The organism is Streptomyces sp. NPDC127595, assembly GCF_042671685.1.
Taxonomy (GTDB): Bacteria; Actinomycetota; Actinomycetes; order Streptomycetales; family Streptomycetaceae; genus Streptomyces.
The window spans coordinates 173,015-229,729 of record NZ_JBHXWK010000004.1; the positions used below are offsets into that span (position 1 = coordinate 173,015).

Below are 56,715 nucleotides of genomic sequence, written 5' to 3' on the forward strand. Positions count from 1 at the left end.
GCACCGCCACTCAGATCCTAGATCTTGATCCCGGCATGCCGGGATCCACCGTAAGTGCATCTGAAGTTTTTGGAGTGAGCCCGTGGCTGCCAACTGCGACGTCTGCGGCAAGGGGCCGGGCTTCGGCAACAGCATCTCGCACTCGCACCGCCGTACGCCCCGTCGCTGGAATCCCAACATCCAGCGCGTTCGTACCGTGGTCGGCGGGACGCCGAAGCGCGTGAACGCTTGCACCTCGTGCATCAAGGCCGGCAAGGTCACGCGCTGACAACCGCTAGCGCGCGGCCACTGCTGGTTCGCTTGCACTGAGCCGGTCCACCTCACGGTGGGCCGGTTTTTTGCTGCGCCCGCGCGCAGAACAGACGTCCACCCAAACCCGCGTAAACGCTTACGCGCCCGCCCTGAACCGCCACCCATGATCCACCGGCCCGATCCCGCCTCCCAGCGCGAACCCGGCCGCGATCGCCCCGGTGACGTACTCCTTGGCCGCCGCGACGGCCTCCGGCACGGTCTGCCCCTTCGCCAGGCCGCAGGCGATGGCGGAGGCGAGCGTGCAGCCCGTGCCGTGCGTATGCCGGTTGTCGTAGCGGGGCGCCCGCAGCCAGTGCTCCTCGGATCCGTCCGTCAGCAGATCGACGGCGTCTCCGGGCAGATGGCCGCCCTTGATGAGCACCCACTTCGGCCCGTACGCCAGCACAGCCGCCGCCGCGTCGCGCAGCTGTGCCTCGGACTCGACCAGCACACCCGTCAGCTGAGCGACCTCGTCGAGATTCGGCGTCGCCACCACAGCGACCGGCAGCAGCTTCGTGCGTACCGAATCCAGCGCGGAAGCGGCCAGCAGCGAGTCGCCGTGCTTGGAGACGCCGACCGGGTCGACGACCGCCGGCGCGTCGGTGCCGGCGAGCAACTCGGCGACGGCCTCGACGAGTTCGGCGGAGGCGAGCATGCCGGTCTTGACCGCCTGGACGCCGATGTCGTCGACGACGCTGCGGTACTGGGCGCGCACGGCCTCCACCGGCAGCTCCCAAGCGCCTTGCACGCCGAGGGAGTTCTGCGCAGTGACGGCCGTGATCACGCTCATGCCGTGCACGCCGAGCGCGAGCATCGTCTTCAGGTCGGCCTGGATCCCGGCCCCGCCACCGGAGTCGGAGCCGGCGACCGTCAGAACCCGCGGCGGCGCACTCACGGGACTCACGACTCGATCTCTCCGAAGTGGTCCCAGCCGCCCTTGCTCGTCCAGGGCGCCCCGTCGACCGTGACCTGCGGCAGCGCGGACGGGTTGAGGACCTCGCCGATGATCTTCCAGCGGGCGGGCAGTTTCACGTCCGGCGGGAAGGTGGCGACGATCGCGTGGTCCTCGCCGCCGGTGAGCACCCACTGGATGGGGTCGACGCCGACGGCCTGCCCGATGTCGTTCATCTGGGTCGGGATGTCGATGGCGCCGGAACGGATGTCGATGCGCACCTTGCTCGCCTCGGCGATGTGCCCGAGGTCGGCGATCAGTCCGTCGCTGACGTCCGTCATCGAGGTCGCGCCGAGCCCGGCCGCCGCGGGACCCGCGTGATACGGCGGTTCCGGACGCCGGTGTGCCTCCACGAAGGCGCGTGGCGAGCGGAAGCCCCGGGAGAGCACCGCGAACCCGGCCGCCGACCAGCCCAGCCAGCCCGTCACGGCGACCACGTCACCGGGCTGGGCCCCGCCCCGGGTCACCGGCTCGTGGTTGCGCAGATCGCCGAGCGCGGTGATCGAGACCATGATGGTGTCGCCGCGTACGACATCGCCGCCGACCACGGAGGCGCCCGCGACCTGGCACTCGTCGCGCAGCCCGTCCATCAGCTCGGACGGCCAGGTGGCCGGGAGTTCGGCCGGCACGACCAGGCCGAGCAGCAGCGCGGTCGGCACGGCGCCCATCGCGGCGATGTCCGCGAGGTTCTGCGCGGCGGCTTTGCGGCCGACGTCGTACGCGGTCGACCAGTCACGGCGGAAGTGCCGCCCCTCCAGGAGGATGTCGGTGCTCGCCACGACCCTGCGGTCGGGTGCGGCCACCACCGCGGCGTCGTCGCCGGGGCCGACCCGGACCGCCGGGGTGGTGGTGAGACGCGAGGTGAGCTCCTTGATGAGCCCGAACTCCCCCAACTCGCCCACGGTGCCCTTCATAGTCGTACTGCCCCTTCTCTTCCTGTCTGCGCCACGGTACGTCTCGTGCGAACCGTGGCGCGTACCGCCTGCGCCGCGGCGCGCGAACCGTCCTCGGTGCGGTCGCGTGCCGTCTCCGTACTCGGTACCGAACCGTCCTCGGTGCGGTCGCGTGCCGTCTCCGTACTCGGTACGGTCGAATCGGCCGTCAACTCGTGCAGTCTGCGCACCCCGGCGCGCAAGCCCCAGTCACCGCGGGTCTCCCCGCGGTGAGCGGCGACGCGATACCGTGGCGTTCCTTTTCCCCACATGATCCTCGTGGCCGCCCTGGAGGTTCCGTGGTACAGGCGTACATCCTGATCCAGACGGAGGTCGGCAAAGCGTCGACCGTCGCCGAGACGATCAGCAAGATCCCGGGGGTGATCCAGGCCGAGGACGTGACAGGACCGTACGACGTGATCGTGCGCGCCCAGGCCGACACCGTCGACGACCTCGGCCGCATGGTGGTCGCCAAAGTCCAGCAAGTGGACGGCATCACCCGCACCCTGACCTGCCCGGTCGTGCACCTGTAGCCCCCGTCTAACCTTGGCCGATGAACTTCTTCCTTCACCGGCACACCGCTGCCTTCGGGCTGCCCGTTCTCGCTCTGCTGACGGCCGCCACGGGCTGCACCTCGGCAGACGACGACGCCTCGGTTGTGGTTCCCAGCCCGGACGTGAAGGTCACGAAGCTGTGCGAGAACCTGGACAAGGAGCTGCCGGAGAAAGTGAACGACCTCGACCGGAACGATCCCGAGCCCCGGTCCGCGCTGACCGCGGGCTGGGGAAGCCCGGCGATCATACTGCGCTGCGGTGTCGAACGGCCTGCCAAGATGAACGACCTGAACGCCGACGGTGCCGAAGTGGACGGGGTCGGCTGGCTGGTCGAGAAGCAGGACGACGGGTCGTACGTCTTCACCACGACCCTGCGCACGGCATACGTCGAGGTGAGGCTCCCCAAGGAGCGGGCCGATCTCGGCGCGGGCCCGCTCACGGCCTTCGCCGCATCCATCAAGAAGGCGATCCCCGAAGGGATCGCCGACTGACGCACAGGAGTGCCAGGAGGGCTCTCAGCGAAGCCCGGTGGAACGGTTCAGCGCCGCCTGCACCAGGCGGTCCACCAGCTCCGGATAGCCCACGCCGCTCGCCTCCCACATCTTCGGGTACATCGAGATGGGCGTGAACCCGGGCATGGTGTTGATCTCGTTGATCACGAACTCGCCGTCCTCGGTGAGGAAGAAGTCCGCGCGCACCAGGCCCTCGCAGGAGGCGGCCTCGAACGCCTCGACCGCCAGCCGCTGGACGTCCGCGGTCTGCTCGGGCGTCAGCGGGGCCGGTACGAGGCCGGGCGTCGAGTCGATGTACTTCGCCTCGAAGTCGTAGTAGGCGTGCGCCTGCACGGGCGGGATCTCGGCGGGCACGCTGGCGCGCGGTCCGTCCTCGAACTCCAGGACCCCGCACTCGATCTCGCGGCCGCGCAGCAGCGCCTCCACGATGATCTTCGGGTCGTGGCGCTGCGCCTCCGCGATCGCCTCGTCGAGGCCCTCGAAGGAGTCGACCTTGGTGATGCCGATCGAGGACCCCGCGCGCGCGGGCTTGATGAACAGCGGCCAGCCGTGCTCACCCGCGAAGCCGGCGATGCGCTCGCGGGCCCCCTGCTCGTCACGGGTCCACTCGCGCGGACGGATCACCAGATACGGGCCGACGGGCAGCCCGAAGGAGGTGAACACCCGCTTCATGTACTCCTTGTCCTGGCCGACGGCCGAGGCGAGCACACCCGCGCCGACGTACGGGACTCCGGAGAGCTCCAGGAGGCCCTGAAGGGTGCCGTCCTCGCCGTAGGGGCCGTGCAGCACGGGGAATACGACGTCGACGTCGCCGAGGGCCTTGGGGACGGAACCCGGTTCGCTGTAGACGACTTCGCGGTTGGCCGGGTCGACGGAGAGGATCACGCCGCCCTCGGTGGACTCGGCGAGCCGGTCCACGCTCGGCTGCTGCCGGTCGACGATGGCCATGCGGTCCGGCTCGTCGGCGGTGAGCGCCCAACGGCCGTCCTGGGTGATGCCGATCGGCAGGACGTCGTACTTCGTCCGGTCGATCGCCCGCAGGACCGCGCCGGCCGTGACCACGGAGATCCCGTGTTCGGAGCTGCGGCCGCCGAAGACGACGGCCACGCGCGGCTTGCGAGGCGGCTGCTCAGGGCTCTGGGGGAGGTTCTCAGTGCTCATATCGCGTTGAGAGTACCCGCTGGTACCCGCCTCAGTCAGCGCCTGTTGACCCTGTCGCTCAGCGTCGTTCGGCCTTGGCGCTGCGCGACATCATCTCCTTGAGGGCGACGACGGGCGGCTTGCCCTCATGGACGATGCCGACGACCGTTTCCGTGATCGGCATGTCGACACCGTGCCCGCGGGCCAGATCCAGCACCGACTCACAGGACTTGACGCCCTCGGCGGTCTGCCTGGTGATCGCGATCGTCTCCTGGAGGGTCATGCCCTTGCCGAGGTTGATGCCGAAGGTGTGGTTGCGGGACAGCGGCGAGGAGCAGGTGGCCACCAGGTCGCCCAGGCCCGCGAGTCCGGCGAACGTCATCGGGTCGGCGCCCATGGCGAGGCCCAGGCGCGAGGTCTCCGCGAGCCCGCGGGTGATGAGCGAGCCCTTGGCGTTGTCGCCGAGTCCCATGCCGTCCGCGATGCCGACGGCGAGACCGATCACGTTCTTGACGGCGCCGCCGAGTTCACAGCCCACCACGTCCGTGTTGGTGTACGGGCGGAAGTACGGCGTGTGGCAGGCGGCCTGGAGGCGCTGGGCGACCTCTTCGGAGCGGCAGGCGACCACGGCGGCGGCCGGCATCCGCGCGGCGATCTCCCGCGCGAGGTTGGGCCCGGTGACCACGGCGATGCGGTCCGCGCCGACCTTGGCGACGTCCTCGATCACCTCGCTCATCCGCATGGTGGAGCCGAGTTCGACGCCCTTCATGAGCGAGACGAGGACGGTGTCGGGCGCGAGCAGCGGCGCCCACTGCGCGAGGTTCCCGCGCAATGTCTGCGAGGGAATGGCGAGCACCGTGAAGTCGGCCTCGTGCGCGGCCTCGGCGGCGTCCGCGGTGGCCCGCACGTTCACCGGGAGTTCGACGCCCGGCAGGTAGTCCGGGTTCATGCGCGTGGAGTTGACCGCTTCGGCGAGGTCGGCGCGACGCGCCCACAGGGTGACGTCGCATCCCGCGTCGGCGAGCACCATGCCGAAGGCCGTACCCCACGATCCGGTCCCGAAGACAGCCGCCTTGACCGGCTTGCTCACGTGCCCTGCCCTTCTTCCTGCTGTGCTTTGTGCCGCGCCTGCGCCTGGTGCAGAGCCTGCGCGTTCTCCTGGGCGTCCTGCTCCTGCGCGGCGATCTGCCGGGCGGCCCTCTCCTGGGCCGCGGTCCGCCGCCGCTGCTCGATCCGCTCCTGGCGCGGGTCGTAGGGCGCCCGGGGTGCCTTCTCCCCGCGGATCTGCTCCAGTTGCGCGGTGATGGCCGCCATGATGGCCTCGGTCGCCTCCTTGAGGACGTCCGGGGACATCTCCTTGTCGTAGAAGCGCGAAAGGTCCACCGGGGGGCCGGCGAGGACGTGGTGGGTCTTGCGCGGAAACACGTGGAGCTTCTTGGCATACGGCGGCAGGAGTTCGTTGGCGCCCCACTGGGCGACCGGAATCACCGGGCACTTGGTCTGCAGGGCGACGCGGGCGGCGCCCGTCTTGCCGGTCATCGGCCACTGGCCTGGATCGCGGGTGATGGTGCCCTCGGGATAGAACGCGACGCACTCGCCGCGCTCGACGGCGTCGATCGCGGCCCGGAACGCGCTCAGCGCGTCCGTGGTCTCGCGGTACACCGGGATCTGTCCGGTGCCGCGCATCGCGGCGCCCACGAACCCCTTCCTGAAAAGGCTGCTCTTCGCCAGGAATCGCGGAACGCGCCCGGTGTTGTACTGATAGTGCCCATACATGAACGGGTCCACATGCGAATTGTGGTTCACCGCGGTGATAAATCCGCCCTCGGCCGGAATGTTCTCGATCCCGCGCCAGTCCCGCTTGATCAGAACCACCAGCGGCGGTTTGCAGAGGACCGCTGCAAAGCGGTACCAGAAGCCGATTCTGCGGCGGGGCACGCGAACACCTTCCTCCTGGGCCTGGGGGGCCGCACAAGTGTCGCCCCAGGCCGCCTGTCTGTCGAGAACACCGTACGCCCCGGCATGCGGACCGCCAGGGTGCCCGGGTCACAATGGGCGCGACAAGGAGAGACGGGGCGCTCGTGCAATGGATCCTGGTGATACCGCTCAAACCTCTGGCACGGGCCAAGAGCAGGCTGGCGGACACCGCCGGCGACGGATTGCGCCCGGGGCTCGCCCTCGCCTTCGCACAGGACACGGTGGCAGCGGCGCTGGCCTGCGCCGCGGTCCGCGATGTGGCGGTAGTCACGGATGACGCCCTCGCCGGGCGGGAACTCGCCGCGCTGGGCGCCCGCATCGTCACGGGCGAGCCGCCGGGCGGCCTCAACACCGCCCTGGCGCACGGCAGCTCCGCCGTACGCTCCCGGACTCCCGAAAGCGCCGTGGCGGCCCTGAACGCCGATCTGCCCGCGCTGCGGCCGCGGGAATTGGCCCGCGTACTCGAAGCCGCCGCCGAATTTCCCCGCGCTTTTCTCCCCGATGCGGCCGCAATCGGCACCACTCTGCTGGCCGCGGCGCCGGGCCGGGAATTGCTCCCGACTTTCGGCACCGATTCCCGCGCCCGTCATCAGGCCTCGGGCGCCGAGGAACTCCGCCTCGACGGCGTGGATTCCGTACGTCAGGACGTGGACACCGGCGACGACCTGCGAGCCGCACTGGCACTCGGCGTCGGCCCGCGCACGGCGGCACTCGCGGCCCACCTGCTCATCCCCGGCCAGCCGGGCGGCTGACGCACCTCCGGCCAGCTTGGACCCCCTCCCTGGATAGGCTTCCGCCATGCAGGCGACCGCGTACACGTACGACCCCGAAACCCGTAGCGGCCAGGTGCTGCTCGACGACGGCACCCCGGTGCCCTTCGACGGCCCGGCGTTCGACGCGGGCGGGCTGCGGCTGCTGCGGCCCGGTCAGCGCGTGCGCGTCGAGACCGAGGGGGACGGCGAGGGACGCCGGATCACGCTGATCACCCTGCAGACCTTCTAGGCGCCCCACGCAGACCCCGGACACGCCGCGGGCCGGGCTCCCGATGGGAGCCCGGCCCGGCGCGTGAGTTGCCTCCGTGCCCTCGCTACGAGCGGGCGGTGGCCTTCTTGGCGGTGGTCTTGCGAGCCGTCGACTTCTTGGCGGGGGCCTTCTTGGCCGTCGCCTTCTTCGCCGGGGCCTTCTTGGCCGTCGCCTTCTTGGCGGTGGTCTTCTTGGCCGCGGCCTTCTTGGCGGTCGCCGTGGTCTTCTTGGCGGTCGCCTTCTTGGCCGTGGTCTTCTTCGCGGCGGCCGTGGTCTTCTTCGCGGTCGCCTTCTTCGCGGCGGCCGTGACCCTCTTGGCCGTCGCCCTCTTGGCGGTGGTGGCCTTCTTGGCCGCGGCCTTCTTCACCGTGACCGAAGCGCCGCCGGAGAGGCTGCCCTTCGGGGCCTTCTTGACCGCGACGTCGTTCTTCGGGAGCTTCTTCGAGCCGCTCACCAGGTCCTTGAAGCCCTGGCCCGCGCGGAAGCGCGGCACAGAGGTCTTCTTGACCCGAACGCGCTCCCCGGTCTGCGGGTTGCGGGCGTAGCGGGCCGGACGGTCAACCTTCTCGAAGGAACCGAAGCCGGTGACCGAGACCCGGTCCCCGCCGACAACCGCGCGGACGATGGCGTCCAGGACGGCGTCGACCGCGTCGGCGGCCTGCTGACGCCCGCCGACCTTGTCGGCAATCGCTTCTACGAGCTGCGCCTTGTTCACGTCTTCCCCTTCGGAGACATTGCCCGAACGAATGCGTTCAAGCTTTTTCGCACGTTAGGCAGATATATACCGCAAATCAAACACGAAACGGGCTAATCACCCTTGTGCCGCAACGAACTCGGACTGTCGTGGAGTAACTCAGCGTTCCTCTTCGAGGAATCGGCCCTCGTCGAGGTCGGTGGTGAACCGCTCCAGACGCCTTGTCGCATCGGCGAGATCGTGCTTGGCCGCGGCCGTAATGACCAGCAGCTTCCGGGTCAGCGCCATCCGTACGCCCTCCGGGACTTGCAGTGCACGCACTCTTGTGTGCGCTTCCTTGAGTTGGGCCGCGACTGCCGCATAGAGCTCGAGTTGGCTGTCGTGTCCCATGCACAGATTGTGCCATCTGGGGCGAGTTGTCGCCTGCTCAGGGGGTAACTGCCGTCCCCGGAGGGGTTCCTGGGCACCTCGGCGGCACCCCGCACCATAGGTCGTCTACCCCGGCAACGGCCTTTGTAACTAGGGGAGTTGGGCCCTTCCGGCAAGGCATCCGAAGGCGGTCCGGAAGCAGACACAGCTGTACCCCCAACCGTCCACGATTGGGGGTACAGAGGGGTGTTGCGGTGGCTGAAATCAGACCCGGTCAGCGATGAATCGGACCCGAGTCAGCGGTGAATCGGCCTGTGGGCCGACCGTGAATCCGGCCCGTGGGTCAGACCTGAACCGTCTTCGGCTTGTGCGAGGGCCGCTTGGCCTCGTACGCGGAGATGTCGCCCTCGTTCTGGAGGGTGATGGAGATGTCGTCCAGGCCGTTCAGCAGCCGCCAGCGGGCGTTCTCGTCCAGCTCGAAGGAGGCGGTGATGCCCTCGGCGCGCACCTCGCGGGCCTCCAGGTCGACCGTGACCTCGGCCTCGGGGTCGTTCTCCGTGAGCTCCTGCAGCGCGTTCACGATTTTCTGCTCCAGAACCACTGTGAGCAGGCCGTTCTTGAGCGAGTTGCCGCGGAAGATGTCGGCGAAGCGCGAGGAGATGACGGCCTTGAAGCCGTAGTTCTGCAGCGCCCACACGGCGTGCTCTCGCGAGGAACCCGTACCGAAGTCGGGACCGGCGACCAGCACCGTGGCGCCTGCCCGCTCGGGCTGGTTGAGGATGAAGGACGGATCCTTGCGCCAGGCCTCGAAGAGCCCGTCCTCAAAACCGTCCCTGGTCACCTTCTTGAGCCAGTGAGCAGGGATGATCTGGTCCGTGTCGACGTTGCTGCGGCGCAGCGGGACGGCCCGGCCGGTGTGCGTGGTGAATGCTTCCATGACTACTCAGACTCCAGCGGGCGTACGGGCGTCGGACAGGTCCGCCGGGGAGGCCAGGTGACCCAGCACGGCGGTGGCGGCGGCGACCTGCGGCGAGACCAGGTGCGTACGGCCGCCCTTGCCCTGCCTGCCCTCGAAGTTGCGGTTGGAGGTGGACGCGGAGCGCTCACCGGGGGCCAGCTGGTCGGGGTTCATGCCCAGACACATCGAGCAGCCCGCGTGCCGCCATTCGGCGCCGGCCTCCTTGAAGACGACGTCCAGACCCTCGGACACGGCCTGCAGACCGACCCGTGCGGAGCCGGGGACCACCAGCATCCGTACGCCGTCGGCGACTTTGCGGCCCTCGACGAGCGCGGCGGCCGCACGCAGGTCCTCGATACGGCCGTTGGTGCAGGAACCTACGAAGACGGTGTCGACCTTGATGTCGCGCAGCGGCTGCCCGGCGGTCAACCCCATGTATTCCAGGGCCTTTTCGGCGGCCAGGCGCTCCGAAGCGTCTTCGTACGAAGCAGGATCGGGGACGGACGCCGAAAGGGGCGCTCCCTGGCCGGGGTTGGTGCCCCAGGTGACGAACGGCGCGAGGGAGGCGGCGTCGATGACGACCTCCTCGTCGAATTCCGCGTCCTCGTCTGTCTTCAGGGTCTTCCAGTACGCGACGGCGGCGTCCCACTCCTCGCCCTCGGGCGCGTGCGCGCGGCCCTTGAGATAGGCGAAGGTGGTCTCGTCGGGGGCGATCATGCCCGCGCGGGCGCCGGCCTCGATCGACATGTTGCAGATGGTCATGCGGGCTTCCATCGAGAGCTTCTCGATGGCGGAGCCGCGGTACTCCAGGATGTAGCCCTGGCCGCCGCCCGTACCGATCTTGGTGATGATCGCCAGGATCAGGTCCTTGGCCGTGACGTCGTCGGGCAGTTCGCCGTCGACGGTGATGGCCATGGTCTTGGGGCGGGCCAGCGGCAGCGTCTGGGTGGCCAGCACATGCTCGACCTGCGAGGTGCCGATACCGAAGGCCAGCGCGCCGAAGGCGCCGTGCGTGGAGGTGTGCGAGTCGCCGCAGACCACGGTGGTGCCCGGCTGGGTCAGGCCCAGCTGCGGTCCCACGACGTGGACGACGCCCTGCTCGACGTCACCGAGCGAGTGCAGCCGTACGCCGAACTCGGCGGCGTTCTTCCGCAGCGTCTCCAGCTGGACCCGGGAGACCGGATCCGCGATGGGCTTGTCGATGTCGAGGGTCGGGGTGTTGTGATCCTCGGTGGCGATGGTGAGGTCGAGGCGGCGCACGGGTCGCCCGGCCTGGCGGAGCCCGTCGAAGGCCTGCGGGCTGGTCACCTCGTGCAGCAGGTGCAGATCGATGAAGAGGAGGTCGGGCTCGCCTTCGGCGCGCCGGACGACATGGTCGTCCCAGACCTTCTCCGCGAGTGTCCTACCCATCGCTTTCCCTCCGGCCGGCCTGTGTGGCGCCGGCCCAACTAGAGATTTCCGGTGCGGCGACGCTCGTACCCCTCGTATCGGGCGTCCGCCGCCGGGCCCGTTGGTCCGCGGGCCGCATGCCTACAAGGGTGGCGCGTTCCACGGGAAATTGAACTTGCGTTTCACAGAGTGAGACGCGAGTATCGTTTCATGGACAACAGTAGCGGCGTCGGCGTCCTGGACAAGGCAGCCCTTGTCCTGAGCGCTCTGGAGTCCGGTCCGGCCACCCTCGCGGGACTGGTCGCAGCGACCGGACTGGCACGACCCACGGCACATCGCCTCGCCGTGGCACTTGAACACCACCGCATGGTGGCGCGTGACATGCAGGGCCGTTTCATTCTCGGCCCCCGCCTCGCCGAGCTGGCCGCGGCCGCCGGCGAGGACCGCCTCCTCGCGACGGCGGGCCCGGTGCTCACGCATCTGCGGGACCTCACCGGCGAGAGCGCGCAGCTCTACCGCCGCCAGGGCGACATGCGCATCTGTGTCGCCGCGGCCGAGCGGCTGTCCGGCCTCAGGGACACGGTCCCGGTCGGTTCCACGCTCACCATGAAGGCGGGCTCCTCGGCCCAGATCCTGATGGCCTGGGAGGAGCCGGAGCGCCTGCACCGGGGCCTGCAGGGCGCCCGCTTCACCGCGACGGCTCTTTCCGGCGTACGGCGACGGGGCTGGGCCCAGTCGATCGGTGAGCGCGAGCCGGGCGTCGCGTCCGTCTCCGCTCCCGTCCGCGGACCCTCGAACCGCGTGGTCGCCGCCGTCTCGGTCTCCGGACCGATCGAGCGCCTGACCCGCCACCCGGGCCGCATGCACGCCCAGGCCGTCATCGACGCCGCCGGCCGCCTCTCGGAAGCCCTGCGTCGCACCGGCTGACGTTCCCCCGTACCCGCACCCCGGAAAAGGGCCGGCCTCAACGCCGCGGCAGGCCCTCCCAGGACGACGTACAACCGACAAAGGACGACCGCCGAAGGACGCCGAACTCACGGCGCCCTATGCGGGAGTTGACACACACAACGCCGATGGCCCCCCACCGAAGTGGGGGGCCATCGAATCGTGTACCCCCGACCGGATTCGAACCGGCGCTACTGCCGTGAGAGGGCAGCGTGCTAGGCCGCTACACAACGGGGGCAAGGACCACAAGTGATCCAGCTGGGCTACCAGGACTCGAACCTAGAACAACGGAACCAGAAACCGTCGTGTTGCCAATTACACCATAGCCCAATGGTGGTCTAGACCAGACCATCAAGTACCCCCGACCGGATTCGAACCGGCGCTACTGCCGTGAGAGGGCAGCGTGCTAGGCCGCTACACAACGGGGGCCCTAGCGATCCTGCATGAGAGTCAGCGGGTGCGACCCGGACTGTCCCCCTTGGGAAGGATCTGTACCCCCGACCGGATTCGAACCGGCGCTACCGCCTTGAGAGGGCGGCGTGCTAGGCCGCTACACAACGGGGGCCTTGCAGAGTTGACCTCTGCGGTTGCAGATGAGCTCTGCGAGCTGGCCTACCAGGACTCGAACCTAGACTAACGGAACCAGAAACCGTCGTGCTGCCAATTACACCATAGGCCACTGAAACACAACCCCCGACGGGGATTTTGTTTTAGCTAGCGCCTCCGGGTTTCTGGACCTTTCGGTCCGTTCTCCGGCGGCGCAGGAAGAACATTACCTGAAGGTGGACGGCGCTCCAAAACGGGTATCAGCGCCGAGGATCACGGGGAGTTCGGCCAGCGAGGCGATCCGGTGCGGGCCCGTCGGACCGCTCTTCGGGACGGTGTGAGCACCGCCACGGTCGATCCAGATCGAGAGCATCCCCGCCTCGAAGGCGCCGCGTCCGTCGATCTCCGGATGGTCGCCGACGTACGCGACCTGGTGCGGAGGCAGCCCGAGGGCGTCGCAGGCGGCGTGGAAGGCCGCCACGGCGGGCTTGGAGACACCGAGCTCGGCCGCGCACAGCAGCGTCTCGAAGCGGTCGCGCACGCCGAGGATGCGGAGTTTGCGGTCCTGGTTGGGGAAGCTGGAGTTGGACAGGACCGCGTGCCGGTGACTGGCGGCGAGGGCGTCCAGGGCGGGGAGTGTGTCCGGGAAGAGGGCCCAGGCGGCTTCGTAGTGGGCGGAGTACCGCTCGAACCAGGCGTCGGCCTCGGCGTCGTCGAGGGGCTCACCCAGGAATTCCCTGACGCGGTCACGGCGCTGGCCCTGCCAGTCCGACTCCCCCGCCGAGAACCTCGCCCACTGGAGGTCGGTGATCTCCCGCCAGCGCACGAGGGCCTGCTCCACGGACTCGTACGCGTCGAGCAGGCCCTCGGCCGCCAAGTGATCGCGCATCCCGGCCCGGTCGGCGCCCGTGTAGTCGAAGAGCGTGTCGTCCACGTCCCAGACCAAGGCCTTGATGCTCATGATCCGACGGTAACTCCGGGTCGGGGCGCGTGTCTGCTGCTCGGCACACAAGTTGCTCGGCGCGCAAAGGAGGCTGTGCACAAAGGGGCGGCACGCGGAGGGGCGGCGCCCGAACCGGACGCCGCCCCTCCGCACTTGGGTCGCTGTGGTTACAGCTTCGCCAGCGCCGCGTCGATGCGTGCCAGCGTCTTCTCCCTGCCCAGGATCTCCAGGGACTCGAAGAGCGGCAGGCCGATGGTGCGGCCGGTGACGGCGACTCGGACCGGGGCCTGGGCCTTGCCGAGCTTGAGGCCGTGCTCCTCACCGGCGGCCAGGACGGCGTTCTTCAGCGCCTCCGCGTCCGACCAGTCCGCCTCGGAGAGCTTCTCGCGCGCCGTACGCAGCAGCGCGTCGCTGCCCTCCTTCATGGCCTTCGTCCAGGACGCCTCGTCGAAGGCCGGCTCCGGAAGGAACAGGAAGTCGACGTTGTCCGTGATCTCGGAGAGGACCTTGAGGCGGGTCTGTGCGTGCGGGGCGATCGCCTGCCACTTCGCCTCGTCGAAGTCCTCCGGCGCCCAGGGGGCGAACGGGGCCTTCAGCCAGGGGGCGCAGCGCTCGGTGAAGTCCTTCACGTCGAGCAGGCGGATGTGGTCGCCGTTGATCGCTTCGCACTTCTTGAGGTCGAAGCGGGCCGGGTTGGGGTTCACGTCCGCGATGTCGAAGGCGGCGACCATCTCCTCGATCGAGAAGATGTCGCGGTCCGCCGACAGCGACCAGCCCAGCAGGGAAAGGTAGTTGAGCAGTCCCTCAGGGAGGAAACCGCGCTCCCTGTAGAGGTTCAGCGACGACTCCGGGTCACGCTTGGAGAGCTTCTTGTTGCCCTCGCCCATGACGTACGGCAGGTGACCGAAAGCCGGGGTCCCCTTGGCGATGCCCAGCTCGGTCAGCGCCTTGTAGAGGGCGATCTGGCGCGGGGTCGAGGAGAGCAGGTCCTCGCCGCGCAGGACGTGGGTGATCTCCATCAGGGCGTCGTCGACCGGGTTGACGAGCGTGTACAGGGGCGCGCCGTTGGCTCGTACGATCCCGAAGTCCGGGACGTTCTCCGCGAGGTAGGTGATCTCGCCGCGGACCAGGTCCGTGAAGGTGATCGTCTCGTCGGGCATGCGGAAGCGGACGATGGGCGTGCGGCCCTCCGCCTTGTAGGCCTCGACCTGTTCGGCGGTCAGCGCGCGGCAGTGGCCGTCGTAGCCGGAGGGCTTGCCGGCGGCGCGGGCGGCGTCGCGGCGGGCGTCCAGCTCCTCGGTCGAGCAGTAGCAGTAGTACGCGTGGCCCGCGTCCAGGAGCTTCTGGGCGACGTCCTTGTAGAGGTCCATCCGCTGGGACTGGCGGTACGGCGCGTGCGGGCCGCCGATCTCCGGACCCTCGTCCCAGTCGAAGCCCAGCCAGCGCATCGAGTCGAGCAGCTGGTCGTAGGACTCCTCGGAGTCGCGGGCCGCGTCGGTGTCCTCGATGCGGAAGACCAGCGTGCCTTCGTTGTGCCGGGCGAACGCCCAGTTGAACAGGGCGGTGCGGACCAGGCCCACGTGCGGGTTGCCGGTCGGGGACGGACAGAAACGTACGCGGACGGGTGCGCTAGCCACGCTTGACAACCTTGTTGGTGAGAGTGCCGATGCCTTCGATGGTGACGGCGACCTCGTCGCCGACGTTCAGGGGGCCGACCCCCGAGGGGGTGCCGGTGAGGATCACGTCGCCGGGGAGCAGCGTCATGGCCTCGGTGATGTTCACGATCAGATCCTCGATGGAGTGGATCATCTCGCTGGTGCGGCCGAGCTGGCGTTGCTGCCCGTTGACCGTGCACTGGATGGTGATGCCCTCGGCAATGGCTGCGGGGTCGAGGTCGGTCTCCACCCAGGGGCCGAGCGGGCAGGCGCCGTCGAAGCCCTTCGCCCTGGCCCACTGCTTCTCGCGCTTCTGGGTGTCGCGCGCGGTGATGTCGTTGGCGCAGGTGTAGCCGAGGATGACGTCCTTGACGCGCTCGCGCGGGACCTCGCGGCACATGCGGCCGATGACCACGGCCAGCTCGGCCTCATGGTGCAGGTCGTTCGAGAAGGACGGGTACTGGATCTCGTCGCCGGAGCCGATCACGGAGGTCGACGGCTTGAAGAAGGCGAAGGGGGCGTCGGGCACTTCGTTGCCGAGTTCCCGTGCGTGTTCGGCGTAGTTGCGGCCGAAGGCCACGACCTTGTTGGGGAGCACCGGGGGCAGCAGCCGCACCTTGTTCAGCGGGACCTTCGTGCCGGAGAGCTCGAAGTCCGCGAACGGGATGCCCTTGATGATGTCGAGGACGAGTTCGTCCGGCTTGTCGCCCTCGACCGCGCCGAAGGCGACGTTGCCGTCGATGGAGAACCTGGCGATGCGCACGGGATCGTTGCGCCCCTCACTGAGCTGGCTGGAGTAGGACGCTCCAGGCTAACGCGGGAAGGGCCGGGCGCCTCGCGCATATCGGCGGGCGCCCGGCATTCCGAGGGGCTCACGGCCCGGCGCACTACTCCGCGGCGGAGGCGGCGACCGGCGCTTCCATGAGGATGGTGCGGCGGGGGTTGGCGGTCTGGGCGGGGAGGTCGACCGAGTGCTCCGGCTGCTCCGGCGTGCGCAGCTCGTCGGCGTCCTCGAGGTGGGCCAGCGTGGTGCGTCGCGGGTTGGCTATGTTGCGGAACATCATCGTGGTCTTCACTGTTGTACTTGACCTTGTCGTCGTGGGGGCGCCGGGCGGGCTTCAAGAGGCCCCGCGCAGGCCCGGGTTGTCGGATTCGCCATCCCTGTAAAGCGTCAGGCTAAACATGCAATTCCCGGGCGAAGCCGCGGGGACGCCATGATCGTGGTGTGAGTTTCCTCACTTACTAGTAGGCAAAGCGGTCAATTCAGGCCGCGGGTCCGAACCGGCGAAACCGACATTGCCCCACTGAAGCCGACATTCCGCTCCTGATCATGGCGACTGGGACACCCGGAGCACCCCAGCACCTCGTAGGCATACGTCCGTTATGTACGGGATCACTTTCTACGTCTCGTGACGCGGCACTCACAAGCTGTCACGGAGGTCACAGCCTGGTACTCGGCCCTTGTTGGAGATCCGGCACTGTGCTGGAATTCCACGGACCGCCGCGGGATCGAACCGGCGCGCAGGGGGCGCAACGCAGCGCCGAGTGGCGGCGGGAAAGGGGATCCAGCGCCGGTCACTGACGACCACCAGGGGGCGCATCTGCGCCCCTGAACGACGCCGACACCGTCCCGCCGTTTTCACGGAGGGGCGCCTGGTCCAGAGGTTGCGACGCTAGTGCAGGGACGTTTCAAGAGGGATGGCAGCGCTCCGGCGGAGCCGGAGCCGCACGGCGGGACTGGCCCCACTAAAGGCAGTTCCTCGCCCCAGCACGCCCAGAACCCGGGACCGGCAGAGGTCGGCGGCAGCGGTGAGCGTTCCGCGCGCCCCGGCGCGACGGCTCCCGCCAAACCGGCCGCGCGGAATCCGAAGGGCCCATCGGGCACCGGCTCGCGAATAGCCCTGCGCAACTGGCGCATCTCGACGCGTCTGGTCTCGCTGCTCGCGCTCCCCGTGGTCGCCGCGACCTCGCTCGGCGCGCTGCGCATCAACCAGTCGATGGACGACATCCAGCAGCTCGACAACATGAAGCTGCTCACCGACATCACCAAGCAGGCGACCGAGCTCTCGGCCGCGCTCCAGAAGGAGCGCGACACGACGGCGGGGCCCCTGGTGCACGGCGCCACGGCAACCTCCCCCACGGTCAAGGGCGTCCGCGACGCCACCGACATCGCGAAGAAGAACTTCCTCGAGGGCGTCCAGGAGATCGACGACTCCGGCACGGACGGGCAGCTCACCGGCGTACGGGACAGCCTCGTCGGCCTCACGCGCGAGCTGCAGAAGCTCAGCAGCATCCGCAACGACGCCTACGACGAAGCCGGCAACTCCACGCAGACGGTCGAGGCGTACCACCGCGTCATCACCCAGCTCCTCGATCTCTCGCAGGACATGGCCGAGGCCACCAGCAACCCGGAGATGATCCAGCGCACCCGTGCGCTGGCGGCCTTCTCCTCGGCCAAGGAGTACGCCTCCGTCCAGCGCGCGGTCATCGCCGCCGCGCTGCCCGAGAGCAACACGACCTTCGGCTCGCTGTCCGAGAACGACCGGCAGTACGCGCTCTCGGCGCAGCAGAGCCAGGAGTCCGACCTCAGCAGCTTCGAGAGCATCTACGGGGAAGGCTCCGCGGAGCTCCTCAAGCCCATCGAGAGCGGCAACCCGACCATCGAGGCGGCCGACGACTACGCCAAGCGTGTGCTGGCCAGCAAGAACGGTCTGGCCACGCGGGACAAGCGCTCGTATCTGGACTGGGTCGACGACGACTCGACCAAGCTCGGGCAGATGTCGAACATCGAGACCACGCTGCTCGGCGAGATGGAGCAGAAGGCCCGTGAGCTGCGCAACGAGGCCGAGAGCGAAGCGATCATCTCGGGTGCGCTGATCCTCCTGGTTCTCGGTGTCTCGCTGGTCGGCGCCTTCGTCGTGGCCCGCTCCATGATCCGCTCGCTGCGCCGGCTCCAGGACACCGCGACCAAGGTCGCCCAGGAACGGCTGCCCGAGCTGGTCAAGCAGCTCTCCGAGTCCGACCCGCAGGACGTCGACACCTCCGTCGAGTCGGTCGGTGTGCACTCCCGGGACGAGATCGGCCAGGTGGCCGCGGCCTTCGACGACGTGCACCGTGAGGCCGTACGACTGGCCGCCGAGCAGGCCCTCCTGCGAGGCAACGTCAACGCGATGTTCACCAACCTCTCGCGCCGCTCCCAGGGCCTCATCCAGCGTCAGCTCTCGCTCATCTCCGAACTGGAGTCCCGCGAGGCCGACCCGGACCAGCTCTCCTCGCTCTTCAAGCTCGACCACCTCGCGACCCGCATGCGCCGTAACGGCGAGAACCTCCTCGTTCTCGCCGGTGAAGAGCCCGGCCGACGCTGGACCCGCCCGGTCCCGCTGGTCGACGTGCTCCGCGCCGCCGCCTCCGAGGTGGAGCAGTACGAGCGCATCGAGCTGGCCTCCGTGCCGACCACCGAAGTGGCCGGCCGTGTGGTCAACGACCTCGTGCACCTGCTCGCCGAGCTGCTGGAGAACGCCACGTCGTTCTCCTCGCCGCAGACCAAGGTCAAGGTCACCGGTCACGCGCTGCCCGACGGCCGCGTGCTGATCGAGATCCACGACACCGGTATCGGCCTCTCCCCCGAGGACCTCGCGGCGATCAACGAGCGGCTCGCCTCGCCGCCCACCGTGGACGTCTCGGTGTCGCGCCGCATGGGTCTGTTCGTGGTCGGTCGTCTGTCGCAGCGCCATGGCATCCGCATCCAGCTGCGCCCGTCCGACTCCGGCGGCACGACCGCCCTCGTCATGCTTCCCGTCGATGTCGCCCAGGGCGGCAAGAAGGTTCCGAACAAGCCGGGTCAGGGCGCCGGTCCGGCCGCCTCGCAGGCCTCCGCCGGTGTCGCCGCGGCCCGCCGCGGCAACGGCCAGGGCGGTCCGGCAATCGGTGGCGGCGGCAACCCCGGACGCGTCGGTGCTCCCCCGCAGCGCGGGCAGGTCGGCGCCGGCCAGGGTCCGCGTGCCGCACTCCCCGGCAGCCAGGGCGGTCACCCGGGCGCGCCGGGCGGATCCCGTGGACCTCAGGGTCCGGGCAATCCGCCGCAGGGCAGGCCCACTCCGGCCGGTGCGGGTGTCAACGCCTTCGGGCAGAGCATGCCGGGTGCCCCGCAGGGCCTCCAGGCCGCGGGAACCGGTGCGCAGGGCTTCGGCGACGGATCCGGTGCCCGTCAGGGCGGGTTCGGTGACGCCTCCGGCAACCGGCAGAGCGGTTTCGGCGACGCACCTGGTGCGCGTCAGAGCGGCCCCCCGGCCGCACCCCCGCAGCAGCCGCCGGCCGGCAAGGGCAGCCGTCGCAGGCCGCAGCTTCCGGGCCGTGGCGGCGCGCGCGCCGAACTCCCCGGTGGCAACGCGCAGTCGCGGCCGAGCTGGAGCGACGACAACGCCCAGCCGCCCGTACCGCGCGCGTCCCTCGACACCCCGCGTGGCCACGAGGAGCACGACTCCACCTCGCGGATGCCGCGCTTCGACGACCGTCAGAGCCCGGCCTCCACCGCCGCCACTTCGGAGTTCCCGCGGATCGACGACCGTCAGGGTCCGGCGTCCCCCGCGGCCGCCACCTCGGAGTTCGCCCGCCCCGACTACGACGCTCCGCGCCCCGGTGCCGTCCCGACGCAGAACCCCGGGCAGTACTCCGGTCAGGGCGTGGGGCAGTACTCGCCCCAGAACTCCGGTCAGTTCGTCCGCCCGGACGTCTTCGGTTCCGCGGGCCAGAGCCCGTCAAGCACGGGCCAGTTCGCCACCCCGGGCTACGGCGCCTCCCAGGATCCGTCGTCCACCGGCCAGTTCGCGACTCCCGGGTACGGCAACGGCCAGGGCCCCTCGTCCACCGGCCAGTTCGAGCGCCCGCAGGTACCGCAGCGGCCGGCCGCGCCTCCGCAGCGGCCCATGCCGCCGCAGGAGCCCGAGGCCCTGCCGCCGGCGGGCCCCGGTGACGGACGTACGCCGCTGTACGACACGCTGGAGACCAACTGGTTCCACGGTCAGCAGGCCGCGGCGGCAGCAGCCCAGAACCAGACCAACGGGTCGCAGGTTCCTCCCCCGGCCCCGCAGCCGCAGGCGGCGCCCGCGGTTCCCCCGCGGCCCGCAGCCGCGCCGGCCGCCGCCCAGGCGTCCTGGCGCACCTCGCCGAACGACGACCTCGTCCGGCAGGCAGAACGCGTCCGCCAGCCTTCGGCGGGCGGGGTCACCACCTCAGGCCTGCCGCGCCGCGTCCCGCGAGCCAACCTCGTCGCGGGCACGGCACAGCAGCAAACGCACCAAACCGGTCCGCAGGTCTCGCGTGCGCCCGATGACGTACGCGGCCGGCTGACCAATCTCCGTCGGGGCATTCAGCAGGGTCGCCAGGCCGGCACCGGCCAGACCGGCAGCTTCCCCAGCCCCACTCACCAGCAGGAGCACTAGTTGAGTCAGATGAGCCAGGCCGCACAGAACCTGAACTGGTTGATCACCAACTTCGTGGACAACACCCCTGGGGTGTCCCACACCGTCGTCGTGTCCGCCGACGGTCTCCTTCTGGCGATGTCCGAAGGCTTCCCGCGCGACCGCGCCGACCAGCTCGCGGCGGTCGCGTCCGGGCTCACCTCGCTGACGGCCGGGGCATCCCGGATCTTCGAGGGCGGCACGGTGGCCCAGACAGTCGTGGAGATGGAGCGCGGGTTTCTGTTCCTGATGTCCGTCTCGGACGGATCGTCCCTCGCGGTCCTCTCCCACCCGGACTGTGACATCGGCCTTGTCGGCTACGAGATGGCACTGCTCGTCGACCGCGCGGGCGCAGTGCTCACGCCGGACCTGCGCGCCGAACTACAGGGAAGTCTGCTCCACTAACGGCCCTGGGTTCCACCCACAGCACGAAATCACCGTCCGGCCGACACAATCTCCCCCCACCGGCCTCAACAGACGGCACGACTGACTCACCTGCTGTCCCGCCCGGAGGATTCATGACCCCGCCCAACGCCTCTCATGATCCGTACGCACATACGTACGAGGAAGAGGGCGACCAGCCGCTGGTACGTCCTTACGCGATGACCGGCGGCCGGACCCGGCCGCGCTACCAGCTCGCCATCGAGGCACTGATCAGCACCACGGCCGACCCGGCGCAGCTGATGGGGCTGCTCCCCGAGCATCAGCGGATCTGCCACCTGTGCCGTGAGGTGAAGTCCGTCGCCGAGGTATCGGCACTCCTGTCCATGCCACTGGGTGTGGCACGGATCCTTGTCGCGGACCTCGCCGAGGCCGGACTCGTCGCCATCCATCAGCCGGGCGGCGACGAGAGCAACGGCGGCGCGCCCGACGTGACTTTGCTCGAAAGGGTGCTCAGTGGACTTCGCAAGCTCTGACGGAGGCCGGGCGACCACCTCCGCGAAGATCGTGGTGGCGGGTGGCTTCGGCGTCGGCAAGACCACGTTCGTGGGCGCCGTCTCGGAGATCAACCCGCTGCGCACGGAGGCCGTCATGACGTCCGCGTCCGCGGGCATCGACGACCTCACCCACACCGGGGACAAGACCACCACCACGGTGGCCATGGACTTCGGACGCATCACGCTGGACCAGGACCTGATCCTGTACCTCTTCGGTACGCCGGGCCAGGACCGTTTCTGGTTCATGTGGGACGACCTGGTCCGTGGCGCCATCGGCGCTGTGGTACTGGTCGACACCCGGCGTCTCGCCGACTGCTTCCCCGCGGTCGACTACTTCGAGAACTCCGGTCTCCCGTTCGTCATCGCCCTCAACGGCTTCGACGGACACCAGCCGTACAACCCCGAAGAGGTCCGTGAGGCCCTCCAGATCGGTCCGGACGCCCCGATCATCACGACGGACGCCCGGCACCGCGCGGACGCGAAGAGCGCGCTCATCACGCTCGTCGAACACGCGCTCATGGCACGTCTGCGGTAGCGGACGGCAGGCCCGGGGCAACGGATGGCGCGCTTGTCCCGGTCCACAAGTCGACAGTTCCATAAGGCAGTTGTCGTAGACGCCCTGGAGCCGGCTGTGTCGTTTGACACGGTCGGCAACAGTGTTCATAACGTTTCGACAGAGAATTTCACGGGCATGGACACGCATCGCGTTCACCCGGTACCGCTGTGCTCACAAAGGCCCCGCCTTTTGGCGGGGCTCGTTCTTTATGACCGTTTTATCTGGAGCTTACCTCACCTGGAATCATGAGTTCCGAGTGTTTGGAAGGGCGCCGAGTGACGTGCTGGAATGCGCTGACCTGCCCAGTAGTCAAGGGCGCCGGAGACACCGCGGCACAACGTAGGTGCCGACGCCGAGAGGTTTTGGTCGAGTGAGGCGAAGCAAGAACGGTCCCGAGCCGTCGGCACGGGGCAACTTCACCCCGCCGCCGCGTGTCGCGGCGCCCGCACAGATGCCCGGCTCCCCGGAGCCCACGCCGGTACCCGCACCGAGCGGCAGTCGTTTCTCCCCGCGCAACTGGCGCGTGCCGACCAGGCTGAACGCGATCCTGCTCATCCCCGTGGTGGTCGGCCTCGTCATGGGCGGCTTCCAGGTGAGGAGTTCGATCGACACCTGGCAGGAGGCCGAGAACGCCGAGAAGACGGCACGTCTGGTGCAGGCAGCGCTGACCTACGGCGACAAGCTGTACGTCGAGCGCGATGTCAGCGCCGTGCCGCTGCTGACCGGCAAGGGCGACAAGGACCCGACCGTCGTCAAGGCCCGTGCGGCCACGGACGCGGCGGCCGACGCCTTCGACGAGGCCGCCCAGAACATGCCGCAGACGGCCGGCCTGCAACGCCGACTCGACATCTTCCGCAAGGTCGAGCCCGGCCTCGCCACTCTGCGCAAGGCCGCGTACACCTCCGCCCTCACCGGCGTGCAGACCGAAGAGGGCTACACCCAGATCCAGCACCCGCTGATGGAGTTCTCCAACGAACTCGGCCTGGGCACCGGAAACATCACCAGCTACGGACGTACCGTCTACGCGGTCTCGCTCTCCAAGGCCGCGGCGTCACTGCAGCGGTCCATCGGCATGCACCTGCTGATCAAGCCCGGCCCCACCGACAAGGACCTCGCAAGCCAGCGCGTCGCCCTCTCCTCGTACGCCTACCTCGAGGGCATCAGCGTCGAGGAGTACATCGGCGGTGGCACCGAGGCCGACGCGGCCAAGCTCGAGGATGCCCAGAAGAAACTCAAGGAGGACGGCGCGGCCCAGGCCAAGGCCGCCGCGGAGGCCGCCGCGGCCCAGGGCAAGACCTATGTGCCCCCGCCGTCCGGCGACACCGCGATGGTCTCGGCCCTCGCGACGCTCTCGTCCACGGACCAGAGCGCCCGTGACGCGCTCGCCTCGCAGGGCATCACCCCGGACAACTACTGGGCGGTCAACACCGCCAAGTACGACGCCTACCGCACGATCGAGTCGGATCTGACCGACAAGGCCGTGGCCGAGGCCTCCGACATCTCCGCCAGTGCCAAGCAGGACGCCATCATCACCGGCGCCGCCGTCGTGATCGCCCTGCTCGCCGCGTTCATCCTGGCCGGCATGGTCGCCCGCCAGATGAGCCGCTCGATGCGCCAGCTGCGCAACGCGGCCTTCAACGTGGCCGAGCAGCGCCTGCCGATGCTGGTCGACCAGCTCTCGCGCACCGACCCCGGCCGCGTCGACACCCGCGTGCAGCCCATCCCGATCACCACCACGGACGAGATCGGCGAAGTCGCCCGCGCCTTCGACCAGGTCCACCGTGAGGCCGTACGACTGGCCGCCGAGCAGGCTCTCCTGCGAGGCAACATCAACGCGATCTTCACCAACCTCTCGCGCCGCAACCAGTCCCTGATCGAGGGCCAGCTGACCCTGATCACCGACCTGGAGAACAACGAGGCCGACCCGGACCAGCTGGAGAACCTCTTCCGCCTGGACCACCTCGCGACCCGTATGCGCCGCAACGGCGAGAACCTCCTGGTCCTCGCCGGCGAGGAGCCGGGCCGCCGCTGGGACCAGCCCGTGCCCCTCGTGGACGTTCTGCGGGCCGCCTCCTCCGAGGTGGAGCAGTACGAGCGCATCGAGCTCTCCGGCGTCCCGGAGGCCGAGATCCACGGCCGCGCCGTGACCGACCTCGTGCACCTGCTCGCCGAGCTCCTGGAGAACGCCACGACGTTCTCCTCCCCGCAGACCAAGGTCCGCGTCACCGCGACCCGTCTCCCGGACGGCCGCATCATGGTCGAGATCCACGACAAGGGCATCGGCCTCACCGCCGAGGACTTCGCGGACATCAACCACAAGCTGGCCAACCCGCCGACCGTGGACGCCGCGATCTCGCAGCGCATGGGCCTGTTCGTGGTCGGCCGGCTGTCCGACCGGCACGGCATCCGCGTCCAGCTCCGCCCCTCCGGCGAGCAGGCCGGTACGACCTCCCTGGTCATGCTCCCCGACGCGATCACCCACGGTGGCGGCGGCGAACAGCAGCTCCAGCGCGACGAGTTCACGGTTTCGCAGATCATGCCGGAGCAGCCGCAGCCGTCCTTCCAGGGCGAGCCGTTCCCGGGCCAGCAGCCGCTCCTTACGGCCGCCGAGCTCGGCTTCGACGACAGCCGCTACGAAGTCCCGGACGACATACGCGAGCTGGACCCCGTGGGCCGCTCGCTGATGCGCGAGGAGCGCCGTGCGGCCCTGGAGGCCCAGGCAGGGGGCCAGCCGGAGGCTCTGGAGGCTCCGAGCTACCAGGACGGCTTCGAGGCCCAGCAGCCCGCGTACGGCAACGGCCAGGCCCCCTACGAAAACGGCCAGACTCCGTACGGCAACGGCCAGGCTCCTTACGAAAACGGGCAGGCCCCGTACGAGGAGCAGCAGGCGACGTACGACCAGCAGACGTCGTACGAGGAGCCGCAGCAGGGGTCGTACGACGAGACGTACTTCCCGACGAACGGCGGCTACCCGGAGCCCGCGTATGCGGAGCCGGTCCAGGACGAGCACGCGGGGAACGGGAGTGCCGCCCCGGCGACCTTCTCGGCCTTCGCGGAGCCGTCCTACCAGGAGGAGTGGCCGCAGCAGGACGCACAGCAGAACGCGTACCGGTCCGCGTACGCTCCGGAAGCGGAATCCTCGAAGACCGCTGACGCGGGTGAGCAGGACCGCGTAGGCTTTGGCCGACCGGGGCCTGCCCCCTCCGCCCCCCACACCCTGACCGACGCCGGTCTTCCCCGTCGCGGTGCCGCCGCGACAGGCAACGGCCAGCGGTCCGTGGAGCGAAGGGACCAGACTCCGCCGCCGGCGCCGAAGACGGAGGGCCCCGACGACTGGCGTTCGTCCAACGACGACCGGTGGCAGCGGGCCGAGCAGCTCAAGAAGCCCAAGGCCGGCGGGGTCACCCCGTCAGGTCTGCCGCGGCGGGTACCCAAGGCCAACCTGGTCGAGGGAACCGCTGAATCGACGCCGCAGGGCGGCCCCCAGGTCTCCCGCGCACCGGAGGACATCCGGGGCCGGCTGAGCAACCTGCGCCGCGGCGTGCAGCAGGGACGCAACGCAGGTAGTGACACGAACACGAACGGTCAGGGCTTCGGTCCTGACAGCACCTACAACCAGGAGCGTTAGTGTGAGCCCGATGAGCCAGGCGGCGCAGAACCTGAACTGGTTGATCACCAACTTCGTGGACAACACCCCTGGGGTGTCCCACACCGTGGTGGTCTCCGCCGACGGACTCCTTCTGGCGATGTCCGAAGGCTTTCCCCGTGACCGTGCCGACCAGTTGGCGGCCGTCGCATCCGGTCTGACCTCGTTGACCGCGGGAGCCTCCCGCATCTTCGAGGGTGGCCACGTGAACCAGACGGTTGTGGAGATGGAGCGGGGATTCCTCTTCATCATGTCCGTTTCCGATGGTTCGTCCCTCGCGGTACTCGCACATCCGGAGGCGGACATCGGCCTCGTCGGTTACGAGATGGCGCTTCTGGTGGACCGTGCCGGTACGGTCCTGACTCCCGACCTTCGAGCAGAGCTCCAGGGGAGCCTTCTCAACTAACAGACAGACGGTGCGTCTTGGTGTCCCGAGGCCATAAGGTTTCGGGACGCGGTCCCACAGTGTGGGTGCCCGGCACAGTCGGAGGAGGAGAAAGTGGCAACACCCCCAGGCGGTTCGTCTTCGGGCAACTGGTCGTACGGCCCCGGCCAGGGGCAGGGCGGCCAGGGTGACGGTTCACAGAACCCGAACCGGTACAACTTCCCCTCCGCACCGACCCCTCGGCCTCAGCAGCCGTACGCACCCCAGGGTCCCGGGCCTTCTCCGTACGACCAGCCGTCGGCGCCGCGCATCCAGCCCGTGCAGCCGCAGCGCCGTAACCCCGAGCCCTCACCGGCCGGGAACACGCACAACCCTCTGGTGCGCCCGTACGCCATGACGGGCGGCCGTACCAGGCCCCGCTACCAGCTCGCCATCGAGGCGCTGGTGCACACCACCGCACAACCGCACCAGATGCAGGGCCAGTTGCCCGAGCATCAGCGGATCTGCAACCTCTGCCGGGAGATCAAGTCGGTGGCCGAAATCTCGGCTCTGCTGACGATCCCTCTCGGTGTGGCCAGGATTCTCGTCGCCGACTTGGCGGAGGCGGGCCTGGTCGCCATCCATCAGCCCGGCGGTGACGAGAACGCCGGCGGTCAGCCAGACGTGACTTTGCTCGAAAGGGTGCTCAGTGGACTTCGCAAGCTCTAGCGGAGGGCCTTCCCGCTCCACCACGTCCGCGAAGATCGTGGTGGCGGGCGGCTTCGGCGTGGGCAAGACCACGTTCGTCGGGGCCGTCTCGGAGATCAACCCGCTGCGTACCGAGGCCGTCATGACGTCCGCGTCCGCGGGCATCGACGACCTCACGCACACCGGAGACAAGACGACGACCACCGTCGCCATGGACTTCGGACGCATCACCCTGGACCAGGACCTGATCCTGTACCTCTTCGGTACGCCGGGCCAGGACCGTTTCTGGTTCATGTGGGACGACCTGGTCCGTGGCGCCATCGGCGCGATCGTGCTCGTGGACACCCGGCGTCTCGCCGACTGCTTCCCCGCGGTCGACTACTTCGAGAACTCCGGTCTCCCGTTCGTCATCGCCCTCAACGGCTTCGACGGCAACCAGCCATACAACCCGGAAGAGGTCCGCGAGGCCCTCCAGATCGGTCCGGACGCCCCGATCATCACAACGGACGCCCGCCACCGCGCGGACGCCAAGTCGGCGCTGATCACGCTCGTGGAGCACGCCTTGATGGCACGCCTGCGGTAACGCGCCGCCGGACTGCGGGCCAGTCGCCGACCGCGGGTTCGTGGTGGCTGGTCGCGCAGTCCCCCGCGCCCCTCACGGGGCGTCCACCGTACGTGAAAGGGCCCCCTCGGCTGAGGGGGCCCTTTCACGTACGCCGAGAAAAGCCGGAGGCTAGCCGTGCCAGCTGTGCGGTGCCCGGAAGCCGGGCTCGCGCTCCAGGCGGCGCCAGCCGGCCTTGGGGCGGGCGGCGTTGTGGGACGTGGCGGAAGCGGGCGCAGCCGCCGCGCGAGCCACCAGGATGGCCGTGATGGCGGCGACTTCCTCGGGCTCGGCGTGGCCCTTCTCGACGCGGATGTCAGAGTTGTTCATGGGTTCAGTCTCCGTGAGAGAGGTTTCCGCGGCGCTGCCGCGGAGGAACCGCAGGGTTACTGCGGGGGGTTGCCGTGCTTGCGGGAGGGCAGGTCCGCGTGCTTGGTGTGCAGCATCGCGAGGGACCTGATGAGCACTTCCCGGGTCTCGGCGGGGTCGATGACATCGTCGACAAGGCCCCGCTCGGCCGCGTAGTAGGGGTGCATCAGCTCGGCCTTGTACTCCTTGACCATGCGCACGCGCATCGCCTCGGGGTCTTCCGCCTCCGCGATCTGGCGGCGGAAGATGACGTTTGCCGCGCCTTCCGCGCCCATCACGGCGATCTCGTTCGTCGGCCAGGCGAACGTGAGGTCCGCGCCGATGGACTGGCTGTCCATGACGATGTACGCACCTCCGTACGCCTTGCGCAGGATCAGCGAGATCCTCGGCACCGTCGCGTTGCAGTACGCGTACAACAGCTTCGCGCCGTGCCGAATGATTCCGCCGTGCTCCTGGTCGACACCGGGCAGGAACCCGGGGACATCCAGAAGAGTGACGATCGGAATGTTAAAAGCGTCACACATCTGGACAAAGCGCGCAGCTTTTTCGGAGGCCTCGATGTCCAGCACACCCGCGAGCGACTGCGGCTGGTTGGCCACGATGCCGACGACCTGGCCGTCGAGGCGGGCCATCGCGCAGATGATGTTGCGGGCCCAACGCTCGTGCACCTCAAGGTAGTCGCCGTCGTCGACGAGCTCCTCGATCACCTTCGTCATGTCGTACGGACGGTTGCCGTCCGCCGGGACCAGGTCGAGCAGAACGTCCGAGCGCCGGTCGGCGGGGTCCTCGGACGCGACGCGCGGCGGGTTCTCGCGGTTGTTCTGCGGCAGCATCGACAGGAGGTAGCGGACCTCCGCGATGCAGGTCTCCTCGTCGTCGTACGCGAAGTGCGCGACGCCGGAGGTCTCGGCGTGTACGTCGGCGCCGCCCAGGCCGTTCTGGGTGATCTCCTCGCCCGTCACCGCCTTGACGACGTCCGGGCCCGTGATGAACATCTGCGAGGTCTCGCGGACCATGAACACGAAGTCGGTGAGGGCGGGGCTGTAGGCCGCGCCGCCCGCGCAGGGGCCGAGCATCACGCTGATCTGCGGGATGACGCCGGAGGCCCTCGTGTTGCGCTGGAAGATGCCGCCGTATCCGGCGAGCGCGGACACGCCCTCCTGGATACGGGCTCCCGCGCCGTCGTTGAGGGAGACCAGCGGCGCCCCGGCGGCGATGGCCATGTCCATGATCTTGTGGATCTTCGTGGCGTGGGCCTCGCCCAGCGCGCCGCCGAAGATGCGGAAGTCATGGGCGTACACAAAGACCGTGCGGCCCTCGACCGTGCCCCAGCCGGTGATCACACCGTCCGTGTACGGCTTCTTGGCCTCCAGGCCGAACCCGGTCGCCCGGTGCCGGCGCAGCTGCTCGACCTCCTGGAACGAACCCGCGTCGACCAGCAGCTCGATGCGCTCCCGCGCCGTCAGCTTGCCCTTGGCGTGCTGTGCGGCGGTCGCCTTCTCGCTGGGGCCCCGCAGCGCCTCCGCACGGATCGCGTGCAGCTCGGCCACGCGCCCGCGCGCGTCCGTGGGTTCGCCTGCGGGTGCGCCTGCGGATCCTGAGGATTCGGCCTCATCCAAAACGGTCATGTAGCGACCTTACGAAGCCCACCGAGGAAAGGGGGCCGTCGACTCCGTACAGTCTCCGGGCCGTTTTCCTGGTGCCCCTCGACAGAACCACAGCATCAGGCAGGCGATCTGACTGCTCAGGGGGGCTCCGGCTTGTAGAGGTCACACAAACTCGTCAGCTGAGAGCCACCTCACATTCATGAGGAGCACATGCCATCCCCGGAGTGAACGGGTAGCCGGGAGGCCGCCTCGGGACACCCCGGGGACGTCACTTACGGAGCGCGGCAATGGAACGCAACGTAACGTCGTGAACACGTAGCGGATGATGTTGAAACTTGAATGGAATAGGTCTACCTTCCCTCTTGTTGGCATCGTTGAAACTTAAACAGCCTCGCTCGACCACCTCACGTCGCGGGTTCCGGACGGAACCGCGGCCCCGTCCCCCCAAGGAGCACACCATGAGCATCTTCGGCCGCAAGACCGACTCCTCCGCCACCGACACGGACACGACCCCTGCCGAGGTGAACCCCGAACTGGCCGCGCTGACCGGCGACTACACGCTGGACCCGGCGCACACGACGATCGGTTTCGTCGCCCGCCACGCGATGGTGACCAACGTCAAGGGCAGCTTCAAGGACTTCGAGGGCACGCTGCACCTGGACGGCTCGGACCCGTCCAAGTCGACCGCCTCGATCGACGTCAAGATGGAGAGCGTCGAGACCGGTTCCGCGGACCGCGACGGTCACCTGAAGAGCGCCGACTTCTTCAAGACGGACGAGTTCCCGACGATGACCTTCCGCTCCACCAAGGCGGAGGCCCTGGGCGGCGACGACTACCGGATCACCGGTGATCTGTCGATCCTCGGCACCACCAAGCCGCTCACCATCGACCTGGAGTTCAACGGCGCCGCCACCGACCCGTTCGGCAACCAGCGCGTCGGCTTCGAGGGCAAGGCGCAGATCACCCGCTCCGAGTGGGGCCTCAGCTGGAACGCGGCCCTGGAGACCGGCGGCGTCCTCGTCTCCGACAAGATCAAGCTGGTCTTCGACATCTCGGCGATCAAGAACGCGGCCTGATTGCGCGGGCGGCGCCTCCGGAATCTCCGGGATCTCCGCCAACCTCAAAGCGCCCGTCGAGGACGGGCGCTTTGCCGTGTCCAGGGTCCCTGTCCCCCCGTGACGGGCAACACCGGCTCCGGCTCCTCGGTCCCGCGGAATAACCCGGTGCGGTCAACCCGGCGTGACGGTTAACCTCCGCCCATGACTTGGCTGCCCAGTGACTTCGTACATCCCCTCCGCGTCGAGTTGCCGGGCGGGTATCACCTGCGTCCGATCAGCGGGGCGGACGCGGACATCGACTACCCGACCGTGATGGGTTCGCGCGAGCGGCTGTGGTCCATCTTCGGTGAGGCGTGGGGGTGGCCCGCCGAGACCATGTCGTACGAGGCGAACAAGAAGGACCTGGAGCGGCACGCGGCCGAGATCACCGCCCATGAGTCCTTCAACTACGTGCTGCTCAATGACGCGGGTACCGAGGAGTTCGGGTGCGTCTACATCGATCCTCCGGAGAAGGCCGGCGCGGATGCCGAGCTCTCCTGGTGGGTCGTTGACGAGCGCGTGGGCAGCGAGCTGGAGCGGGACCTGGACTCGCTCGTGCCCCGGTGGATCGCCGAGGACTGGCCTTTCGAGCAACCCCGGTTCATCGGACGGGACTTGTCGTGGAAGGAATGGCTGGCTCTGCCGGACGCCGGCTGATTGTCGGGGGCGCGTGCCGTACACGGTGGCGAGCAGTTGGGGCCTGCCCGGGTGAACTACCAGTCCCAGTGCGGGACTTCGCGGAGTGGGTGGAGTTCTTCGTCGGTCTCGGCCAGGGAGTTCTGCTGGGCGACGCGTGAGCCGAACTCGACGTGGGAGCGGACGGCGGCGCGGAAGGGTTCGTCGTCGGGCAGGTCCGCCTCGTCGAGCGACTCCAGATAGACCTGTACGAATCGGTCGCGCTGTTCGTCGGTGATCCGCAGGCCCCGGTGGACCTTGATGATGTGCGCGAATCCGAGTTCCTGAGTGAAGCGGTCCGGACCGCCGAACGACTCGGCGGTGAACCAGGTCAGATGGTCGACGTGATGCGGTTCGCGGCGTGGGAAGACCTCGCGCAGGACGGGGTCCGCGAGCGCCTTCGCGTAGAAGATCTCCTCCAGGCGGTGCAGGGCGTCGTCGCCGCCCGCGTGTTCGTAGAGACTCGTCACGCTCTCATCGTGGGGCGGCGGCACGGGTTCCGCCAAGTGCCCGGCAAGGGCCGCATGAACTCAGCGCGCGTCGTAGCCCTGGCGGGCGTCCTCGACCTTGTCGAGGTTGACGGCGGCCCAGTCGGCGAGGGTGGCGAAGAGCGGGGCCAGGCTGCGGCCCAACTGGCTGATCTCGTACTCGACTCGGGGCGGGACCTCGGGGTGGTAGGTGCGGACGACGAGACCGTCTCGTTCCAGCTGGCGCAGGCGCTGGGTCAGCACCTTGGGCGTGATCTTCGCAATGCGGCGCTCCAGCTCCACGAAGCGATGACGCCCGTATTCGTTGAGCGACCACAGGATCGGGGTCGTCCAGCGACTGAAGACGATGTCGACCACCGGGGCGATGGGGCAGGCCGCCTCCGGGTCGGTATCCGGACCGATCGGCATGTCCGTCGCCATCGCCCGCCATGTGCTTTCGGTCACAATGGCCCCCTCTTCCCATTACTTTCCTCTAGGTACCTACTATGCCACCGCTAGTAGCTTCTCATCAGGCCCTCAAGGGGCCAGGCCGGCAGATCACTGCTGGTCGAACGGGTCACAGGGGAGCGAACATGATCGTGGTAACGGGAGCGACGGGGAATGTCGGGCGGCCGCTGGTGCGGGCGCTGGCCGCGGCGGGCGAGCAGGTGACGGCGGTCTCGCGCGGGGTCGCGGCGCCGGATGTGCCGGCGGGGGTGCGGCATGTTCGCGCGGATCTGAGTGATCCGAAAAGCCTTGAGCCGGCGCTCGACCGAGCAGAGTCGCTCTTCCTTCTGACCTCCGGTGAGCTGCTCTCGGGCGGGGCCGGCTACCTGAGTGGTGTCCTCGACGCGGCTCGGGCCGGGGGCGTCCGACGCGTCGTCCTGCTGTCCTCGCAGGGCGTCGGGACACGACGGCATCCGCCGGAGCTGGAGGAGGAGGTCAAGCGGTCGGGTCTGGAGTGGACCATGCTCCAGCCGGGGGGATTCGACACCAACGCGTTCGCGTGGGCCGGGACCGTCCGCGCGCGGCGGGTGGCCGCCGCACCCTTCGGCGATGTCACGCTGCCGACCATCGACCCGGACGACATCGCCGAGGTCGCCGCCGTCACCCTGCGGGAGTCCGGTCACGGCGGCAGCACCTACGTACTGACCGGGCCTGCGCCCGTCTCGCCCCGACAGCAGGTCGCGGCGATCGGGGATGCGCTGGGCGAGCCGGTGCGGTTCGTCGAGCAGACGCGTGCGGAGGCGCGGGCTCAGATGCTGGGGTACATGCCGGAGCCGGTCGCTGACGCCACGCTGGCGCTCCTTGGCACGCCCACGGCCGAGGAGCAGCGGGTGAGTCCCGATGTGGAAAGGATCCTCGGGCGGCCGGGGCGTACGTTCGGGGAGTGGGCGGGGCGCAACGTCGCCGCGTTCAAGTGACCTGGACGGAGACGCCTCGTCAGAAGCCCCCGCCGAAGTCCCCTCCCCCGCCGCCGAAGTCGCCTCCTCCACCGCCGAATCCGCCGCTGAAGTCGCCTGAGTCGAAGTCGGCGCCCGAGACGTCGCCGCCTTCGTATCCGGCGGAGCCGAAGTCGCCGTATCCGGAGCCGTAGTCGGCCGCGTACGCGGGACTGGCCATCATGCTGCCGAGCATCGTGCCGACGAGGAGGCCGGGCAGCAGGCCGCCGCCGAAGTAGCCGCCCGCCCAGGGGCCGTAGGCCGGGCCCGCGTCCCAGTAGGGGCGGCGGCCGTACTCGGTGTCCACCTCGCGGATGGCCGGGTCTGCGCCGTCCGCCAGGCGGGCCTGGTCCGCGGCGCAGACCGGGACCTCGCGGGTCGCTCCGCCGGCCGGCGTCCAGGTCGCGTCGGCCACCGAGGGGCCGTGCCGCGGATCGAAGAAACAGGGGGCGCGCCGCTCGGGGACCGGGCGGCCCTCACGGCGGGCGGCGAGTTCGGCGAGGGAGAAGCGGCCGTCCTCCAGGGCCTTGGTGACCGCCCGTACGTCCTCCGGGTGCTGGGCGGCGGCCATGGACGACTTCGCCTGCTCGTACGCGTCCAGGGCGCGCTCGTAGTCCGCGCGCATCGCGTCGTCCGCGCCCGCCTCCGCGGGGTGGAAGTCGAGGCGGTCCAGTTCCTCGCCGAACGCCGTGATGTCCTCGTCCACCACCACGCGGAGCTTGTCGAGGGCTGCCCGCTGCTCCTCCGCCTTGCGGCGCTTGTTCCGTCGTACGAGCGTGTAGGCGCCCGCGCCGCCGAGTACCGCCACCGCGCCGACCGTGATCAGGGCGGTGGTGGAGACACCGCCGCCGTCGGTACTGCCGGTGTCCCAGCTCGCGGGGGCCGCGCCGCCGATGTTGGCGAGCGCGCGGTCCGCGAAGTCGTTCAGCTGGGTGGTGGTGTTCTCGTTGTTCTGGACGCTGGTGACGAGGTTCTGTACGGCGGTGGTGGACATCACCGCCGAGTCGGCTCGGGCGTTGAACTGGTCGCCGAGCCTGATCGCGTACAGGCCGGTGATGCCGGTGGAGGTGCGGAGGTTCTGGAAGAGGTTCTCGGTGGGGAAGTCCGCGGGGAGGACGGCGACGAAGACCGGCTTGTCCGCGGCCCTGATCTTCTTGGCGAGGGTGTCGGCGTCCGCGGTGGAGAGCTGGGCGGAGGCGGCGGGGTCCACGTATACCGGGGACTCGCGGAGGGCTGCGGCTACCGTGCCTACGTCGGTGGCCGCGTGGGCCGTGGGGGCCTGGGCGGTGAGGAGTGCCAGGGCGGCGAGCGTCAGTGCGCTCAGCAGTCCGGGGAGCCTTCTTGCGCGTGCGGCCCTCATGTCTTCGACGGTACCTGACGGGGGCTGGGAGTGGCTGTGCGGTGGGGTAGGGCGGGGTGGGTTTTTCGCCCCCTCCGCCCCTGCCCGTCCCTTGTTTCTGGGGGCTGCCGCCCCCAGACCCCCGCTGTCGCGCTGAACGCGCTCGTCCTCAAACGCCGGACGGGCTGAAAGATCTCCAGCACCGCCCCCATGGGTGGGTGGGGGATCGGGACGGCAACGCATCCGCCCCAAACACCGGACGGACTGAAACACCACCCCCGCGGGTGGGTGGGGGATCGGGATGGCACCGCATCGGCCCCAAACACCGGACGGGCTGAAACACCGCCCCCATGGGTGGGTGGGGGATCGGGACGGCAACGTCTCGCGGGCAAACGCCGGGCGGGCTGGAGGCCCGTCCGGCGTTTGGCCGTGCTTACGCCGCTTGGTACGCCTCCCTCAGTTTCGCCACCGCGTCCGCGTACCGGCCTGTCAGGAGCAGGTGGTCGGCGTCGGCGAAGGGCTTGGAGACTGCGGCTGTGATGTTGGTGCCTATTTTCTGCTGGACCAGGAGGCGGGCCTTGGTGACGGCGGTCTGGCCGGCCTTCGTCGAGCCTGTCCGGTCGGCGGCCTTGGCGGCCAGGGCGAGGGCCTGCAGCGTCGCCGTGCCACCCTCCGGTGTCCTGGTGAGGGTCGTGAGGCCCCAGCCGTACGGGAACTGCGGATCGTACGACGTGTCGCCGACGTTGATCGGCAGCTGGGACTCGGACTTGGGCCAGGTGACCGGGAGTTGGCCGGAGAAGGGACGCTTGCCGTAGAGGACGTCCGCGACGCCGGAGCCCTCGGTGCCCGGCAGCCAGGAGGCGACGAGGGCGTCGATGTCACCGAGCCGGTCGCCGATGAGCTGCGGCCGGCCGGAGACGGTCAGGACCACGCACTTGATGGCGGCGCAGACCTTGTCGACGGCGGCCTTGTCGGCTGCGGTCAGTTCGAGGTCGTTGCCGTTGCCCACGTCGCCGACGCCCTCGGCGTACGGGGTCTCGCCGACGACGATCACACCCACGTCGTAACCGGCGGTCGGGGCCGACGCGTCCTTGGAGTAGGTGACGTTGCCACCGGCCTGCTGCAGTCCCTCCAGGATGGTGGTGCCCTCCGTGATCTCGCCGGAGGAGCCCTGCCAGGTGATGGTCCAGCCGCCGGTCTGGTTGCCGATGTCATCGGCGTTGGACCCGGCGACGTACACCTTCTGGGACTTCTTGAGGGGCAGGACGCTGCCCGCGTTCTTGAGGAGGACCTGCGACTTCGCCGCCGCCTCGCGGGCCACGGCGCGGTGTTCGGGCGAGCCGATGTCGGACGCGCCGCTGGTTTCGGCGTACGGCTGCTCGAAGAGGCCCAGCTTGAACTTCTGCGTGAGGATGCGCGATACGGCGTCGTCCACGCGCTCCTCGCTGATCCGGCCCGCGTTCACCTCGCTGATGAGCGTGGTGTGGAAGTCCTTGTACGCGTACGGGACCATGACCATGTCCATGCCCGCGTTGACGGACGTACGGACGTCGGAGGCGTAGTCACCGGGGATCTGGTTGATGCCGTCCCAGTCGCTGATGACGAAGCCGTCGAAGTCCATCTCGTCCTTCAACACCCCGTTGATGAGCGCCGCGTTGGCGTGCATCTTCACCGGGCCCGCGTCGTCGCCGACGATGTCGACCGACGAGTACGAGGGCATGACCGAGCCGATGCCGCGGTCAACTGCGTCCTGGTACGGCGCCAGGTGCACCGCCTCCAGCTCCTGCTGCGTGACCTTGGTGACGCCCTGGTCGATGGTGTACGAGCCCGTGGTGGACGAGCCGTACTCGGTGCCGCCGTCGCCGACGAAGTGCTTGGCGGTGGCGAGGACCTTGTCGCTGTCGCTCAGGTCCTTGCCGTTGGCGCGGCCCTGGAGGCCCTGGATGATCGTCTCCAGGGACTCGACGAGGGCCGGGTCCTCGCCGAAGGACTCGTAACTGCGGCCCCAGCGTTCGTCGCGGGTCACGCACAGGCAGGGCGCGAAGGTCCACGGAATGCCGGTGGCGCGGACCTCGGCGGCGGTCACCTCGCCGGTCTCCTCGGCGAGTTGGGGATCACGGGTGGCGCCGATGCCGATGTTGTGCGGCATGACCGTCGCGCCGACGAGGTTGTTGTGGCCGTGCACCGCGTCCACGCCGTAGATCAGCGGAATCTGGAACCGCGTTGCCTGCGCCTGGAGTTGGAAGGAGTCGATCATCTTCGCCCACGCCTCAGGCGTGTTGGGCGTGGGGGTGGAGCCGCCGCCGGAGAGGAGCGAGCCGAGGGCGTACGTCGCGATGTCGCTCTGCGGGTTGATCGCGTTGCGCTCGGCCTGGGTCATCTGACCGGCCTTCTCCGCCAGGGACAGCCGGGAGACGAGGTCGGCGACGCGCTTCTTCACCGACAACCTCGGGTCCAGGTACGGGAGTCCGTGGGCGTCGATGACGACCTGCGGGGTGCCGACCGGGGGCTTGGCCCCAGTGACCGTCAGCTTCAGGGGGATCGTCTCGGCGGATTCCCCGGACCTGTCCTTGACGGTGGTCACGGAGACGGTGCGCGAGGCGCCTGAGGCCGTACCCGCGGGGAAGGTGATCGAGTCCTTGACGGGTTTGTAGTCCTTGCCGGAGTCGGCGGTGCCGCCGGCCGTCTCGTACGCGACGGTCACCGGCTCGTCGAGCGGGAGGGCACCGGTGGTGGTGACGGAGACCTTGACCTTGGCCCTGTCGCCTTCCTCCACCGGGTAGACCGTGGCGTCGGTGCTGACGCTCGCGCGCAGTGCCTGGTCGGCCGTGCCGTACAACTCCACGCCGTCGATGGCGAACTGGGCCTTGAGGCCGACGGGGAGCGTGAGGGAGTAGCCCCACATCTCGGTGAGGCCGAGGATGTGGTCGATACCGCCCACGGGCTGGTAATCCGTGCGATAGGCGAAGTCGGCGAAGGGGATCTCGATCTGTTTCCAGCCGGTGAAGTCGTCCGTGAAGGATGTCGTCCACAATTCGGAGGCCGCGCCGTTCGCGCCGCCGTCCTTGATCTCGAAGGGGATCTTCTTGCCGTTGTTCTGGCCGTCCCACCAGAAGCGGATGCCCTTGTGCGCGGACCAGTCATGGGCCGGCTGACCGGAGGCGAAGTCGTGACTGTAACCGCCATAGCCGCTGATGTCGTAGGTGCCCGTGAGGACCTTGGCACCCTCGGGGGCGTCGGCGCGGGCGGTCAGGGCCAGTTGGGGCGGGTCGTCGGTGTCGCCGCCCCACGTGAAGATGCCTTCGGCGGGCGGATTCGCGAACGGGACCTCGCCCTCGAAGGTGTCGACGGGGACGGGAGACGGGTCGGCGGCCTGAGCCGCGGCTGACGCGGAGGCCAGGGGCAGCAGCCCGGTGAGCAAGGCGGCGGAAACGAGCAGGGCGGTTCTTCGCATGGACCTTCCCTCGACTCTCGTTGATCCTCTTGATTCGTGTTTCAAACCCTCTTCGGTGCTCTGAATACTCGGCAGTGCTCTTCAGCGTTCTCTTCAGCGCTCTTCAGTACTCTTACGACTTAGATCACGCCGTGAGTTAACTGGCGTCCCGGCAAACCGTCAAGACTTCACGTCAGAACCGGTACACGGGCAATACCCCACTGGATCAGCGGAGTTATTCCTTCAGCCTCTGAACGCGCGACCCCTTGACTCACGCCCGCAGCCGTCATTTACTCACGCCTCGCACGCCCCAATCCCCCACCCCCAGAAGGGCTGCGGACCGATGAGCACAACAAGCACGACAAGATCCCCGAGGAGCCTGCGGCGCACCGGCCGGACGGCCCGGCTGCTCCTCGCCGGGCTGCTGACGACGGCCGGACTCGGCGCCGTGGGCACCGTTCCCGCCCACGCGGCGGGCGAGCAGGTCACCGCCTACCTGACCACCACGGACGACACCGGCGGCCGCCATGTCACCCGTGGATTGCAGCCGCAAACCCCCTTCGCCTTCACGGCCGGAAGTGGCGGAACCGGTGACAACATCACCGTGGACGAGAACACCCGGTACCAGACGTTCACCGGCGGCGGCGCTTCCTTCACCGACACCGCCGCCTGGCTGATGAACAGCAGCGGGGCGCTGACGCAGGCCCAGCGGGACGCCGCGATGACGAAGCTGTTCTCGCCGACGGACGGGATCGGGCTCTCTTTCGTACGCAATCCGATGGGCGCCTCGGACCTCGCGCGGTACGGGTACTCCTACGACGACGTGCCGGCAGGGCAGACGGATCCGGCCCTCGCCCAGTTCTCCATCGCACACGACCTGGCGGATGTCGTGCCGCTGACCAAGCAGGCGCGCACGCTCAATCCCGCGCTGACCGTGATGGCCTCGCCCTGGACGGCGCCCGCCTGGATGAAGGACAGCGGGTCGCTCAACGGCGGCTGGCTGAAGTCGGAGAACTACGGGGCGTACGCCTCGTACTTCGTGAAGTACCTCCAGGCGTACCAGGCTCAGGGTGTGCCCGTCTCGTACGTCACCGTGCAGAACGAGCCGACGTGTTGCTCCGGGTACCCCTCGATGAGCTGGAACGCCTCCGGGCTCGCCTACTTCACGAAGAGCGAGCTGCTGCCGAAGCTCCAGGCGGCGGGGCTGTCGACCAAGGTCCTCGCCCATGACTGGAACTGGGACGTGTACGACTCGTACGCCGCCTCGACGGTCGACGACGCGGCGGTCCGCACGCATCCGAACTTCGGCGGGGTCGCGTGGCACGGCTACGGCGGTGACGTCACCAAGCAGACCACCGTCCACAACCAGTACCCCACGCTCGACGCCTTCGGAACCGAGCACTCCGGTGGCACCTGGATCGCCAACCAGCAGCGTGAGGACATGCTCAACATCGTCGACTACACCCGGAACTGGGCGAAGTCGGTGACGAAGTGGTCGCTGGCCGTGGACCAGAACATGGGGCCGCACAATGGCGGTTGCGGCACCTGCACCGGGCTCGTCACCGTCCACAACGGTGACGCGCAGAGCGGGCAGGTCGACTACACCATCGAGTACTACACGATGGGGCACCTCACGAAGTTCGTGAAGCCGGGCGCTCAGCGCATCGCCTCCACGGCGAGTACGTCCGTGCCCAATGTCGCGTGGCGCAACCCGGACGGGTCGAAGGCGCTGATCGCGTACAACGACGCGTCCACCGCGAAGACGGTGACGATCAACTGGGGTGGGCAGCACGCGACTTACTCGCTGCCCGGGAAGACCTCGGCGACGTTCACCTGGTCGGGGACGCAGGCCGGTGGCGGGGACCAGAGCGGGGCGTTCGTGGGGCTTGCGGGCAAGTGCCTTGATGTGGCCGGGGGTTCGTCGGCCAACGGGACCGCCGTGCAGCTCTACGACTGCAACGGGTCGACCGCGCAGGCCTGGACGGTCAAGGCCGACGGGTCGGTTCAGGCCCTCGGGAAGTGCCTTGACGTGACATCGGCGTCCACTGCGGATGGGGCGCAGCTTCAGCTCTACGACTGCAACGGGACGGGGGCCCAGCGGTGGACGTACAACTCCACCACCGGGGATGTCGTCAATACGGCGGCCAACAAGTGCCTTGATGTGACCGGGAATTCGTCGGCGAACGGGGCGCGGGCGCAGATCTGGACCTGCACGGGGGCTGCCAACCAGAAGTGGCATCTTCAGTAGGGCCCCCGGGGCGGGGGGATTTTTTCGCCCCCTCCGCCCCTGCCCGTCCCTTGTTCCTGGGGCTCCGCCCCAGACCCCGCCAGGGGGCGGAGCCCCCCTGGACCCCCGCTCCTCAAACGCCGGAGGGGCTGAAAGTCCCCCGGAAACGGGACGGGCAGGGCGGAGTGGGCGAAGAAAACCCCGGCGCCTACTCCGCCGGCTCCACCCCCGCCCGCAGCAAGCCGTACGTGCACGCGTCCTCCAGCGCCTGCCAGGAGGCGGCGATCACGTTCTCGCCGACGCCGACAGTCGACCATTCGCCCGCGCCGTCGGAGGTGGAGATGAGGACGCGGGTCGTGGACTGGGTGCCGTGTTTGCCTTCCAGGATGCGGACCTTGTAGTCGACGAGTTCCAGCTTGGCGAGCTGGGGGTAGAGCTTTTCGAGGGCTACGCGCAGGGCGCGGTCGAGGGCGTTGACCGGCCCGTTGCCCTCGGCGGTGGCGACGATGCGCTCGCCCTTGGCGAAGAGCTTGACCGTGGCCTCGTTGGCGTGGCTGCCGTCGGGCCGGTCCTCGACGATGGCGCGCCAGGACTCGACGCGGAAGTACTTGCGGGCGCGCCCCTCGGCCTCCTCCCGGAGCAGCAGCTCGAAGGACGCGTCGGCAGCCTCGTAGGTGTAGCCCTGCAGCTCGCGCTCCTTGACGCGGGCGACGACCCGGCCGACCAGCTCGCGGTCGCCGCTGATGTCGACGCCGAGCTCCTTGCCCTTGAGCTCGATGGAGGCGCGGCCCGCCATGTCGGAGACGAGCATCCGCATGGTGTTGCCGACCAGCTCGGGGTCGATGTGCTGGTACAGGTCCGGGTCGACCTTGATCGCGGAGGCGTGCAGGCCCGCCTTGTGGGCGAAGGCGGAGACACCGACGTACGGCTGGTGCGTGGAGGGGGTCAGGTTCACCACCTCGGCGATGGCGTGCGAGATGCGTGTCATCTCGCGGAGGGCGCCTTCGGGGAGCACCTTCTTGCCGTACTTCAGCTCCAGGGCCGCCACGACCGGGAAGAGGTTGGAGTTGCCGACCCGCTCGCCGTAGCCGTTCGCCGTGCACTGGACGTGTGTGGCGCCCGCGTCGACGGCGGCCAGCGTGTTGGCGACCGCGCAGCCGGTGTCGTCCTGGGCGTGCATACCGAGCCGGGCGCCGGTGTCGGCGAGGACGGTGGCGACGACCGCCTGGACCTGGGCCGGGAGCATGCCGCCGTTGGTGTCGCAGAGGACGACCACGTCGGCGCCCGCCTCGGAGGCGGCGCGGACGACGGCCTTGGCGTACTCGGGGTTCGCGCGGTAGCCGTCGAAGAAGTGCTCGCAGTCGACGAAGACCCGGCGGCCCTGGGAGCGCAGGTGGGAGACCGTGTCGCGGACCATTTCCAGGTTCTCGTCGAGGGTGGTGCGCAGTGCGAGCTCGACATGGCGGTCGTGGGACTTCGCGACCAGGGTGATCACCTGGGCGCCGGAGTCGAGGAGCGCCTTGACCTGTGGGTCCTCGGAGGCCTTGGCTCCCGGGCGGCGGGTCGCGCCGAAGGCGACGAGCTGGGCGTGCTTGAAGTCGATCTCCTGCCGGGCGCGGGCGAAGAACTCGGTGTCGCGCGGGTTGGCACCGGGCCAGCCGCCTTCGATGAAGCCCACCCCGAAGTCGTCCAGGTGCCGAGTGATGGCCAGCTTGTCCGCCACGGTGAGGTTGATGCCCTCGCGCTGCGCGCCGTCCCGCAGGGTCGTGTCGAAGACGTGGAACGAATCGTCGAGTTCGCCGGTGTCCGTCATGGTGTCTGGCTCCTGAGGTTTGGATCTCGGTCTGTACCGGAATGACCGGCTCCACCGTCCTCCAATGATCCCTCGCGCTCTTTTCCCGGCTTGAGGTGGGCCAGGAAAACGAAAAACCCCTCGCGGGTGCGAGAGGTCTGCGCGCGGGTCGAAGACGACGGTGCCCGCCCGTACGTGGTGGTACGTGGCGGTCACTGCGGACCGGCGCGCCTGCTGCCAATAATCATGGCGAACGAGAGCACGGGGGCAGTCTGGCACAATCCGCCCCCGTGCTCACCGTCCGTCTCAGGATGCGAGCACGCTGCTGGTCATCACAGGTGCCGTACGAAGGCGTCGCGCGCCTCGTTGGTGTCGCCGGCCGGGATCAGCGTCGGGTCGTACGACAGGAAGACGATGCTGCGGGCGCCGTCGGCGATCCCGCCGGGCAGGACGCCGGCCGATGCGGTGCCGCCGGTCGTGTCGGGCGTGACCAGGGTGGTGGTGCCCTTCTTCAGGTCCCGCAGGTAGACGGGGTTCTCCGTGCCCCACTGGCTGCCGGGTTCGGTCACCTCCGACATGAACGTGAGGTACCGGCCGTCGGCGCTGATCGCGGCTTCGCGGGTGTAGACCTCGCCGGGACCGCCCTGGGCGCCGTGGATGCGCTGATTGGTGCCGGAGGCGATGTCGTGCACGAACACGTTCCAGCTGACGTCGTTGTCATCGGGGACGAGGTGGGTGTCGCGGGACTCGAAGACGACCGTACGGCCGTTGCCGCTGATGGACGGGTTCAAGGACTCCTTCTCGGTCTTCGAACCGTCGTAGGAGCGGTCGATCTGGGTGCGCTCGCCCGTGGTGCGGTCGTACATCCACACGTCGCCCCAGTCGTCGCCGCGCGGGCCGTTCGCGTAGTTGTACTGGTAGATCACACGGCGCCCGTCGTCGCTGACCGTCGGCCGGAAGGCGTTGCGCGGCTCCCAGGTCGGCCTGGAATGACTGATCCGCTCGGTGGTGCCGGCGACGCGGTCGCGCAGGAAGACCACGCTGCCCTCACCGGTTTCCTGGAGGGTGTAGACGGCGTAACGGCCGTTGGGGCTCACGGAGACCGCGGAAGGCGGACCGGTGAAGCCCTCGGGGATCTCGATGCCGAACCCCACCCGCTTCCCCGTGTCGATGTTGTGGATCCACACGTCTGTGGACTCGGCGGACTCGGTGTAGACATAGCGGCCGTCGTTCAGGACCGCCGCCAGTGTCCCGAACCCCGCGAAGCGGAGCTTTCCGGTGTGCGGGTCGCGCAGGTACATGCCGCCGTGCGGCACGTTCGGGTCGAGGTCGTCGGCGTCCGAACCGATGCCGATATGGCGGCCGTTGCGGCTGATGACAGCGGTGTGGGTGCCACTGCTACCGGCCTTTCCTTCCGGCGTGACGCTGATCGGCTCGGTGTACGGGCCCTTGGGCGCGGCGCCCGCCGAGGTGCCCGTCAGCGCCACGGTGGCGGCGACGAGGGCGGCGGCAAGCGCGACGCGTGTGCTGGCGTACAAGATGTGTTCCCCCTGGAATGACGATCGGTCGGTGCGTGTGTTCGGTGAACTGGTCGGCTCGGTCAGTAGGCGTCGTCCGGTCAGTACGCCGCCGTCTCTCGTACGAAGATGTCGGCAACGGCGTTGGTGTCGCCGGGGACGAGGTTGGCGGCCGTCGAGGAGAAGGCGGCCCTGCCGTTGCGGCTCAGGGACACGGCGGCCGAGGGGCCGTCGGCCTGGCTGTCGTCGGCGCCGAGGCTGATCCGTTCGACGGCACCGGTGCCGAGGTCCTTGATGAAGACGTCGGCGACGCCGTTGGTGTCACCGGGGACGAGGTTGGTCGCGCCGGAGACGAAAGCGACGCGGCGGCCGTCCGCGCTCAGGACCGCGGCCTGGCTGGGAGCGTCGGCCGGGGTGCCGTCCGCGGCGGTGCTCACCCGCACGGTGGTCTGCCGGTCCCGGTCGAAGACGAAGACGTCGGTGAAGCGGGTGTCGTCGGGCACGAGTGAGTTCACATTGGAGGAGAAGGCCACGAGACGGCCGTTCGCGCTGATGGATCCGTCCCACGAACTCTGCTTGTAGACAAAGCGGGTGGGCAGGCTCACCTGCTCCGTCGTGCCCTTCGCCCGGTCGCGGACATACACGTTCAGGGCATGGGTCCAGTCGTGCGCCGGGTCGAGCTGGGCCGCCGTGTCGAAGGCGACGAAGCGGCCGTCGGCGCTGAACGAGGTCACGTCGGAGTCGCCGTCGCCGAGCGTGCCGTCGGTGCGGTACTGGACCAGCTCGGTGCGGCCCGTCCTCCGGTCGAGGACGATCCCGTCGTCCCGGCCGTTCGTGTCGCCGGGCGCGGCGTCCGGTGCCGAGGTGGTGTACGAGACGAACCGGCCGCTCGCGCTGATCGCGGGCGAGTAGTTGAGTTTGTAGCGCGGCGGCGCGTCGGGGTGGCCGGTGCTGATGCGGTGGGTCCGGTGCGTCCTGCGGTCGTGGAGGTAGATGTCGTCGAGGCCGTTGTCGTCGCCTCTCGCGAGCGCGGCGACGGTGGCGAAGACGACGTACCGGCCGTCCGCGCTGATCGCCGGGGCGGTCGCCGGGCCCTCGGCGATGCGCTGGGTACGGCCGGTGCGCAGATCACGGACGAAGACATCGGCGACGCCGTTCCTGTCCCCGCGCACGAGGTTGCCGGCGTCCGAGGTGAAGGCCACATAGCGGCCGTCGGCGCTGATCGCGGGGGCGACGGAGGCGCCGTCGCCCTCCTGTCCACCGGTGGCGGTGCTCACCCTCGACGTGCGCGGCGCGGCGGAACCGGCCTGTGTGGAGTTGGCGTGCGCCGCGGGAAGGCGGCGCCGGCGAGCGCGGCCGCAACCGACGCCGCGATGGACACACGCAAAGCACTGGACATGATCTCCCCCTGGAATCGTGTCGGCCCCCGGCCCCGTGTCAAGGGCACTCCTGGATGCAAACGCACCACCCCCGACAGGGTCAATCCCCCGTATTACGTACAACCCGGACCATTGATCAGTCGTCCGGGAGGAGGCCCTCGTTCAGGAACTCCCGTACGTGGCCGAGAATCTGCCCCCGGTCGGTGCCGCGGAGCCCGATCGCCACGTGGATGGAGAAGCCGTCGAGGAGGGCGCGGAGGCGGGCGGCGAAGCGGTCCGGGTCGACGGGGCGGAACTCGGCGTGGGAGACGCCTTCGGCGAGGAGGGCCACCAGGTCCCGGTGCCAGGCGCTCTCGATGGCGACCTGCCGCTCGCGGGCGTCGTCGTCGGCGTTCTGCGAGCGGTTCCAGACCTCGAGCCAGAGGGTCCAGTGCGGGTCGCGGTGGCCGCCGGGGACGTACAGGTCGACGTAAGCGTCGAGGCGTTCGCGGGCGGTTCCCCGTGCGGCCAGCACGCGACTCCGCTCGGCGCCGAGGCGGCCCTCGCTCCACTCCAGGGTCCGCAACAGCAGTTCGTCCTTGGAGCCGAAGTAGTAGAGGAGATGGCCGCTGCTCATTCCGACCTCGCGGCCGAGCGCCGCCATGGTGAGCTTCTCCAGACCGCGCTCGGCGATCATGTCCATGGCCGCGGCGAGCACGTCCTCGCGCGGGGGCGCGTTCCTGCGCGCACCGGCCATCGCCCGACTCCCTAGATCTTCGGCTGCTGCTGAGTGATGCAGTGGATGCCTCCGCCCCCGGCAAAGATCGTACGTGCGTCCACCAGCGTGACCGTGCGTTCGGGGAACAGCCGGCGGAAGACGCCGGCCGCGATCTCGTCCCGCGGATCGTCGAAGCCGCAGAGGACCACCCCGCCGTTGCAGAGGTAGTGGTTGATGTAGGAGTAGTCGGCCCAGTGCCCGTCGGCCTCCAGGACCGTCGGGGCCAGGACCTCGACGACCTCCAGCCTGCGGCCCCGCGCGTCGGTCTGCGCCTTGAGCAGGCCGATGATCTCCTTGCTGACCTCGTGGTCCGGGTGCGCCGGGTCCGGTTGGCAGTGCGCGACGACCACACCCGGGCGCGCGAACGCGGCGACGATGTCCACATGGCCGAGCGTGCCGAAACCGTGCGGTGGATAGTCGCCGGTCAGCCCGCGCGGCAGCCAGATCGCCCTGCGGGTGCCGAGGTGGGCGTGGATCTCCGCCTCGACCTGCTCGCGGGTCCGGTCGGGGTTCCGCTCGGGGCCGAGCTGCACGGTTTCGGTGAGCAGGACGGTGCCCTCGCCGTCGACATGGATCGCGCCGCCCTCGTTGACGAGCTTCGAGGCGTACGTCCGTGCCCCCGCGAGATCCGAGACATACGAGCCGATCTTCGCGTCGTGCTCCCAGCGGGCCCAGGACTGTGCGCCCCAGCCGTTGAACGTCCAGTCCACGGCGGCGAGTTCGCCCTTGCCGCCGGTGAGGAAGGTGGGGCCGATGTCGCGCATCCAGGCGTCGTCGAGGTCGCGCTCGACGGTGTCGATGTCCGGGCCGAGGAGCTCCCGGGCCGCCGCCGACTGCCCGGGACCGCACACCACGGTCACGGGCTCGAAGCGGCGGATCGTACGGGCCACCGCCGCCCACGCCGCACGCGACTCTGCGAGGTCGTCCGGGTCCTCGAAGGTCGGGTTGGGGCCGGGCCACGCCATCCAGGTGCGCTCGTGCGGGGTCCACTCGGCGGGCATCCGAAAGCCGTCTGCTGCGGGCGTGTTCATGGTGGGGGTCCTCACAGGAAGTACAGGCGGTTGAGGGAGACCGAGTCGGCGGGCTCGGAGCGGATCGGGTCGCCGTCGAGGGTGACCAGGCCGGTGCGCTGATCGACATCGACCGCTCCGGTACGGGAGTTGAGGCGCAGGTCGGCCGGGCCGATGCCGCGTGTGCCGCGCACGGCGACACGTCGGCGGCGGGTGGGCATCAGGTCGTTGCCCTGGTCGAGCGCCGCCTGGGCGACGAAGGCCACCGAGATGTCGGCGGGCGTCGAGCCGTGCGCCCCGAACTGCGGTCCCAGGACGAGGGGTTCGCAGGTGTCGGTCGCCGCGTTCGGGTCGCCGACGACGCCGTACGCCGGGAAGCCGGACTTCAGGACGAGCTGCGGCTTGGCGCCGAAGTACTCGGGCCGCCAGAGCACGATGTCGGCGAGCTTGCCGACCTCGATGGACCCGACCTCGTGCGAAAGGCCGTGCGCGATGGCGGGGTTGATCGTCAGCTTGGCGATGTAACGGAGCACGCGCGCGTTGTCATGATCCTCGGGGGCGCCGAACTCGGCCTTCATCTTCCCCGCCATCGCGAACGTCCGGCGTACGGTCTCCCCCGCGCGGCCCATGCCCTGCGCGTCCGAGGAGGTGATGCCGATCGCGCCCAGGTCGTGCAGCACGTCCTCCGCGCCCATCGTGCCGGCCCGGATCCGGTCGCGGGCCATGGCCGCGTCGCCGGGCAGGTCGGTCTTCAGGTCGTGGACGGAGACGATCATTCCGTAGTGCTCGGCGACCGCGTCCCGGCCGAAGGGCAGGGTGGGGTTGGTGGAGGAGCCGATGACGTTCGGAACTCCGGCCATTTTCAAGACATTTGGCACATGCCCGCCGCCGCACCCTTCGATGTGGAAGGCGTGGATGGTGCGCCCGTCGAGCACGCGGAGGGTGTCCTCGACCGACAGGCATTCGTTCAGCCCGTCGCTGTGCAGGGCGACTTGGACGTCGTACTCCTCGGCGACGCGCAGCGCCGTGTCCAGCGCGCGGGTGTGGGCGCCCATGTCCTCGTGGACCTTGAAGCCGGACGCTCCGCCTTCGGCCAGTGCCTCGATCAGCGGGGCGTCCGAGGACGACGAACCCCGGCCCAGGAAGCCGATGTTGACCGGCCAGGCGTCGAAGGCGTTGAAGGCGTGGCGCAGCGCCCAGGGCGAGTTGACGCCGACGCCCCACACCGGGCCGAACTCCTGGCCGATGATCGTGGTCACCCCGGAGGCGAGCGAGGCCTCCATGATGCGCGGCGACAGCAGGTGGACGTGCGTGTCGACGGCTCCGGCGGTGGCGATGAGCCCCTCGCCGGACACGATGGACGTCCCCGTACCGACCACGACGTCGACGCCGTCGAGGGTGTCGGGGTTGCCGGCCCGCCCGATGGAGCAGATCCGTCCCTCGCGGATGCCGATGGAGACCTTCCGGATGCCCTGCGCCGCGTCGATCACCACCACATTGCTGATGACGACGTCGCAGGTCTCACGGACGGCGGCGGCCTTGAGGTGCAGTCCGTCGCGGGCGGTCTTGCCGAAGCCGGCGAGGAACTCGTCGCCGTACTTCTGGGCGTCGGACTCGACGCGGATCGTGAGCCCGGAGTCGCCCAGGCGGACGCGGTCGCCCGCGCGGGGGCCGTGGGTGGCGGCGTACTCGTAGGGATTCACAGCTCAACTCCCAGGTAGCCGCAGGCAGTTGCCCTGCGCAGCGCCTCTTCCTTCGCCCCCGGCGCGTCCAGCGGCCCGTCGACCAGACCGGCGAACCCGATCGCGATCCGCTCGCCGCCGACGGGCAGCAGCCCGACCTCGACGCTCTCGCCGGGGCCGAACCGCACGGACGACCCGGCCGGGACGGACAGCCGCATCCCGTAGGCCGCCGCGCGCGGGAAGTCGAGCCGCGGGTTCGCCTCGAAGAAGTGGAAGTGGGAGGTGACGGAGACGGGCACGGTCGCGGTGTTCGTGACGAGCAGCCGTACGACGGCCTCGGGCTCGGCATGTGCCGGCCCCGGCAGCAGCGCGCCCGGCGCCTGCTCCCCGAGTCCGCCGCCGATGGGGTCGCTGACGACCGCCAGCCGCGAACCGTCGTCGAAGACCGCCTCGACGTGCACCTCGGTGACGACATCGGCGACGCCCGGCAGCACGTCGTCGGGACCGAGCACGGAGCGGGCGCGCTCGATGGCCTCGGCCAGCCGCCTCCCGTCCCGGGCCGCCTCGCACACGGTGTCCGCGATGAGCGCGGTGGCCTCCGGCACGTTGAGCCTCAGGCCCCGAGCCTTGCGGGCCCGGGCCAGCTCGGCGGCCGAGAACAGCAGCAAGCGGTCACGTTCTGTCGGGGTCAGCCTCATCTCACATCCCTCCATTAGAGCATCACTCTAAACAGTAAAACCCATCCCCGGAAGGGTTGACGCGCCACCCGGTCCCGGTTCACATTGAGCGTCACTCTAAGCAGGGAGAGACCCACCATGCCGATAGAACAGCGCGGCGTCGACACCATCCCCGACGAGGAGCGCACCAGCGGCCCGCGCGACCTGGTGTCGATCCTGCTCGGCTCCAACCTCTGTCTCGGCGTGATCATCTTCGGCTGGCTGCCGGCCTCCTTCGGGCTCGGCTGGTGGGCCTCGGCCGGCTCGATCGTGGCGGGCACGGTGGCCGGCACGGCGGTCACGGCTCCGCTCGCGCTGGTCTCCCTGCGCACCGCGACGAACCTCTCCACCTCCTCCGGCGCCCAGTTCGGCGTACGCGGACGGCTGGTCGGCTCGGTCGTCGGCCTGCTGCTCGCCCTCGGCTACACCGCGCTGACCGTCTGGATCGGCGGCGACGTGATGGTGGGCGTGCTCAACCGGCTGGTCGGACTGCCGGCCGACGGCATCTCCTACGGCGTGATCTACGGGCTGCTCGCGGCTGCGACGGTGGCGGGCGCGGTGTACGGCTACCGCGTGCTGCTCGCCATGTCCCGCGTCCTGGCGATCGGCATGACGGCGCTGCTGGTCGTGGGCGTGATCGCGTACGCCCCGCGGTTCACCACCGCCGCGCTCCCGGAGGCCGGCGGCTATCTGCTCGGCTCCTTCTGGCCGACCTGGCTGCTCGCGGCCGTGGCGGCGGGCCTGTCGGGCCCCATCGCGTTCATCACCCTCCTCGGCGACTACACGCGCTACATCTCCCCGTCCCGCCACTCCTCCCGCAAGGTCCTGCACGCCACCTGGCTCGGCCTGACCGTCGGACTCCTGGTCCCCCAGCTCTTCGGCACCTTCACGGCGTACGCGGCCCGCGCGGCCCTCGACTACGCCGGACCGCTCGTGACGGCCTCCCCCACCTGGTACCTGGTCCCGCTGCTGCTCGCCGCCTCCGCGGGCTCGGTCGGCAACGCGGGCCTGATGCTCTACTCGATGGGCCTCGACCTGGACGCGATCCTGCCGCGTGCCTCGCGCGTCCATGCCACGCTCGCGGTCGCCGTCGTCGCCACGGGGTGTGTCTTCGCCGGGCACTACGCCTCCAGCGCGCAGGACGCGATGACCTCCTTCGTCCTGCTCCTCACCGCCGTCGGCACCCCGTGGGCCGTCATCACCCTCATCGGCTTCGCCCGCTGCCGCGGTGTGTACGACCCGGACGCCCTCCAGGTCTTCAACCGCCGTTCGCGGGGCGGAAGCTACTGGTACCGGGGCGGCTGGAACGTACGGGCCGTGGTGGCGTGGGCGCTCGGGGCGGTTGTCGGACTCCTGGCGGTGTCGCTTCCCTCGTACGAGGGGCCGCTGCTTGCCCTGACGGGCGGGGTGGACTGCAGTTTCCTGCTGTCGGGGGGCGTCGGGGGTGTTGTGTACCTGGCACTGTCACCGCAGCCGGTGGAGGCCGAGCGGGAACCGGCCCGTGCTGGAAGCGGGGGCTGAACGGCCGGCCCTTTGTCTGCGGGTGCGCCGCGTGGGCGCGCCCACGCGGCGGAGCCGCAAATATGTCACAGCCCCGCGCCCCTCTGGGGCGCTCCCCGGCCCCCTTCTTCAAGGGGGCCGGGGTGTCAGGACAACACCGTCAGCCGAGCCGGTGCATCCAGCCGTGCGCGTCCTCGGTGACACCCCGCTGGATGTCCAGGAGCGCCTCGCGCAGCTTCATGGTGACCGGGCCGGGCCGGCCGCCCGACTGCTGCCACTCGGCGCCGGTTCGCTTGACCGTGCCGACGGGGGTGATGACGGCGGCGGTGCCGCAGGCGAAGACCTCGGTGAGGGTGCCGTTCTCGGAGTCGCGCTGCCACTGGTCGATGGAGACACGGCCCTCTTCGGACGCGTAGCCGAGGTCGCGGGCGACGGTGAGGAGCGAGTCGCGGGTGACTCCGGCGAGGAGCGAGCCGGTCAGCTCCGGGGTGACGATCTTGTCGCCGTACACGAAGTACAGGTTCATGCCGCCGAGTTCCTCGACCCACTTGTGCTCGACGGCGTCGAGGTAGGCGACCTGGGCGCAGCCCTTGGCGGCGGCCTCGGCCTGGGCGAGCAGGGAGGCGGCGTAGTTGCCTCCGGTCTTGGCGTCGCCCATGCCGCCCGGGACGGCGCGGACGCGGTCCTCGGAGAGCCAGATGGACACGGGCTGCACACCGCCCGGGAAGTACGCGCCCGCGGGGGACGCGATGACGAGGAACAGGTACTCGTTGGCGGGCTTCACGCCCAGGCCGACCTCGGTCGCGATCATGAACGGGCGGAGGTAGAGGGACTCCTCACCGCCGTGCGCGGGGACCCAGGCCCTGTCCTGCTGGACGAGCACGTCGCACGCCTCGATGAACGTCTCGACCGGCAGCTCCGGCATGCCCAGGCGGCGGGCCGAGGACTGGAAGCGCTTGGCGTTCATGTCGGGGCGGAAGGTGGCGACGGAGCCGTCCGGCTGCCGGTAGGCCTTGAGGCCCTCGAAGATCTCCTGCGCGTAGTGCAGGGTCATGTTCGCCGGGTCGAGGGAGAGCGGGCCGTACGGCACGAGCTGGCCGTCGTGCCAGCCGCGGCCCTCGGTCCACTTGATCGTCACCATGTGGTCGGTGAAGTAGCGGCCGAACCCGGGGCTGGCGAGAATCGCCTCGCGCTCCGCGGCGGAGCGGGGCTGCGAAGAGGGCTTGAGCTCGATCGTGGGCGTCGTCATGAGTGGATGTCCTTCACCGGATGATGTGTTTACGGGCCGCGCTCACGCCAGTACTGCCAGTGGCCAGTGCCAGGGCCTGTCCGACCATTCCCGTCTGCCCCGCGACGCCGTGCACGCACTCTCGCCGCACCGGACGCAGACCCAAGTACATCCAGTACGAGGGTCCACGCCCGGCACTCCGAGAGCACGCACCTACTGCGACACAAGCTGCTGCCGCAGCGGGCGCGAGGCCGCCCTCCGGGCGACGACGGGAGTGGTCGGACAAGCCCTGGGACGTCCGAGCATTCCCTCATTCCGCGGCTCCTTGTTCGAGTATCGCAAGAGCGGAGCCGTGGACGAAAACGGTGTGAATGCGGCCCAGGGAGTTGCCCAGGGGTAGATGGTGGCACCCGGCGAGGGCATAGCGAAAGCCGCCGGGTGCGGATGCGACCCGGCGGCTACTACGAAACGTAAGTGAGCGGCGGGGTCAGCCGGCTACTCGTACGGAGAGCGCGTCGCCGATTTCCTCGGTGGAGCGGGCGGGCTTGCCCACGCGCTCGGCGAGGTCGGTGGCGACGGCGTCCTCGATGCGGGCGGCCTCGGTCTCGTAGCCGAGGTGGCGCAGCAGGAGGGCGACGGAGAGGACCGTGGCGCTGGGGTCGGCCTTGCCCTGGCCCGCGATGTCGGGCGCCGAGCCGTGCACGGGCTCGAACATCGAGGGGAACTCGCCGGACGGGTTGATGTTCCCGCTCGCGGCGACGCCGATGCCGCCGGAGACGGCCGCGGCGAGGTCGGTGATGATGTCGCCGAAGAGGTTGTCGGTGACGATCACATCGAAGCGGGCGGGGTCCGTGACGAGGTAGATCGTCGCGGCGTCCACGTGGATGTAGTCCGTGGTGACCTCGGGGAACTCCTCGGCCACCTTGTTGAAGACGTTCGTCCAGAGGTGGCCCGCGAAGGTCAGCACGTTGTTCTTGTGGACCAGCGTCAGCTTCTTGCGCGGGCGGGCCTGGGCACGGGCGAAGGCGTCGCGGACGACGCGCTCGACACCGAAGGCCGTGTTCACGGAGACCTCGGTGGCGACCTCGTGCGGGGTGCCCTTGCGGATGGTGCCGCCGTTGCCGGTGTACGGGCCCTCGGTGCCCTCGCGGACCACGACGAAGTCGATCTGCGGCTGTCCGGCGAGCGGGGTGGCCACACCCGGCAGGAGCTTCGACGGACGCAGGTTGACGTGGTGGTCGAAGAGGAAGCGGAGCTTCAGCAGGAAGCCGCGCTCCAGGACCCCGGAGGGGACCGACGGGTCGCCGATCGCACCGAGCAGAATCGCGTCGTGCTGCTTGAGGGCCTCGGCATCGGCGTCGGTGAGGGTCTCACCGGTCGCGTGGTAACGCTTGGCGCCGAAGTCGAACTCCTTCGTCTCCAGCTTCACATCCTGCGGAAGGACGGCGGAGAGGACCTTGAGCCCCTGGGCCACGACCTCCTGGCCGATGCCGTCACCGGGAATCACTGCGAGATTGATGCTGCGAGACATGACGGCACCGTACTCCCTCGTCCCATGGGATGACACGCGCTGTCCGCCATACGGACATCCGGCCTCCTCGGCCGCACCGACCCTTCGACCTCCGTTCACCCCTGTGTATGGCCCCCGTTGGGGCCGGCTGGGAAGTTCAGCAGCATGGACCCCCGCACGGACACCGGCACGCACCTTCCCGACTTCGGCATTCCGCCGCGGCTCGCCCGCCGTATGACCATGGCGGAGCAGCACGAGTACCTGCGGACGAAGCTCACCCGGCGCCGCGCGCTGGTGACCGCGGGCGCGCTGGCGGGCGGCGGACTGCTGGCCGGCTGTGCGTCCGGCGGCGGATCGGACGCCAAGAACCCCTCGGCCACGGCCACCGGACTGGTGCACGGTTCCGCCGTCACGCCCTTCGGCCGCCATCTCGCCTTCGGCGCGGACCCGAAGACCCAGATGCGGATCTCCTGGCAGGTGCCGCTCGCGGTCAGGAAGCCGTACATCCGCGTGGGCCTGGAGCCCTGGGACCTGAGCCGGAAGGTCGACGCCGAGCTCCGCGACCTGCACACCCCGGGGCTGACCGGCGTACGGCTCGCGCTGGACCAGTACCACCTGCACGCGGCGCTCGACGGTCTGCGCCCGGGGACGACGTACTACTACGGCGTCGGCCACGAGGGGCTGGACCCCGCGGCCAAGGAGCGCCGTGGCGCGGTCGGTTCTTTCCGCACGGCGCCCGCCACCAGCCCCGGGAAGTTCGTGTTCACCGCCTTCGGCGACCAGGGCGTCACCCCCGACGCGCTCGCCAACGACAAGCTGATCCTCGGCCGCCGCCCGGCCTTCCATCTGCACGCGGGTGACATCTGCTACGCCGACGTCACCGGTCACGGCGAGAAGTCGGACTCCTACGACCCCGGCGCCTGGGACCTGTTCCTCAAGCAGACCGAGTCGGTGGCGAAGTCGGTGCCGTGGATGGTGACGACCGGCAACCACGACATGGAGGCCTGGTACTCGCCGAACGGATACGGCGGACAGTCGGCCCGCTGGACGCTCCCCGGCAACGGCTTCGACGCCCGGAACGCGCCGGGCGTCTACTCCTTCACCTACGGCAACGTCGGGATCGTCGCGCTGGACGCGAACGACGTCTCCTACGAGATCCCCGCCAACAAGGGCTACAGCGGCGGCAGGCAGACGGCCTGGCTCGACAAGCGGCTCGGGGAGCTGCGCGAGAGCGTCGACTTCATCGTGGTCTTTTTCCACCACTGCACGTACTCGACGTCGTCCCACGCCTCCGACGGGGGCGTACGGGACGCCTGGCTGCCGCTCTTCACCAAGCACCAGGTGGACCTGGTGATCAACGGGCACAACCACGTGTACGAGCGCACCGACGCCATCAAGGGCGGCAAGGTGGGCAGGCGGGTGCCCGTCGGCGGGTCCACGGATCCGACGCGCGACGGGATCGTCTACGTCACCGCGGGCGGGGCGGGCAAGAGCCTCTACAGCTTCCCCGCCGGCGTCGAGGACAGCTATGAGGGGAAGATCGCCGACCGCGAGTCAGTGGACACCTTCCACTGGACGAAGTCGCAGAACCAGCAGGCCGAGACGGTGGAGTGGTCACGCGTGCGGTACACCGGCTACTCCTTCCTCTCGGTGGAGGCGGAGTCCGGCGCGGCGCCCCGGCTCAAGGTGTCGGCGCTGGCGCAGAACGGCAAGCGCATCGACTACTTCGAGGTGCGGCGCGGAGCGTGAGTAATCCGGGATGCACGGGCGTGAGCACTCCCGGATACGGCGCACAGGCACTCCGGGATACGGGGCATGAGCGCTCCGGAGTGAGGGGCGTACTCCGGGATGCGGCGCGGGGTAGGGACCCCGCGCCGCATCCCGTGCGGGCGCGGCTCCCGGTATGAGTGCGGGCCTCAGTGGCCCGTCGCGCCGCCGTTGTCCCTGCGGTCGAGGGCACGCTGGAGGGCGGCGGCTGCGTTCTTGCGGTCGGACTCGCTCGTACGAGTAGCGCTCGTACGGGACACACGACGGACTCGGCGGACGGTCGTCTCGGCCATGATGAATCGACTCCTTGCCTCCGGACGCGGGGCGGCCGGAAGTGCGGTGTGGGGTTTCGAGACGCCGGATGGGGCGGGGAGCGGTGCCGCAGGGGTTGCCTGCCAAAGGCTCCGGCTCACGACCGCCATTCGCTTGGTCGAGCGAGACGTTCGGCTCCTACAAAGCTAAGCGAGGACCTCGCGTCTGTCTCTATAATTACTCGGACTTCCTACTATCTGAGACGGCGGATTGGGTCAAACCGTCCTGACCTGGGAAAACGGTCCGCGTCTCGTCAGAGCACCTCGCCGTCGCGCCAGTCGAAGACCAGCTCGTACGCGGGATCGAGGGTGGCGGAAACAGGTCGTACGAACGTCGAGCCCTCCTCGTCCGGCAGACGGACGACACCGTCCGGCCCGAAGGTGCAGATGCGGCCGGGCCAGCGCTGCCAGCCACGGGCGACGTAGAGCGCCACGCCCTCGTCACTCGCGGACAGCGCGCCCAGCCCGTACGCCCCGTCGACGACCCGCTCCAGCTCTGCCATCACCCGGCCCCCCAGCCCCGTACGCCGGACGTCGGAGCGCACCCCCACGGCTTCCACGTAACCGACGCGCAGCGAGCGCCCCCGGTGCAGCACCCGGCGCTGGATGACCGAGCCGTGCGCGGCGAGTCCCCGTTCGTCCCGCACGAGCGCGTGGACGCCGCCGAGGCCGTGATCCCAGTCCTCGTCGCTGAAGTTCCCCTCGAAGGCGTCGTCGAGGAGAGCGCGAACGGCGTCGAGATCGGCGGGCGTGAGGTCCGCGGTGTGGGCGGTGCGCAGTCGGGGGGTCATGGGCTCAGTATTCCCAGCGTTCACGCACGCGGGCCGGGTCGCCGCCTGATCGGCGGCTCCCCGGCCCGGAAGCTCAAGGACGGCAGAGCGTCGTGGGTCAGCCCATGTGCGGGTACGCGTAGTCGGTCGGCGGGACCAGCGTCTCCTTGATGGCGCGGGTCAGCGTCCAGCGCTGGAGGTTCTGCGGGGCGCCGGCCTTGTCGTTGGTGCCGGAGGCGCGGCCGCCGCCGAAGGGCTGCTGGCCGACGACGGCGCCGGTCGACTTGTCGTTGATGTAGAAGTTGCCGGCCGCGTAGCGGAGCTTGTCCATCGTGTACGCGGCTGCCGCACGGTCGTTGGAGACGACGGCGCCGGTGAGCGCGTAGTCGGAGGCCGACTCCATCTGGGTCAGCATCTCGTCGTACTTGTCGTCCTCGTAGACGTACACGCCGAGGAACGGGCCGAAGTACTCCGTCTTGAAGATCTCGTTCTCGGGGTCCGAGGACTCGACGACGGTCGGGCGCACGAAGTAGCCGACCGAGTCGTCGTAGGAGCCGCCCGCGACGATCGTGCAGGTCGGGTCCGCCTTGGCGCGGTCGATGGCCGCCTTGTTCTTGGCGAAGGCGCGCTCGTCGATGACCGCGCCGACGAAGTTCGCCAGGTCGGTGACGTCACCCATGGTCAGGTAGTCGACCTCGGCCGCGAACTCCTCCCTGAAGCCGGAGTTCCAGATGGAGGCCGGGATGTAGGCGCGGGAGGTCGCCGAGCACTTCTGGCCCTGGTACTCGAAGGCGCCGCGGGTCAGCGCGGTCTTGAGCACCGCACGGTCCGCCGAGGGGTGCGCGACCAGGAAGTCCTTGCCGCCCGTCTCGCCGACAAGGCGCGGGTAGGTGCGGTAGTTCGCGATGTTCTCGCCGACCGTCTTCCACAGGTGCTGGAAGGTCTTCGTGGAGCCGGTGAAGTGGATG

The 56,715-nt window shown here is 69.4% G+C and carries 52 protein-coding genes and 5 tRNA genes (1 of these 57 running past the window's edge); 21 read left to right on the plus strand and 36 right to left on the minus strand.

Annotation, left to right across the window (positions count from 1 at the left end):
- The first annotated feature begins 82 nt into the window (after positions 1–82).
- Positions 83–268 carry a 50S ribosomal protein L28 gene (gene rpmB / locus ACFVKT_RS14945; protein ID WP_266474652.1) on the plus strand — a complete coding sequence of 62 codons (186 nt, stop codon included), beginning with the start codon at positions 83–85 and terminating at the stop codon, positions 266–268.
- A 120-nt stretch (positions 269–388) separates the two neighbouring features.
- Here the strand turns inward: rpmB and thiD are convergent, their stop codons facing one another.
- Both thiD and ACFVKT_RS14955 read right to left on the minus strand, forming a co-directional pair.
- The gene (thiD, locus tag ACFVKT_RS14950) at positions 389–1,186 is read right to left on the minus strand and encodes a bifunctional hydroxymethylpyrimidine kinase/phosphomethylpyrimidine kinase (protein ID WP_385732111.1); all 798 of its coding nucleotides are present in this window, start codon (positions 1,184–1,186) and stop codon (positions 389–391) included.
- A gap of 5 nt (positions 1,187–1,191) precedes the next feature.
- On the minus strand, positions 1,192–2,157 hold the full coding sequence (locus ACFVKT_RS14955) for a thiamine-phosphate kinase (RefSeq protein WP_385731374.1): 966 nt from the start codon (positions 2,155–2,157) through the stop codon (positions 1,192–1,194).
- 45 nt (positions 2,158–2,202) lie between these two features.
- Between ACFVKT_RS14955 and ACFVKT_RS14960 the strand changes: the two genes are divergently transcribed.
- The 3 genes from ACFVKT_RS14960 to ACFVKT_RS14970 all read left to right on the plus strand — a co-directional run bounded on the left by ACFVKT_RS14960 (position 2,203) and on the right by ACFVKT_RS14970 (position 3,220).
- Positions 2,203–2,409, plus strand: coding sequence for a hypothetical protein (locus ACFVKT_RS14960; RefSeq protein WP_385731375.1), 207 nt, complete (start codon positions 2,203–2,205; stop codon positions 2,407–2,409).
- Positions 2,410–2,474: 65 nt separating this feature from the next.
- Positions 2,475–2,708 (plus strand): Lrp/AsnC family transcriptional regulator, encoded by a 234-nt coding sequence (locus ACFVKT_RS14965; RefSeq protein ID WP_003997603.1) that lies wholly within the window; start codon positions 2,475–2,477, stop codon positions 2,706–2,708.
- 20 nt (positions 2,709–2,728) lie between these two features.
- Positions 2,729–3,220 (plus strand): DUF3515 domain-containing protein, encoded by a 492-nt coding sequence (locus ACFVKT_RS14970; protein WP_385731377.1) that lies wholly within the window; start codon positions 2,729–2,731, stop codon positions 3,218–3,220.
- A gap of 24 nt (positions 3,221–3,244) precedes the next feature.
- On the opposite strand, the gene ACFVKT_RS14975 is transcribed toward ACFVKT_RS14970, so the two are convergent.
- From ACFVKT_RS14975 to ACFVKT_RS14985, 3 genes are read right to left on the minus strand one after another with little or no spacing between them, the layout of a single operon-like run.
- Positions 3,245–4,402: a D-alanine--D-alanine ligase family protein gene (locus tag ACFVKT_RS14975; protein ID WP_385731379.1), complete on the minus strand. Its 1,158-nt coding sequence runs from the start codon at positions 4,400–4,402 to the stop codon at positions 3,245–3,247.
- Positions 4,403–4,460: 58 nt separating this feature from the next.
- On the minus strand, positions 4,461–5,471 hold the full coding sequence (locus ACFVKT_RS14980; RefSeq protein ID WP_385731381.1) for an NAD(P)H-dependent glycerol-3-phosphate dehydrogenase: 1,011 nt from the start codon (positions 5,469–5,471) through the stop codon (positions 4,461–4,463).
- Positions 5,468–6,319, minus strand: coding sequence for a lysophospholipid acyltransferase family protein (locus tag ACFVKT_RS14985; RefSeq protein ID WP_385731383.1), 852 nt, complete (start codon positions 6,317–6,319; stop codon positions 5,468–5,470). Before ACFVKT_RS14985 ends, ACFVKT_RS14980 begins: the two co-directional genes overlap by 4 nt.
- A 143-nt stretch (positions 6,320–6,462) precedes the next feature.
- Between ACFVKT_RS14985 and cofC the strand changes: the two genes are divergently transcribed.
- Positions 6,463–7,110 (plus strand): 2-phospho-L-lactate guanylyltransferase, encoded by a 648-nt coding sequence (gene cofC / locus ACFVKT_RS14990; RefSeq protein ID WP_385731385.1) that lies wholly within the window; start codon positions 6,463–6,465, stop codon positions 7,108–7,110.
- A 46-nt stretch (positions 7,111–7,156) separates the two neighbouring features.
- Positions 7,157–7,360 carry a hypothetical protein gene (locus ACFVKT_RS14995; protein WP_384379002.1) on the plus strand — a complete coding sequence of 68 codons (204 nt, stop codon included), beginning with the start codon at positions 7,157–7,159 and terminating at the stop codon, positions 7,358–7,360.
- 85 nt (positions 7,361–7,445) lie between these two features.
- Here ACFVKT_RS14995 and ACFVKT_RS15000 read toward each other — a convergent pair whose 3' ends face one another.
- The 4 genes from ACFVKT_RS15000 to leuC form a co-directional block, all read right to left on the minus strand.
- Positions 7,446–8,096 (minus strand): HU family DNA-binding protein, encoded by a 651-nt coding sequence (locus ACFVKT_RS15000; RefSeq protein WP_385731388.1) that lies wholly within the window; start codon positions 8,094–8,096, stop codon positions 7,446–7,448.
- Positions 8,097–8,234: 138 nt separating this feature from the next.
- Positions 8,235–8,465 (minus strand): hypothetical protein, encoded by a 231-nt coding sequence (locus ACFVKT_RS15005; RefSeq protein ID WP_385731390.1) that lies wholly within the window; start codon positions 8,463–8,465, stop codon positions 8,235–8,237.
- Between the two features lie 322 nt (positions 8,466–8,787).
- Positions 8,788–9,381, minus strand: coding sequence for a 3-isopropylmalate dehydratase small subunit (gene leuD / locus ACFVKT_RS15010; protein ID WP_385731392.1), 594 nt, complete (start codon positions 9,379–9,381; stop codon positions 8,788–8,790).
- 6 nt (positions 9,382–9,387) lie between these two features.
- Positions 9,388–10,812, minus strand: a complete 1,425-nt coding sequence (gene leuC / locus ACFVKT_RS15015) for a 3-isopropylmalate dehydratase large subunit (protein ID WP_385731394.1) — start codon at positions 10,810–10,812, stop codon at positions 9,388–9,390.
- 189 nt (positions 10,813–11,001) lie between these two features.
- Between leuC and ndgR the strand changes: the two genes are divergently transcribed.
- Positions 11,002–11,718, plus strand: a complete 717-nt coding sequence (ndgR, locus tag ACFVKT_RS15020; RefSeq protein ID WP_006383662.1) for an IclR family transcriptional regulator NdgR — start codon at positions 11,002–11,004, stop codon at positions 11,716–11,718.
- A 183-nt stretch (positions 11,719–11,901) separates the two neighbouring features.
- Here ndgR and ACFVKT_RS15025 read toward each other — a convergent pair.
- The 9 genes from ACFVKT_RS15025 to ACFVKT_RS15065 form a co-directional block, all read right to left on the minus strand.
- Positions 11,902–11,974 (minus strand) — tRNA-Glu (locus tag ACFVKT_RS15025).
- 20 nt (positions 11,975–11,994) lie between these two features.
- Positions 11,995–12,066 (minus strand) — tRNA-Gln (locus ACFVKT_RS15030).
- Positions 12,067–12,092: 26 nt separating this feature from the next.
- Positions 12,093–12,165 (minus strand) — tRNA-Glu (locus tag ACFVKT_RS15035).
- 63 nt (positions 12,166–12,228) lie between these two features.
- Positions 12,229–12,301 (minus strand) — tRNA-Glu (locus ACFVKT_RS15040).
- A 42-nt stretch (positions 12,302–12,343) separates the two neighbouring features.
- A tRNA-Gln gene (locus tag ACFVKT_RS15045) sits at positions 12,344–12,415 on the minus strand.
- Positions 12,416–12,508: 93 nt separating this feature from the next.
- Positions 12,509–13,243 carry an HAD family hydrolase gene (locus ACFVKT_RS15050; protein ID WP_385731396.1) on the minus strand — a complete coding sequence of 245 codons (735 nt, stop codon included), beginning with the start codon at positions 13,241–13,243 and terminating at the stop codon, positions 12,509–12,511.
- A 149-nt stretch (positions 13,244–13,392) separates the two neighbouring features.
- The gene (gene gltX, locus ACFVKT_RS15055; RefSeq protein ID WP_385731398.1) at positions 13,393–14,871 is read right to left on the minus strand and encodes a glutamate--tRNA ligase; all 1,479 of its coding nucleotides are present in this window, start codon (positions 14,869–14,871) and stop codon (positions 13,393–13,395) included.
- Positions 14,855–15,643, minus strand: coding sequence for a fumarylacetoacetate hydrolase family protein (locus ACFVKT_RS15060; protein WP_385731400.1), 789 nt, complete (start codon positions 15,641–15,643; stop codon positions 14,855–14,857). Before ACFVKT_RS15060 ends, gltX begins: the two co-directional genes overlap by 17 nt.
- Before the next feature lie 124 nt (positions 15,644–15,767).
- A complete protein-coding gene (locus ACFVKT_RS15065; protein WP_385731402.1) occupies positions 15,768–15,956 on the minus strand; it encodes a hypothetical protein in 189 nt (62 codons plus the stop codon).
- Between the two features lie 600 nt (positions 15,957–16,556).
- On the opposite strand from ACFVKT_RS15065, the gene ACFVKT_RS15070 reads away from it, so the two are divergent.
- From ACFVKT_RS15070 to ACFVKT_RS15105, 8 genes are all read left to right on the plus strand, one after another.
- Positions 16,557–20,321, plus strand: a complete 3,765-nt coding sequence (locus ACFVKT_RS15070) for a nitrate- and nitrite sensing domain-containing protein (protein WP_385731404.1) — start codon at positions 16,557–16,559, stop codon at positions 20,319–20,321.
- 9 nt (positions 20,322–20,330) lie between these two features.
- Positions 20,331–20,744 carry a roadblock/LC7 domain-containing protein gene (locus ACFVKT_RS15075; protein WP_044471908.1) on the plus strand — a complete coding sequence of 138 codons (414 nt, stop codon included), beginning with the start codon at positions 20,331–20,333 and terminating at the stop codon, positions 20,742–20,744.
- A gap of 113 nt (positions 20,745–20,857) precedes the next feature.
- Positions 20,858–21,256 carry a DUF742 domain-containing protein gene (locus ACFVKT_RS15080; RefSeq protein WP_365429010.1) on the plus strand — a complete coding sequence of 133 codons (399 nt, stop codon included), beginning with the start codon at positions 20,858–20,860 and terminating at the stop codon, positions 21,254–21,256.
- A complete protein-coding gene (locus ACFVKT_RS15085; RefSeq protein ID WP_028802395.1) occupies positions 21,237–21,812 on the plus strand; it encodes an ATP/GTP-binding protein in 576 nt (191 codons plus the stop codon). Before ACFVKT_RS15080 ends, ACFVKT_RS15085 begins: the two co-directional genes overlap by 20 nt.
- Positions 21,813–22,203: 391 nt before the next feature.
- Positions 22,204–25,461: a nitrate- and nitrite sensing domain-containing protein gene (locus tag ACFVKT_RS15090; protein WP_385731407.1), complete on the plus strand. Its 3,258-nt coding sequence runs from the start codon at positions 22,204–22,206 to the stop codon at positions 25,459–25,461.
- Between the two features lie 10 nt (positions 25,462–25,471).
- Positions 25,472–25,885 (plus strand): roadblock/LC7 domain-containing protein, encoded by a 414-nt coding sequence (locus tag ACFVKT_RS15095; protein ID WP_266836330.1) that lies wholly within the window; start codon positions 25,472–25,474, stop codon positions 25,883–25,885.
- 93 nt (positions 25,886–25,978) lie between these two features.
- On the plus strand, positions 25,979–26,572 hold the full coding sequence (locus tag ACFVKT_RS15100) for a DUF742 domain-containing protein (RefSeq protein ID WP_385731409.1): 594 nt from the start codon (positions 25,979–25,981) through the stop codon (positions 26,570–26,572).
- A complete protein-coding gene (locus ACFVKT_RS15105; protein WP_103554950.1) occupies positions 26,553–27,134 on the plus strand; it encodes an ATP/GTP-binding protein in 582 nt (193 codons plus the stop codon). The genes ACFVKT_RS15100 and ACFVKT_RS15105 overlap by 20 nt, the downstream gene beginning before the upstream one ends.
- Before the next feature lie 150 nt (positions 27,135–27,284).
- Here ACFVKT_RS15105 and ACFVKT_RS15110 read toward each other — a convergent pair whose 3' ends face one another.
- Entirely contained in the window at positions 27,285–27,482 is a 198-nt protein-coding gene (locus ACFVKT_RS15110; RefSeq protein WP_385731411.1) for an acyl-CoA carboxylase subunit epsilon, read from the minus strand.
- A 56-nt stretch (positions 27,483–27,538) separates the two neighbouring features.
- Positions 27,539–29,149: an acyl-CoA carboxylase subunit beta gene (locus tag ACFVKT_RS15115; protein WP_385731413.1), complete on the minus strand. Its 1,611-nt coding sequence runs from the start codon at positions 29,147–29,149 to the stop codon at positions 27,539–27,541.
- Positions 29,150–29,586: 437 nt separating this feature from the next.
- Between ACFVKT_RS15115 and ACFVKT_RS15120 the strand changes: the two genes are divergently transcribed.
- Positions 29,587–30,204 (plus strand): YceI family protein, encoded by a 618-nt coding sequence (locus ACFVKT_RS15120; RefSeq protein WP_385731415.1) that lies wholly within the window; start codon positions 29,587–29,589, stop codon positions 30,202–30,204.
- 183 nt (positions 30,205–30,387) lie between these two features.
- Positions 30,388–30,882: an N-acetyltransferase gene (locus tag ACFVKT_RS15125; RefSeq protein WP_385731418.1), complete on the plus strand. Its 495-nt coding sequence runs from the start codon at positions 30,388–30,390 to the stop codon at positions 30,880–30,882.
- A 56-nt stretch (positions 30,883–30,938) separates the two neighbouring features.
- Here the strand turns inward: ACFVKT_RS15125 and ACFVKT_RS15130 are convergent, their stop codons facing one another.
- Together ACFVKT_RS15130 and ACFVKT_RS15135 are read right to left on the minus strand one after the other, a co-directional pair.
- Positions 30,939–31,370, minus strand: a complete 432-nt coding sequence (locus ACFVKT_RS15130; protein WP_385731420.1) for a group II truncated hemoglobin — start codon at positions 31,368–31,370, stop codon at positions 30,939–30,941.
- 60 nt (positions 31,371–31,430) lie between these two features.
- Positions 31,431–31,808, minus strand: a complete 378-nt coding sequence (locus ACFVKT_RS15135) for a winged helix-turn-helix transcriptional regulator (RefSeq protein WP_385732114.1) — start codon at positions 31,806–31,808, stop codon at positions 31,431–31,433.
- A 152-nt stretch (positions 31,809–31,960) separates the two neighbouring features.
- Between ACFVKT_RS15135 and ACFVKT_RS15140 the strand changes: the two genes are divergently transcribed.
- Positions 31,961–32,791 (plus strand): NAD(P)H-binding protein, encoded by an 831-nt coding sequence (locus ACFVKT_RS15140; RefSeq protein ID WP_385731421.1) that lies wholly within the window; start codon positions 31,961–31,963, stop codon positions 32,789–32,791.
- Between the two features lie 19 nt (positions 32,792–32,810).
- Here ACFVKT_RS15140 and ACFVKT_RS15145 read toward each other — a convergent pair whose 3' ends face one another.
- Positions 32,811–34,169: a hypothetical protein gene (locus ACFVKT_RS15145; RefSeq protein WP_385731423.1), complete on the minus strand. Its 1,359-nt coding sequence runs from the start codon at positions 34,167–34,169 to the stop codon at positions 32,811–32,813.
- Between the two features lie 412 nt (positions 34,170–34,581).
- Positions 34,582–37,602, minus strand: coding sequence for a glycoside hydrolase family 3 N-terminal domain-containing protein (locus ACFVKT_RS15150; RefSeq protein ID WP_385731425.1), 3,021 nt, complete (start codon positions 37,600–37,602; stop codon positions 34,582–34,584).
- Between the two features lie 322 nt (positions 37,603–37,924).
- Here ACFVKT_RS15150 and ACFVKT_RS15155 point away from each other — a divergent pair, with 322 nt between their 5' ends.
- Entirely contained in the window at positions 37,925–39,829 is a 1,905-nt protein-coding gene (locus ACFVKT_RS15155) for a ricin-type beta-trefoil lectin domain protein (protein WP_385731427.1), read from the plus strand.
- A gap of 187 nt (positions 39,830–40,016) precedes the next feature.
- Here ACFVKT_RS15155 and cimA read toward each other — a convergent pair whose 3' ends face one another.
- The 7 genes from cimA to ureA form a co-directional block, all read right to left on the minus strand.
- Positions 40,017–41,621: a citramalate synthase gene (cimA, locus tag ACFVKT_RS15160; RefSeq protein ID WP_385731429.1), complete on the minus strand. Its 1,605-nt coding sequence runs from the start codon at positions 41,619–41,621 to the stop codon at positions 40,017–40,019.
- 311 nt (positions 41,622–41,932) lie between these two features.
- Positions 41,933–43,138 (minus strand): hypothetical protein, encoded by a 1,206-nt coding sequence (locus ACFVKT_RS15165; RefSeq protein ID WP_385731431.1) that lies wholly within the window; start codon positions 43,136–43,138, stop codon positions 41,933–41,935.
- 80 nt (positions 43,139–43,218) lie between these two features.
- The gene (locus tag ACFVKT_RS15170; RefSeq protein WP_385731433.1) at positions 43,219–44,394 is read right to left on the minus strand and encodes a TolB family protein; all 1,176 of its coding nucleotides are present in this window, start codon (positions 44,392–44,394) and stop codon (positions 43,219–43,221) included.
- A gap of 238 nt (positions 44,395–44,632) precedes the next feature.
- Positions 44,633–45,232: a TetR/AcrR family transcriptional regulator gene (locus tag ACFVKT_RS15175; protein WP_385731436.1), complete on the minus strand. Its 600-nt coding sequence runs from the start codon at positions 45,230–45,232 to the stop codon at positions 44,633–44,635.
- Positions 45,233–45,243: 11 nt separating this feature from the next.
- Positions 45,244–46,284, minus strand: a complete 1,041-nt coding sequence (locus tag ACFVKT_RS15180) for an agmatine/peptidylarginine deiminase (protein ID WP_385731438.1) — start codon at positions 46,282–46,284, stop codon at positions 45,244–45,246.
- A gap of 11 nt (positions 46,285–46,295) precedes the next feature.
- Complete coding sequence (locus ACFVKT_RS15185; RefSeq protein WP_385731440.1) at positions 46,296–47,966, minus strand: urease subunit alpha; 1,671 nt, start codon at positions 47,964–47,966, stop codon at positions 46,296–46,298.
- A complete protein-coding gene (gene ureA / locus ACFVKT_RS15190) occupies positions 47,963–48,643 on the minus strand; it encodes an urease subunit gamma (protein ID WP_385731442.1) in 681 nt (226 codons plus the stop codon). Before ureA ends, ACFVKT_RS15185 begins: the two co-directional genes overlap by 4 nt.
- A gap of 117 nt (positions 48,644–48,760) precedes the next feature.
- Here ureA and ACFVKT_RS15195 point away from each other — a divergent pair, with 117 nt between their 5' ends.
- Positions 48,761–50,182 (plus strand): cytosine permease, encoded by a 1,422-nt coding sequence (locus ACFVKT_RS15195; RefSeq protein WP_385731444.1) that lies wholly within the window; start codon positions 48,761–48,763, stop codon positions 50,180–50,182.
- A gap of 139 nt (positions 50,183–50,321) precedes the next feature.
- Here ACFVKT_RS15195 and ACFVKT_RS15200 read toward each other — a convergent pair whose 3' ends face one another.
- Positions 50,322–51,410, minus strand: coding sequence for a branched-chain amino acid aminotransferase (locus ACFVKT_RS15200; RefSeq protein WP_385731446.1), 1,089 nt, complete (start codon positions 51,408–51,410; stop codon positions 50,322–50,324).
- A 466-nt stretch (positions 51,411–51,876) separates the two neighbouring features.
- The gene (locus tag ACFVKT_RS15205; RefSeq protein WP_385731448.1) at positions 51,877–52,920 is read right to left on the minus strand and encodes a 3-isopropylmalate dehydrogenase; all 1,044 of its coding nucleotides are present in this window, start codon (positions 52,918–52,920) and stop codon (positions 51,877–51,879) included.
- Positions 52,921–53,064: 144 nt separating this feature from the next.
- Between ACFVKT_RS15205 and ACFVKT_RS15210 the strand changes: the two genes are divergently transcribed.
- Positions 53,065–54,648, plus strand: a complete 1,584-nt coding sequence (locus ACFVKT_RS15210; RefSeq protein ID WP_385731450.1) for a purple acid phosphatase family protein — start codon at positions 53,065–53,067, stop codon at positions 54,646–54,648.
- A gap of 167 nt (positions 54,649–54,815) precedes the next feature.
- Here ACFVKT_RS15210 and ACFVKT_RS15215 read toward each other — a convergent pair whose 3' ends face one another.
- The 3 genes from ACFVKT_RS15215 to pruA form a co-directional block, all read right to left on the minus strand.
- On the minus strand, positions 54,816–54,959 hold the full coding sequence (locus ACFVKT_RS15215; protein WP_385731452.1) for a hypothetical protein: 144 nt from the start codon (positions 54,957–54,959) through the stop codon (positions 54,816–54,818).
- 272 nt (positions 54,960–55,231) lie between these two features.
- Positions 55,232–55,768 carry a GNAT family N-acetyltransferase gene (locus tag ACFVKT_RS15220; protein WP_385731454.1) on the minus strand — a complete coding sequence of 179 codons (537 nt, stop codon included), beginning with the start codon at positions 55,766–55,768 and terminating at the stop codon, positions 55,232–55,234.
- A gap of 97 nt (positions 55,769–55,865) precedes the next feature.
- Positions 55,866–56,715, minus strand: partial view of an L-glutamate gamma-semialdehyde dehydrogenase gene (pruA, locus tag ACFVKT_RS15225; RefSeq protein ID WP_385731457.1) — the 3' portion only. 782 nt of this gene lie beyond the right edge of the window; 850 of the gene's 1,632 nt are visible here — the last part of the coding sequence; its start codon lies off the right edge, out of view — the gene reads right to left on this strand; it ends in the stop codon at positions 55,866–55,868.

Bases quoted from the DNA above. Each gene is read 5' to 3' on its own strand.
- ACFVKT_RS15005 (WP_385731390.1), bottom strand. From the start codon at position 8,465: ATGGGACACGACAGCCAACTCGAGCTCTATGCGGCAGTCGCGGCCCAA.
- ACFVKT_RS15115 (WP_385731413.1), bottom strand. From the start codon at position 29,149: ATGACCGTTTTGGATGAGGCCGAATCCTCAGGATCCGCAGGCGCACCC.
- ACFVKT_RS15075 (WP_044471908.1), top strand. From the start codon at position 20,331: ATGAGCCAGGCCGCACAGAACCTGAACTGGTTGATCACCAACTTCGTG.
- ACFVKT_RS15175 (WP_385731436.1), bottom strand. From the start codon at position 45,232: ATGGCCGGTGCGCGCAGGAACGCGCCCCCGCGCGAGGACGTGCTCGCC.
- ACFVKT_RS14970 (WP_385731377.1), top strand. From the start codon at position 2,729: ATGAACTTCTTCCTTCACCGGCACACCGCTGCCTTCGGGCTGCCCGTT.
- ACFVKT_RS14955 (WP_385731374.1), bottom strand. From the start codon at position 2,157: ATGAAGGGCACCGTGGGCGAGTTGGGGGAGTTCGGGCTCATCAAGGAG.
- ACFVKT_RS15150 (WP_385731425.1), bottom strand. From the start codon at position 37,602: ATGCGAAGAACCGCCCTGCTCGTTTCCGCCGCCTTGCTCACCGGGCTG.
- ndgR (WP_006383662.1), top strand. From the start codon at position 11,002: ATGGACAACAGTAGCGGCGTCGGCGTCCTGGACAAGGCAGCCCTTGTC.
- ACFVKT_RS15205 (WP_385731448.1), bottom strand. From the start codon at position 52,920: ATGTCTCGCAGCATCAATCTCGCAGTGATTCCCGGTGACGGCATCGGC.
- ACFVKT_RS15140 (WP_385731421.1), top strand. From the start codon at position 31,961: ATGATCGTGGTAACGGGAGCGACGGGGAATGTCGGGCGGCCGCTGGTG.
- ACFVKT_RS15095 (WP_266836330.1), top strand. From the start codon at position 25,472: ATGAGCCAGGCGGCGCAGAACCTGAACTGGTTGATCACCAACTTCGTG.
- ACFVKT_RS15180 (WP_385731438.1), bottom strand. From the start codon at position 46,284: ATGAACACGCCCGCAGCAGACGGCTTTCGGATGCCCGCCGAGTGGACC.
- ACFVKT_RS15195 (WP_385731444.1), top strand. From the start codon at position 48,761: ATGCCGATAGAACAGCGCGGCGTCGACACCATCCCCGACGAGGAGCGC.
- cimA (WP_385731429.1), bottom strand. From the start codon at position 41,621: ATGACGGACACCGGCGAACTCGACGATTCGTTCCACGTCTTCGACACG.
- ACFVKT_RS14995 (WP_384379002.1), top strand. From the start codon at position 7,157: ATGCAGGCGACCGCGTACACGTACGACCCCGAAACCCGTAGCGGCCAG.
- ACFVKT_RS15145 (WP_385731423.1), bottom strand. From the start codon at position 34,169: ATGAGGGCCGCACGCGCAAGAAGGCTCCCCGGACTGCTGAGCGCACTG.
- ACFVKT_RS15135 (WP_385732114.1), bottom strand. From the start codon at position 31,808: ATGGCGACGGACATGCCGATCGGTCCGGATACCGACCCGGAGGCGGCC.
- ACFVKT_RS15050 (WP_385731396.1), bottom strand. From the start codon at position 13,243: ATGAGCATCAAGGCCTTGGTCTGGGACGTGGACGACACGCTCTTCGAC.
- ureA (WP_385731442.1), bottom strand. From the start codon at position 48,643: ATGAGGCTGACCCCGACAGAACGTGACCGCTTGCTGCTGTTCTCGGCC.
- ACFVKT_RS15200 (WP_385731446.1), bottom strand. From the start codon at position 51,410: ATGACGACGCCCACGATCGAGCTCAAGCCCTCTTCGCAGCCCCGCTCC.
- leuD (WP_385731392.1), bottom strand. From the start codon at position 9,381: ATGGAAGCATTCACCACGCACACCGGCCGGGCCGTCCCGCTGCGCCGC.
- ACFVKT_RS15215 (WP_385731452.1), bottom strand. From the start codon at position 54,959: ATGGCCGAGACGACCGTCCGCCGAGTCCGTCGTGTGTCCCGTACGAGC.
- ACFVKT_RS14975 (WP_385731379.1), bottom strand. From the start codon at position 4,402: ATGAGCACTGAGAACCTCCCCCAGAGCCCTGAGCAGCCGCCTCGCAAG.
- ACFVKT_RS15110 (WP_385731411.1), bottom strand. From the start codon at position 27,482: ATGAACAACTCTGACATCCGCGTCGAGAAGGGCCACGCCGAGCCCGAG.
- ACFVKT_RS15125 (WP_385731418.1), top strand. From the start codon at position 30,388: ATGACTTGGCTGCCCAGTGACTTCGTACATCCCCTCCGCGTCGAGTTG.
- ACFVKT_RS15210 (WP_385731450.1), top strand. From the start codon at position 53,065: ATGGACCCCCGCACGGACACCGGCACGCACCTTCCCGACTTCGGCATT.
- ACFVKT_RS15220 (WP_385731454.1), bottom strand. From the start codon at position 55,768: ATGACCCCCCGACTGCGCACCGCCCACACCGCGGACCTCACGCCCGCC.
- leuC (WP_385731394.1), bottom strand. From the start codon at position 10,812: ATGGGTAGGACACTCGCGGAGAAGGTCTGGGACGACCATGTCGTCCGG.
- ACFVKT_RS15120 (WP_385731415.1), top strand. From the start codon at position 29,587: ATGAGCATCTTCGGCCGCAAGACCGACTCCTCCGCCACCGACACGGAC.
- ACFVKT_RS15080 (WP_365429010.1), top strand. From the start codon at position 20,858: ATGACCCCGCCCAACGCCTCTCATGATCCGTACGCACATACGTACGAG.
- ACFVKT_RS15155 (WP_385731427.1), top strand. From the start codon at position 37,925: ATGAGCACAACAAGCACGACAAGATCCCCGAGGAGCCTGCGGCGCACC.